Raw genomic sequence first — 56,417 nt, 5'->3', positions numbered from 1 at the left:
CCTGGTGGGCCTCGAAGAACGAGTCGATCGTCCCGACATCGCGCCAGTAGTAGCGGTCGCGGTCGGTCGAGCCCGGGACGTCGTTGCGGCTGAAGTCGTAGACCCCGGCCTCCTGGCGTGCCACGAAGTCCGGGATGATATCGCCGCCCATGTCGTGGTTGGAGTCGGGGCGGTCGCCGTCGCGGATCACCGCGTCGATGAGCGCGTCGGCGTCGAAGACGTAGTTGCCCATCGAGGCGAGCACCTCGCCGGGCGAGTCGGGGAGCCCGATCGGGTCGCTGGGCTTCTCGCGGAAGGCCGCGATGCGGTCGGGGTGCTCCGCATCGACCTCGATGACGCCGAACTGGTCGGCGAGGGAGATCGGTTGACGGATGGCGGCGACGGTCGCGGCGGCGCCCGAGTCGATGTGCGCCTGGATCATCTGCGCGAAGTCCATCCGGTACACGTGGTCAGCGCCGACCACGACCACGATGTCGGGCTTCTCGTCGCGCAGCAGGTTGAGGCTCTGCAGGATGGCGTCGGCCGACCCGCTGAACCAGCGCTTGCCGAGGCGTTGCTGGGCCGGGACGGACGCGATGTAGGAGTTCAGCATCCCGTCGAGACGCCAGGTCTGCGAGACGTGGCGGTCGAGGCTGTGCGACTTGTACTGCGTCAGGACGACCATCTGGCGCAGCTGCGAGTTGATGAGGTTCGAGAGCGCGAAGTCGATGAGCCGGTACTGGCCGCCGAACGGGACGGCGGGCTTGGCCCGGTCGGCCGTCAACGGCATCAGCCGCTTGCCCTCCCCGCCCGCGAGTACGATGCCGAAGATCTTCCTGCCTGCTGCCATGCCACCACAGTAGAGGCAACCGGAGGGCTGTACTAGCGTTCAGGGCATGCGCGTTGATCTTCTCACCCGGGAGTACCCGCCGGACATCTACGGCGGCGCCGGAGTGCACGTGACCGAACTGGTGCGCGCTCTGCGCGCGGACATCGACGTGGTGGTGCGCTGCTTCGGCGAGCCGCGCGACGCGCCCGACACGGTCGCCTACCGGGTGCCCGCGGAGCTGCGGGAGGCGAACGGCGCGCTGGCGACGCTGGGCGTCGACCTGCAGATGGCGCAGGACTGCGGGGGAGCGGACGTGGTCCACTCGCATACCTGGTACGCCAACGCCGGCGGCCACCTCGCCAAGCTGCTGCACGATGTGCCGCACGTGGTCACCGCGCACAGCCTGGAGCCGCTGCGCCCGTGGAAGGCCGAGCAGCTCGGCGGCGGGTACCGCGTGTCGAGCTGGACGGAGAAGACCGCCTTCGAAGCCGCGGACACCGTCATCGCTGTGAGCGAGGGGATGCGCCGCGACATCCTGAACGCGTACCCGGCGCTCGACCCGGACCGGGTGACCGTCGTCTACAACGGCATCGACCTCGAACGGTGGACGCCGCTCGACGACGGCGTGCGGGCCCGCGCCCTCGGCATCGACCCGACGCGACCCGCCGTGGTCTTCGTCGGCCGTATCACCCGCCAGAAGGGCCTGCCGTACCTGCTGCGCGCGGCCCGGCTGCTGCCCGCGGACGTGCAGCTCGTGCTGTGCGCCGGCGCTCCCGACACGCCGGAGATCCTCGCCGAGGTGAGCGGGCTCGTCGCGCAGCTGCAGGCCGAGCGCGACGGCGTCGTCTGGATCGACCGCCTCCTCACCAACGAGGAGCTGCGGATCGCGCTGACCGCCTCCACCGTCTTCGTCTGCCCGTCGATCTACGAGCCGCTGGGCATCGTCAACCTGGAGGCGATGGCCTGCGGTCTCCCCGTGGTCGGCACGGCGACCGGGGGCATCCCGGAGGTCATCGTCGACGGCGTCACCGGGGGGCTCGTGCCGATCGAGCAGCTGCAGGACGGCACCGGGACGCCCACCGACCCGGAGGCGTTCGTGCGCGATCTCGCGGCGGCGCTCACCGAGGTGGTGAGCGATCCGGAGCGGGCCGCCCGGATGGGCGCGGCCGGGCGGGAGCGGGCGGAGACGTCGTTCAGCTGGTCCGCGATCGCGGAACGGACGCGCGACATCTACCGCTCGGTGAGCCGGTAGCGCCCGGCGGCCCGTCGCGGTCGGTGCCGGCCTCCCCGGATGAGTAGGCTAGGAGTCATGGCCAGCAGCGTTCTCCAGCTCTCAGACGTGTCCGTGCTCCGGGACGGGACCCCCGTCCTGCAAGGTGTCGACTGGACCGTGGAGCCGGACGAGCGCTGGGTCGTGCTCGGCCCCAACGGCGCGGGCAAGACGACGCTGCTGCAGATCGCCGCCGCCGCCCTCCACCCGTCCTCGGGGGAGGCCGTGGTGCTGGGTGAGACCCTCGGCCAGAGCGACCTCGCGGAGCTGCGCCCCCTGCTCGGGTTCGCGTCGAGCGCCCTGGCCCGCCGCATCCCGCGCAACGAGACGGTGCTCGACGTGGTGATGACCGCCGCGTACGCCGTCACCGGCCGCTGGAACGAGCTGTACGAGGAGATCGATGAGCGTCGTGCCCTGCGCGTGCTCACCGAGTGGCACCTCGAGCACCTCGCCCAGCGCTCGTTCGGCAGCCTGAGCGACGGCGAACAGAAGCGCGTGCAGATCGCCCGCTCGGTCATGACCGACCCCGAGATCCTGTTGCTCGACGAGCCGGCCGCGAGCCTCGACCTCGGCGGACGGGAGGAGCTCGTGCAGCTGCTCGGCGGCTACGCCAGCGATGCCAAGTCGCCCGCCATCGTCATGGTCACCCACCACGTCGAGGAGATCCCGCTCGGCTTCAACCGGGCACTCCTGCTCAAGGACGGCCGCGTCACCGCGCAGGGCCCGATCGCCGAGGTGCTGACCGCCGAGAGCCTGAGCGAGACCTTCGGGCTCGACATCGACCTCGTCGAGACGGACGGCCGATACACCGCCCGGGCGCGTCAGGCCACCGCAGGCTGAGTCATCTGCTAAACTCGATAGCTGGCTCCCGAGTCATTCTGCCTCGTGGCGGCCGAGAGCTTTCCGCCCGTGCCTCTGGCGTGCGGGCCTGACCGATTCGAAACCAACGCAACAAGGAAGTCCTGATGAAGACTGGCATCCACCCCGACTACGCTCCGGTTGTTTTCCGCGACCTGGCCTCGGGTGCGACGTTCCTCACCCGTTCCACCGTCTCCAGCGAGAAGACGATCGACTGGGAGGACGGCAACACCTACCCGGTGATCGACGTCGAGATCTCGTCCGAGTCGCACCCGTTCTACACCGGCAAGCAGCGCATCCTCGACTCGGCCGGCCGCGTCGAGAAGTTCAACTCGCGCTACAAGAACTTCGGCAAGTAAGCCGCCGCGGCTCCGGCCGCGCGGTACGAGAGAGGCCCCCGTCGTACGACGGGGGCCTCTTCGTGTCGGTGCGGTAGCGGTGCGGTAGCGGCGCTACAGGATCCTGCCGAAGACCTCGCACAGGTAGCTTCCGGTCCGGGGCTGCTGCTCGATGTCGTGGTGATCGTCGCAGGCCGGGCACGGGATGAGATCGACCACGGATCCGTTCGAGAAGTCCGTCTGCTCGCTGTAGCCGAAGTAGGGCCCTTCGGTGGTGATCGTCGGGTGGCAGAGCTGGTGGGAGTCGTCTACGATCTGAAGCGTCGCGCTGATGCTGATTCCTTTCGTCGATGGTCGCGTCTGTCGCGGCCAGCGAAAGTCTTGCACGATCTTCAGAAAACACCCAGGAATCGGTCGAGGGCGCCCGGTCGCCGTTCCGCTCAGTAGTTGTTGTAGTTGGCCGCGGCGACACCGAGCGTGGCGATCACGATGATCGTGATGATGATGCCGAGGATGATCTCCGCCAGGCCGATGATGATGGCGGCGATGGCGAGGCCGCGTCCCTGCTCGCCGGTGCGCTTGATCTGCGACAGGGCGACGAAGCCGAGGATCACCCCGACGAGGTTGACGAAGAACGCGAGGATGAAGCCCACGATCGCCAGCGTGTTGTAGCCGGGCTGCACAGGCGGGGCGGCAGCGTACTGCGGCTGCTGCTGCGGCGGGAGTGGCTGAGGGTTCAGGTTGGGATCGCTCATGGCGACGACACTAGCGTCCACCGGCGCACCGGAGAACCCCCAGCGTGGGAGGGTCGCGCGCCTGGCGCGCCCGCGCCGCGGCGCGGCTGTGCGGCGGCGCCGCGCCTGCGTTTGCCGCTCTCCACGCAGCCGCGGTCGGTGACCGCTGCTGTTCGGGACAAATGCGGTGCGGCGCTGCACCGCGGTCGTCTCGAACTGCAGCGGACCTTGCGGCGGTTGTCCCGAACGAGGGCGGTCGCGGCGGGGTCCGCCACGCGCGCGTCCGGTCGCCGGCCGGGCTTCGGCGCGCCCGCCCGCCCGCGCGCCCGCCCGCGCGCGGGCGGTGCGGGCGGCCCCGGTGACCGCTGCTCTTCGGGACGTTTGCGGTGCGGCGCCGCAACGCAAACGTCCCGAACGGTAGCGGACGTGGCGGCGGTCGTCCCGAATGCGAGCGGTCGCGGCGGTGGTCGACGTTGTAGGAGGCGGCGGATGCGGCGGCCGGCGCGCAGCGCAGCGCGGCGCAGCGCCGCGGCGCGCGCCGCGGGTCAGCGGAGGGGCCAGTCCCCGGAGGCGGTGAACTCGGGGTCGCGGACGCGGCGCATGTACTCCTGGAAGTCGGCGGCCTGTTCGCGACACCAGTCGATCTGCTTGCGGTGCAGCTCGGCGGCCTCGATGGCGAGGTGCTCCGCATGCCGCTGGGCCATCGCCTGGGCGACGCGTCCGGCCGCGATCGCGTCAGCGCCAGCGTCATGCGCGTCGGTCAGCGAGACGCCGTAGTGGTCCGCGGCGACGGTGAGCGTGCGCTTGCCGGGGCGGAACTTGTCGACGGCGCGGTCGATCACCAGCGGGTCGATGATCGGCCCGGGGGAGGCCAGCGGGGCCACGCCGTGGCGGCGGGCCTCCCGGTCGAGCAGGGTGAAGTCGTAGGGTGCGTTGTAGGCCACCACTGGGATGCCGCGATCGAACAGGCGGCGCAACTGGTCGACGATGGCGGCGACGCCGGCCGCGGCGGCCATGCCCTTCTCACGTGCGAGCGCGGTGGTCACGCCGTGGACGGCCGTGGCCTCGGCCGGGATCTCGACCCCGGGGTCCAGGATCCAGTATCGGCCGTGGACGACCTCGCCCCGCTCGTTCAGCAGGCCGACGTGCGCGGTGACGATCCGGGCCGACTCGACGTCGATGCCCGTCGTCTCGAGATCGAAGACGCCGAGCTCGTGATGCCAACCCATGGATTCAGGGTAGGACGGGCCGCCGACACCACCCGGGAGGCGCACCGGGCGGGTCGGCGACCCGTGCCGCGACAGGGGCGACCGTGGCGGCAGCCGGCCGCGACAGGTGGCAGCCGGCCGCGACAGGTGGCCGCCGGCCGCGACAGGCGGCAGCCGGCCGCGACAGGTGGCCGCCAGCCGCGACAGGTGGCCGCCGGCCGCGACAGGCGGCCGTCAGTCGCGCCGCGGCTCCAGGTGCAGCCAGTAGAAGCTCTGCGTGCCGAGCGTCAGGGTGAACCGGCCGTCCTCCGCGACGGTGGGGAACTCGGCCCCGCCGAACATGTCGTACAGCGTCCGACCCGCGAGCTCGGGCGCGTCCAGCGTGACCGAGATGGGGTTGTGGGCGAACGAGAACACGCAGAGCACGTCCTCCGCCTGATCGCCGAAGTGGGTGCCGCTTCCGGCGTAGGAGCGCACGAACGCCAGCACCGACTCATGGTCGGTCTGCAGCACGCGCATGTCGCCGAGGCCGAAGACGGGGTGCGCCTTGCGCACGTGGATGACGTTGCGCACCCAGTGCAGGAGCGAGCGCGACTGCGCGAGCTGCGCCTCCACGTTCACCTGGTTGTAGTGGTACACCAGCGACTGCACGACGGGCAGGAACAGCTTGCCCGGGTCGGCCGTCGAGAACCCGCCGTTGCGGTCGGGCGTCCACTGCATCGGCGTGCGCGAGCTGTCCCGGTCGGGCAGCCAGATGTTGTCGCCCATCCCGATCTCGTCGCCGTAGTAGAGGAACGGGCTGCCGGCGAGCGAGAAGAGCAGGGCGTGCGCCAGCTCGAGCTCGGCGCGGGAGTTGTCGAGCAGGGGGGCGAGACGGCGCCGGATGCCGACGTTGGCGCGCATGCGCGGGTCGTAGGCGTACCAGCCGTACATCGCCTGCCGGTACTCCTCGCTGACCATCTCGAGGGTGAGCTCGTCGTGGTTGCGCAGGAACACCCCCCAGGCGGCGCCCTCGGGCGTGTCGGTCGTCTCGGAGAGCACCCGGACGAGCTCGGTGGCCTGCTGCGAGCGGAGCGCGTAGAAGATGCGCGGCATGACCGGGAAGTCGAAGGCCATGTGGCACTCCGGCTCCTCCTCGGTGCCGAAGAACGCCGCGACCTCGCGGGGCCACTGGTTGGCCTCGGCGATCATCATGCGGCCCGGGTACTCGCGGTCCACCATCTCGCGGAGCTTCTTGATGAACTCGTGCGTGGGAGGCTCGCCCTCGCCGTTGCCCTCGTCCGACTCGTAGAGGTAGGGGATGGCGTCGAGCCGGAAGCCGTCGACGCCGAGGTCGAGCCAGAACCGGACGATGTCGTACATCGCGTCGTGCACGGCCGGGTTCTCGAAGTTGAGGTCGGGCTGGTGCGAGAAGAAGCGGTGGAAGTAGTACTGGCGACGCGCCTCGTCGAAGGCCCAGTTGGAGTCCTCGGTGTCGACGAAGATGATGCGGATGTCCGGGTACTTGTCGTCGGTGTCGTTCCAGACGTAGAAGTCGCCGTACGGGCCCTCCGGGTCGGAGCGCGACTGCTGGAACCACTCGTGCTGGTCGGAGGTGTGGTTCATCGGCAGGTCGATGATGATGCGCATGTTGCGCTCGTGCGCCTTGGTGACGAGGTCGCGGAACTCGTCGATGGTGCCGAACTCGGGGAGGATCGCCTTGAAATCGGAGACGTCGTAGCCTCCGTCGCGCAGGGGCGAGTGGAAGAACGGCGGGAGCCAGAGCGCGTCGATGCCGAGCCACTGCAAGTAGTCGAGTTTGGACGTCAGCCCGGCCAGGTCGCCGGAGCCGTCTCCGTTGCTGTCGACGAACGAACGCACCATGACCTCGTAGAACACCGCGCGGCGGTACCAATGGGGGTCGAGGGTGAGTCCGGGCAGCGTGATGGGCGCGGTGAAACTCACGGTTCTCCTTCTGGCTCGAGGCCGTAGTGCAAGCGGTTACAACCAGTGAAGTCTAGGGGTTCTGAGCGGTGACCTGTCCAGTCCTGCCGGGACATTCACCGAGTGTCCGCCCAGGGCTTGCCTAGACTTGACCACGATGACCACCTCGACGAGGAACACAGCCTCACCATACGCCGACGCGCTCGGGCGCCTCCCCGTGCGACAGGGTGCGATCGACCTCCTCGGAGGCACCACCCGGTACTGGGATTACGGCGACCCGGACGCCGCCACGACGGTCGTCGTCGTGCACGGGTTCCGGGGCGATCACCACGGCCTGGAGCCGGTGGTCGCCCAGCTGCCGGAGCTGCGGATGATCTCGCCCGACCTGCCCGGGTTCGGCGCGTCGACGCCGCTCACCGAGGCGTCTCACGACATCGAGGGATACGGCCGCTGGCTGCGCGGATTCGTCGCCGGCCTGGACCTCCACGGTCGCGTCGTGCTGCTCGGCCACTCGTTCGGTTCGATCGTCGTCGCGGGGGCGCTGGCCTCCCGCGCCGAGGACGATCCGTTGCGGCCGGACCGCGTCGTGCTGGTGAACCCGATCGGCCAGCCGGCGCTGAAGGGTCCGCGCGGCGTGCTCACCCGGCTGGCGATCTTCTACTACTGGCTCGCGGCGGTGCTTCCGGAGCGGCTCGGCTTCGCCCTGCTGCGCAACCGCCTGATCGTGCGCGTGATGAGCGAGGCGATGGCGAAGACGAAGGAGCGCGGGCTGCGTGGCTGGATCCACGACCAGCACCACCGCTACTTCTCGGCGTTCAGCGACCGCCGGGTGGTGCTCGAGGCCTTCCGCGCGTCCGTCTCCCACGATGTCAGCGAGTTCGCGGCGCGCATCCCGGAACCGACCCTGCTCGTGGCGGCGGTGGACGACGACATCACGCCGATCGAGGCGGAGCGCCGTCTGCGGACGCTCTTCCCGGACGCCCGGCTGGTCGAGATCGCCGGGGTGGGGCACCTGATCCACTACGAGAAGCCGTACGAGGCGGCGGACGCGCTCCGCGCCTTCCTCGGCGAGGAGGCCGCTGAGTGAGGATCCTGTTCGACTGCCGGTACACCCGCATCGGCCGCCACGACGGGATCAGCCGGTACACCGCCGGCCTGGTGACCGCGTTGGCGGAGCGCCACGCCGTCACCATGCTGATCAGCGACCACCGGCAGCTGGAGATGCTGCCGGATCTGCCGTGGGAGCTCATCGGCTCGCCCACGGCGGTCGGTGAGCCGTGGGTGGCCCGCCAGGTGAACGCGCTCGCACCGGACGTCGTGTTCACGCCGATGCAGACGATGGGCGGTTTCGGCCGCCGCTACCGCCTGGTGCTCACCGTGCACGACCTCATCTACTACCGCCACCCGACCCCGCCACGGGACTTGCCGGCGTTCGTGCGCGGCCTGTGGCGGCTCTACCACCTCGCCTGGTGGCCGCAACGGCTGCTCCTCAACCGGTCCGACGCCGTGGTGACGGTGTCGTCGACGACGAAGCAGCTCATCGCCGAGCACCGCCTCACGAAGCGCCCGGTGTACGTCGTGCCGAACGCGGCGGACATGCCCGCCATCCCGGAGGAGCGGGCCTCCCGTCCCGCACCCGAGACCAAGAGCCTGGTCTACATGGGGTCGTTCATGCCGTACAAGAACGTCGACACGCTGGTGCGCGCCGCCGCCCTGCTGCCCGGATACGAGCTGCACCTGATGAGCCGGGTCTCCGACGCCGAGAAGGCGCGCCTGTCCGCGCTCGCCCCGGCCGCCCGGCTGGTGTTCCACGACGGTGCGAGCGATGAGGAGTACGCCGAGACCCTCGCGTCGGCGACCGCCCTGGTGACGGCGTCGCGCGATGAGGGCTTCGGCATCCCGCTGGTCGAATCGATGACGCTCGGGACCCCGGTGGTGGTCAGCGACATCCCGATCTTCCGCGAGATCGGGGGAGAGGCGGCGCTGTTCTTCCCCGCTGACTCCGCGGAGCAGTTGGCCGAGCGGGTGCGGCACCTGGAGGACGACGGCGTCTGGGCCGAGCGCTCCGCGGCCTCCCGCGACGAGGCCGCGCGCTTCACCTGGGCGGCGTCGGCCGAGCACCTGCTGACGGTGCTGACCGCCACGAACGCCCGGGCGGACCGGCGGCGCGGTCGCGGACGCGCGCAGCGCTGACTGCCGTCGCGACCGCCGCGGAGCTCACATCACCGAGGCGGTGAGCAGGTCGCGGTCCTCCGGACCGAGGTTGAACCGGTCGAGGCGCAGCACGCCGTCGTCGTAGACGAAACGGTGCACCGAGCCGTTCGGGATCACCTCACCCGGCCCGGGGAGGGCGTGGTCGGTGACGTGGCGGACGATCGAACCGATGACGCCGCCGTGGCTGACGACGATGATGCTCTCGTCCGGGTGGTCCTCGCCCAGCTCCAGCAAGGCGGGGAGGGCGCGCGTGACCACCTGCTCGCGGCTCTCCCGGCCGGGCACCGGGGTCCCCTCCGGCCAGCGCTCCAGGATCTGGGCGCCGGTCAGCCCCTCGGCCTCCCCGTAGTGGCGCTCGGCCACGGCGGGGAGGGGGTGCGGTTCGCCCAGGCCGACATGCGAACCGATGATGCGCGCCGTCTCGAACGCGCGGCCGAGCGGGCTGGCGTAGATCGCGTCGAAACGGCCTCCGGAGAGCGCGCGGCCCGTCGCCTCGGCCTGCCCACGCCCGGTGTCGTTCAGCGGGATGTCGCTGGAGCCCTGGATGCGCCGGGCGAGGTTCCAATCGGTCTGGCCGTGCCGAACGAGGGAGATGAGGGTCACGCGCGTCCTTCCGTTCCAGGACGCGCCGTGGCGCTGTGCGCTACGCCAGGCGGCGGGAGAGCTCGACGAGCGTCTCCGTCGTCCCTGCGTTCAGCTTAATGGTCGCGCGCAGATCGCCCTTGGTCTCGCCGCGGTTGACGATGACGATGGGCAGCCGCCGGCGCCGGGCCTCCTCCAGCAGGCGGATGCCCGAGTTGACGATGAGGGACGAGCCGGCGATCAGCAGGGCGTCGGCGGAGCGGACCAGGGCACTGGCCTCCCGGTACTTCTCGGCAGGGATGAACTCGCCGAAGAACACGACGTCGGGCTTGAGCCGGCCGCCGCACACCGTGCAGTCGGGCACCTGGAACGCGTCGATGTCGGTGACGATCGCGTCTCCGTCGGGAGCGATCTCGACCGCGCCTTCGGTGTCGATCCACGGGTTGGCCGCGTCGATGCGCGCCGTGATCGCCTCGCGGGCGAAGACCTGACCGCAGACCAGGCACAGCACGCGGTCCATCGAGCCGTGCAGGTCGACGACGCGGCGGGATCCCGCCTGCTTGTGCAGACCGTCCACGTTCTGCGTGATCACGCCGTTCGCGGCGCCGGCCGCTTCCAGGCCCGCCAGTGCGCGGTGCCCGTCGTTCGGCCGGGCGGCGGCGAAGCGGCGGTAGCCCAGGTGGCTGCCCGCCCAGTAGCGCTTGCGGTACCGGTCGTCGGCGAGGAACTGCTGGAAGGTCATCGGCGTCCGCTTGGGGGCGCCCTCGCCGCGGTAGTCGGGGATGCCCGAGTCGGTCGAGACACCCGCACCGGTGAGGACGGCGAAGCGTCGCCCGGAGAGCAGGTCGACGGTCTCGTCGATCGCGCGCGCGACCTCCGGCGTCAGCTGTGTCGTCAGCGTGTCCACTGGCACCTCCCGGTCGTTGCCCTCCTGAGTCTAAACTCGCCAGTTTTCCGATTTGTTTCCGGGGACTGGCAATGTGGACCCGTGCAGATCCATCGTGTGACCGACCTGACCGCCGACGGCCTCGCCGACTACTCCCGTCTGACCGACGTCGCGCTGCGGCGGGTGAGCGAGCCGGAGGGCGGCCTCTACATCGCGGAGTCGACCAAAGTGATCACGCGTGCCCTCGCCGCCGGGCATCGGCCGCGGTCGGTCCTGCTGCAGGAGCAGTGGCTGCCGGACGTCGAGCCCCTGCTCTCCGCCTTTCCGGACGTGCCCGTCTTCGTGGGGGAGGCCGGCGTGCTCGAACAGCTCACCGGATACAACCTGCACCGCGGCGCTCTGGCGGCGATGCACCGTCCCGCCCTGCCCGACCCGCGGGATCTGCTGCGCGGCGCGCGCCGGGTGGTGGTGCTGGAGGACATCGTCGACCACACCAATGTCGGGGCGATCTTCCGCTCGGTCGCCGGTCTCGGCGCCGATGCGGTGCTGGTCAGCCCGCGCTGCGCCGACCCGCTCTACCGGCGCAGTGTGCGGGTGAGCATGGGCACCGTGCTGCAGGTGCCGTGGACGCGCATCCCGGAGTGGGAGGAGGCGACGGGGATCCTGCACGACGCCGGCTTCGACATCGCGGCACTGGCCCTCGCCGACGGCGCGGTGACGCTCGACGAATACGCGGCCGCCCCGCCCGAGCACGTCGCGATGGTGCTGGGCTCCGAAGGCGACGGGCTGAGCCGGACGGCGCTGGCCGCCGCCGACACGGTCGTCACCATCCCGATGCTGCACGGCGTCGACTCGCTCAACGTCGCATCGGCGAGCGCGGTGGCGCTCTGGGCGCTGCGGGCGCGTTCTCAGCCGATGCCGCAGTAGGCGCGTCTAGACTCTCCGCGTGTCCCAGCAAGTCCCGGTCGATCCGCCGCGCCGTCAATCCCGCACGGTGTACCGCCGTCGCCGCTTCGTCGTCTTCGGCATCGGCGGCACCCTCCTGCTCGCGTTCCTGTACGTCGCCGGCTCGCTGCTGACGCCGGTCCCGGCGACCGCGGCCGTGGTCTCCCACGAGAAGTCGATCGTGCAGCCCGCCGCCCAGCTCGCGTGGCCGTCCTACGGGTCGTCGGCGGTGACCGCCCCGGACTACTCCGGTGCGACGGTCTTCCACGGCAGCGACGCGAGCGTGCCGATCGCGAGCGTGACGAAGGTTGTCACCGCCCTGGTGGTGCTCGACGCGAAGCCGTTGAACGGTGACGAGCAGGGGCCGTCCATCTCCTTCACCCAGAAGGACGTCGACATCTGGAACGAGGTCATCGCCGAGGGCGGGTCGTGGGCGCCCGTGCAGGCCGGCATCTCGATGACCGAGAAGGAGGCGCTCACCGCGATGCTCCTGCCCTCGGCGAACAACTACGCCATCTCTCTGGCGAACTGGGCGTACGGCTCGCAGTCGGCCTACGTGGACGCCGCGAACAAGTGGCTCGCGGCGAAGGGCTTCACCGGCACGAAGATCGTCAGCGCCGATGGGCTCGACCCGGGCAACATGAGCACGACGAAGGACCTGCTCGGACTCGGCGGACTGGTGCTCGACTCGCCCGCCCTGTCGTCGATCGTGTCGCAGAAGACGGCGACGCTGCCCGGCGCGGGCGCGCAGGACAACACCAACACGCTCCTCGGCTGGGAGGGCATCGACGGTCTGAAGACCGGCAACACCGACGAGGCCGGCAACTGCCTGCTGTTCTCGGCGGAGGTCGCCGTCGGCAAGGCGAAGGTCCGGGTCCTGGGGGTCGTGCTCGGCGCTCCCACCCACGACGACCTGTGGGCCGGGGTGCAGGCCCTGCTGACCAGCGTGAAGGCGGGCTTCCACGAGGTCTCGGCCTCGACGAAGGGCCAGGTGTTCGGGTCGTACGACACCCCGTGGAAGGCGAGCTCGGATCTCGTCGCGACGACCGCCACGACCTTCGTGGTCTGGTCGGATCAGCCGGTCGAGGTGGCGCTCGAGACGCGCCCGGTGCAGTCCGGGTTCGCGGGCGACGTCGTGGGGAAGGTGACGTTCACCTCCAACGGAAAGACCCAGACCACGGACCTGGCGCTCGCGAAGGACGTGCCCGATCCCGGCTTCGGCTGGCGGTTGGCGCATCCGGGCGGCCTCGGCACCTGAGACCGCCCGGCGCGCGTCACGCGGAGCGGTAGGTCGCCGCGACCGTCCAGAACGACTCGGACGGCTGCATCACCCGGTAGTCGGCCCACGAGCCGTCCACGAAGGTGAAGCGGGCGACCGCGACGCCGCCCTGGGCCTTCTTCCCGGTGTCCTCGATGGCGACGACCTCTCGCCTGGCGAGGCGCTGCTTCAACGCCGGCGGGACGGAGTTCCCGGCCATCCCGAAGTCCCACCAGGTCAGCGCGTCCTCGCCGAGCGAGAGCACCAGGAGATCGGAGTCGCGGCTGAGCTGCTGCGCCGTGGATCCGTCGCCGCCGCCGAGGTGCTTCGACCCGGACGCGGCGTTCTGCACAGCGGAGAGGGCTGCATTGAGCAGCTTGCCGTCCAGCGACACACCGCCACCGCCTCCGCGGGTGTACGCGCTCGGGACGACGCGCGCGGTCGCCAGAGAGACGTCACCGCCGGCGGAGGCGATCTCGGCCGCGTGGTCGACGGCGGGGCCGGTGAAGGCGGAGGCGAACTTGTCGAAGAGACCCATGGTCGTGTTCCTTTCGGTGGGGTGATCAGCGCTGCGGGGCGCGGAGGGCGCGGAGCGCGAGGACGAGCGCGAGCACGGCGAACGCGGCCGCGACACCGGCGACCGTGAACGGGCCGAGCGTGTCGAGCAGGCGGGCGAAGCCGGCGCGGCGACCCGAGGAGCCGACCACCTCGTCCCAGATCGGAGTGAAGCAGAGGACGGCGACGACGACGGCGATCGCGGACGCGCCGAACCAGCCCCAGGGGGTGTCCCGTTCCTCCTCGCTCTCGACGTGCTCGACGGGCGATGGACGGGAATCCGGCTCGGACATGGCGGACCTCTCGGGTGCGGGGCGGTGGTGCGCACGGTGCGCGGGTCCATCGTCCCCGGTTCGGGGGGCAGCGCCGAACAGTCCGAACGAATCCGAACGACGACGCGTGCGGATGTCGGGGACCGCCTCAGGGCACGGCGATCGTGCCGGCGAACTCGGCGCTCAGGCGGGCGGCTCGTTCGTGGCCCATCGCGCTCAGGAGCCGCAGCGCCTCCCCGAGGTGCCGGGCGGCCTCGTCAGGCGTCCCGGCGGCGAGCGCGACGCGGCCGAGGACCTCGTGGGCCCGTGCCTGCTCGGTGATGTCGCCCATGCTCTCCGCCGAGGCGAGCGCCCTCCGCGCGAGGGAGGCTGCGTCGGATGTCCGTCCGCGGTCGAGAGCGATCAGCGCCAGGGTGTCGAGAGCGTCGGCCACAGGGAGGTGGAAACCGGTGCCGTCCACGGCCGCCACGGCGTCGCGGGCGTCGCGCTCGGCCTCGTCGAGCCGACCGACCGCGCGGAGGGCCTGCGCACGGAGGGCGCCGATCTCCGGCAGGACGTCGAAGGACTCGCCGCCGTCGCTCTGCGCCCGACCCGCCTCGAGCGCTGCGACGGCCTCGTGGGCGCGCCCGGCGCCGAGCAACGCGGTCGCCAACGTGACGCTGTGATAGGCCGGAGGGATTCCCGGTGGAGCCTCGGCGAGGAGGGCGCGGCTCTCCGTCTCGGCCGCCGCGAACCGGCCGAGCGCCGCGTCGAGGAAGGCCCGGTTGCTGCGCAGGATGGTGCGGTTCCCCTCGTCGCCGGCACGCTCCGTGACCGTCCATGCCTGGGCGAACAGCCGCGACGACTCGGCGAGGTCGCCGCGGAGGCGCGCGAGGTTGGCCTCGTTGCCCAGCGCGCGTCCCTCGGTGAGCGGATTCCCCGCCCTGCGCGCGACCTGCGCGGCCCGGCGGTAGGCCGCACGGGCGTCGTCCCATCGCCCGAGGCCGCGGTGGAGGTTGCCGATGATGTTCCAGAGGCGCCCCGGTTGCCGCTCGTCGCCGAGCCGCTGAGCGCGGTGCAGGCTGGCGAGCGAGTCGTCGACGCGCCCGAGTTTCTCATACGAGCGGGCCATCGCCTCGGCGAGCGGGCCGCGGCTCCCTGACGGAGCGACCGCGTCCGCGCGTTCCAGCACCGAGACGATCTCGCTCCAGTGCCCGTCGTCCTCCAGGCGGGCGCTCGCGGCCATCGCGAGTTCCACCAGTTCGTCGTGGGCGCCGTGGTCGTGCGCCAGCACTCCTGCGGCGTGCAGCTCGAGCGCCTGATCGCGATCCATCCGGCTGCTCGTGGCGAGCCGGTCCCGCGCGGCCACGGCGAACGCGGCGGCGAAGGCGCGACGACTGCTGAGGGGATCCTGTTCCACGGAGCGGGCATGTGCGTGCGACCGCACCGCGTCGTGCAGCGCCACACCGGGGCCCGGTTCGACGAGGTGCAGGGAGCGCAGGCGGATGAGGGCGCGTGCCGTCGACGGCGACGCGGCAGCGAGGGTCCGCGCGTCGACCGGGGCGGCGAAGAGCGACAGCCGGCGCAGCGCGGACGCCTCCCCGGGGTCGAGGGCCCGGTAGAGGGAATCGAGCAGAGGATGGATGGGCGATCCTGCGGCGGGCACGTCGAACCGTTCCGCAAGATCCTCCGTCGTCCACTCGGGGTGGTCATGGGCGAACCGGACGATCAGGTCGATGGCCAGCCGGATGCCGCCGCTGGTGCGGGCGAGGCGATCGAGTGCCGCCCCGTGCGCATCCGCGCGACCGAGCCCGCCGGCGAGCACGGCCGCGGACGCCTCCGCCGTGAGCGGGGCCAGCTCGATGCGGCGGATGGGGGATGTGAGCCCGCGCGCGGCGGTGAGCGCCTCCAGGCCGTCGAGGGCCGAGCGGCTGGTGACGAAGCAGACGGCGCCGTCCGGGAGGACCGGGACCAGGTCCGCGACGGACCCGGCGTCGTCGAAGACCAGCGCCGCCGGACGTGCGGCGAGAGCGGTCGCGATGGCGGTGCGGAGCGAGTCCGGGGTGGCGGGGGAGCCGCCGCGCGCCCCGATGGAGCGGGCGACGGCGCGGAGCGTCTCGATCGGTTCGGCGGGAGCGAGTACCGCGTGGTACCCCCGCAGCTGGATGAGCTGGACGCCGCCGGGGAGGCGGGCGGACGTGGCGAGCTCGCGAGCGAGGGTGCTCTTGCCGACCCCGGGGAGGCCGGTGATCAGGGTGACGGACGCGGGGACGGAGGGCGCGGGTGCGGGAGCCGGTGCGGCGGCGGGCACCGGCGGAAGGGCGGTCACGACGACGTGACCGCCTGCGCGTGCGCCGTTGAGCGTCTGCGCGAGGTGCCGCCAGCCGTCGGCGCGGTGGGCGTCGTCGGTGAGCGCGAGCACGATGTCGTGGACGAGGTCGACGTCGAGGCGCCGGCGGTCGGGGCGGAAGCAGTCGTACACGGTGACCTTCGCCGGCGGCCCGCCGCGGCCGGCTTCGGCGCGCGATCGTCCGATGCGCCGGGCGATCTCGTCGTAGGAGGGCGGTCCGGCCGTGACACGGAGCGCCCCGAGAGCGCGGGCGAAGCCCTCGAACGAGACGACGTCGTCGGGGACGCCGGGGCGATCGGCGGCGGGCGCGGGGTCGGTGCGGGGCATCGGGCTCCTCATCGATGAGCGGCGGCGGACCGGGCGCGCCCTCACTCCTCCGTGCGGATGAGGAAGGGGCCGGCCTCCGGGCGCTTCGGCAGCACGTGGTCGCCGGAGGACTGGTGGCGGATCCGCCGCACCACCCACGGCACCAGGTACTCGCGCGCCCAGGACAGGTCCTCCGCGCGGGCCTGCCGCCAGGTGCGTGCGGGCAGGGGCTCGGGGTCGAGCGGCTGCAGGTCGTTGTCGACGTTGAGGGCGGCCAGCACCATCCGCGCGACGGTGTGGTGGCCCAGCGGGGCGAGGTGGAGGCGGTCGGGGGCCCACATCCGCTGGTCCTGGATCTCGGTGAGCGCCCACTGATCGGCGACGATGCAGTCGTACTTCGCGGCGATCCTTCGCACGTTCTCGTTGTAGATCGCGACCTTGCCGCGGATGCCGCGGAAGACGGGGGAGAAGCCGACGTCGACGCCGGTGAAGACGACGATGGTCGCGCCGTCCCGGCTCAGCCGTGCGACGGCCTCGTCGAACAGGGCCGCGATCTGGTCGGGGTCCGTGCCCGGCCGGATGACGTCGTTGCCGCCGGCGGAGATCGTGATCAGGTCGGGACGCAGGGCGAGGGCGGGCTCCACCTGGTCGTCGAGGATCTGCTTGATCAGCTTGCCGCGGACGGCGAGGTTGGCGTAGGCGAAGTCGTCTGTCTGGCTGCTCAGCACCTCGGCGACACGGTCGGCCCAGCCGCGGTGGCCGCCGGGGCTGGCCGGCTCGGGGTCGCCGATGCCCTCTGTGAACGAGTCGCCCAGGGCGACGTAGCGGGACCAGGGATGCTGCGCTTCGACCATTCCTCCATTCTGCATCCGGTCGCGCCCGCGTCCAGGCGGATGTCGGACCGAGCCGGTAGATTTGATCCAAGTGGAAACGACAGCAGCGCCCCTCCCCGGCTTCGACCCGGACGCCGAGCCCTCGGCCACCCTCGTGCAGGCGGACGACGATTCCGCGCCGGCGGGAGGGGCCCACGCGGGCAGCTTCGCGGCCGAGCACCTGTCGCCCTCGTTCCCCGAGCGGGCGGCCTGGGGGACGGCCGGAAAGCTCCGGGCCTGGCAGGCGGAGGCGCTCGACGCGTACTTCCGCACCGAGCCGCGCGACTTCCTCGCCGCGGCGACGCCCGGGGCAGGCAAGACCACGTTCGCGCTCCGGCTCGCGACCGAGCTGCTCTCCCGTCGCACCATCGACCGGGTGACCGTGGTCGCGCCGACGGAGCACCTCAAACGGCAGTGGGCGGAGGCCGCCTCCCGCGTCGGGCTCAACCTGGACCCCGATTTCAAGAACGCCGACGGCCGCTACGCGCGGCACTACAAGGGCGTCGCGGTGACCTACGCTCAGGTCGCGATGCGGCCGAGCCTGCACAAGGACATCACCGAGGCCGACCGCACCCTCGTGATCCTCGACGAGGTGCATCACGGCGGCGACGCGCTCAGCTGGGGCGACGGCATCCGCGACGCGTTCGAGCGTGCCACGCGGCGGCTCTCGCTGACGGGGACCCCGTTCCGATCGGACACCGCGCCGATCCCGTTCGTCACCTACCTGCCGGACCGGCAGGGCATCCGCACGTCGCTCACCGACTACAACTACGGCTATGGACGCGCCCTCTCCGACGGAGTCGTGCGCCCGGTCATCTTCATGGTCTACGCCGGGCACATGCGCTGGCGCACCAAGACCGGCGACGAGATGGAGGCGCGGCTCGGCGAGGGCAACACCAAGGACATCACGTCGCAGGCCTGGCGCACCGCCCTCGACCCGAAGGGGGAGTGGATCCCGGCGGTGCTCAGCGCGGCCGACCGGCGGCTGACCGAGGTGCGCGGCGCCATCCCGGACGCCGGGGGACTGGTGATCGCCACCGATCACTACACGGCCCGGGCCTACGCGGACATCCTGCAGCAGATCACCGGCGAGGCGGTGACGGTCGTGCTCTCCGACGAGAAGGAGGCGAGCGACCGGATCGAGGAGTTCTCGAAGGGCGACTCGCGCTGGATGGTGGCCGTGCGCATGGTGTCGGAGGGCGTGGACGTGCCCCGGCTCGCGGTCGGCGTCTACGCGACCAGCGCCTCCACCCCGTTGTTCTTCGCGCAGGCGATCGGCCGCTTCGTGCGGGCCCGCCGTCGCGGCGAGACCGCCTCGGTGTTCCTGCCGAACGTGCCGATGCTGATGTCTCTCGCGAACGCCCTCGAACTCGAGCGCGACCACGCGCTCGACCGGCCCACCGACGAGAACGCCGAGGGGGACCTGTGGAACCCCGAGGACGCGATGATGGCCGAGGCGAACCGCGAGGAGCGGGCCTCGGAGGCGCTGACCGAGGAGTTCGCCTTCGAGGCGCTCGGCTCGGAGGCCAATTTCGACCGGGTGGTCTTCGACGGCAAGGAGTTCGGCAGCTACGCCGTGCCCGGCACCGACGAGGAGCACGACTTCATCGGCCTGCCGGGGATCCTGGAGCCCGATCAGGTGCACGAGCTGCTGCTGCAGCGCCAGCAGCGGCAGGCGCGGCGGTCGTCATCGCGTCCGGCGCAGGCGGAGGGGCACCCTCCGGCGCCGCTGCACCGCACGCTCAAAGAGCAGCGGCAGCTGCTGAACAGCCTGGTCGGGCTCTACTCGAAGAACTCGGGGGAGCCGCACGGTCTCATCCACGCCGAGCTGCGCCGGGTCTGCGGTGGTCCCGCGGTCGCCCAGGCGAGCGTCTCGCAGCTGCAGGCGCGCATCGAGTACCTGCGCAAACGGCTCGGCCGGCACTGAGCCGGCCGAGCCGTCGGGTCGCGAGGGAGACGCTGCGCTAGATGACGCCGAGCGCCAGCATGGCGTCGGCGACGCGCACGAAGCCGGCGACGTTCGCACCGAGCACGTAGTCGCCCGGCTCGCCGTACTCGGCGGCCGTCTCGGCGCAGCTGTCGTGGATGTTCGCCATGATGTCGGCGAGGCGCTGCTCGGCGTAGTCGAACGTCCAGGCGTCGCGGGACGCGTTCTGCTGCATCTCGAGCGCCGAAGTGGCGACACCGCCGGCGTTCGCGGCCTTTCCCGGCGCGAAGAGCACACCGGCGGCACGGAGCACGTGTACGGCGTCGGGCGTGCAGGGCATGTTGGCGCCCTCGACGACCGCGGCCACGCCGTGCGTGGCGAGCGTGGACGCCGCGGTGGCGTCGAGCTCGTTCTGGGTGGCGCAGGGCATCGCCACGTCCACGCGTGTGGTGGCGGAGAGCGCCCAGATGTCGCCGTTGGGGAGGTACTCCGCACTGCCGCCCCGACGGGCGGGGTACTCGCTCAGGCGGCCGCGCTCGACCTCCTTGATCTGGCGGAGCAGGGCCAGATCGATGCCGTCCGGGTCGTGCACCACACCGGAGGAGTCGGAGCAGGCGATCACGGTGCCGCCGAGCTGGTGGACCTTCTCGATCGCGTAGATCGCCACGTTGCCCGACCCGGAGACCAGCACGCGAGCGCCGTCGAGGTCGCGGCCTCGGGTCGCCAGCATGCGCTGAGCGAAGAACACGGTGCCGTAGCCGGTGGCCTCGGTGCGGACCAGCGAGCCGCCCCAGCCGACGCCCTTGCCCGTGAGCACGCCCGACTCGTAGCGGTTGGTGATCCGCTTGTACTGGCCGAACAGGTAGCCGATCTCACGGCCGCCGACGCCGATGTCACCCGCGGGGACGTCGGTGTGCTCGCCCAGGTGGCGGTACAGCTCGGTCATGAACGACTGGCAGAACCGCATCACCTCGGCGTCGGACTTGCCCTTCGGGTCGAAGTCGCTGCCGCCCTTGCCGCCGCCGATCGGCAGGCCGGTGAGGGCGTTCTTGAAGATCTGCTCGAAGCCGAGGAACTTCACGGTGCCCAGGGTGACGCTCGGGTGGAAGCGCAGTCCGCCCTTGTACGGGCCGAGGACTGAGTTGAACTCGACGCGGAAGCCGCGGTTCACGCGCACGTGACCGTCGTCGTCCGTCCACGGTACCCGGAAGATCAGCTGGCGTTCCGGCTCGGTCAACCGCTCGAGCACGGCCGCTTCGGCGTAGCGCGGGTGACGATCGATGACCGGGCCCAGCGAGCCGAACACCTCCCGTGCCGCCTGGTGGAACTCGGGTTCGCCGGCGTTGCGCCGGAGGACGTCGTCGAGCAGGGAGGAGAGAGCCGTGGTCAAGCGGGTACCTTCTTTCGCACAAGGTTCCTGAGTCTACTCTCACGTTTCCGGAGTGTTACAGGGAACCGTTCCGCGCGGGCCGGCGCGAACCGGATGCACCCCGGAAGGGCCGCTCACTTCCTATGCTGGTGCCATGGCGACCGCATCCACTCCCGGGCAGCACCCCGACGAACCGCACCGCGAGGGCCTGGCCCAGCGGCTGAACTGGCTGCGGGCAGGGGTCCTCGGCGCGAACGACGGCATCGTCTCCGTCGCCGCGGTCGTCGTGGGCGTGGCGGGGGCGACCCCGGAGACCCCGGCGATCCTGACCGCCGGCATCGCCGCGCTGGTCGGTGGCGCGATCTCCATGGCGCTGGGGGAGTACGTCTCGGTCAGCAGTCAGCGGGACAGCGAGCATGCGCTCATCGCGAAGGAGCGGCGGGAGCTGGCGGAGATGCCCGAGGAGGAGCTCGAGGAGCTGACCGGCCTCTACGAGGCGAAGGGGCTGCGCCCCGAGACCGCGCGCCAGGTGGCGCTGGAGCTCACGGAGCGCGACGCGCTCTCCGCCCACCTCTCCGTCGAGCTCGGGCTCGACCAGGACGACGTGGTCAGCCCGTGGCACGCCGCGCTCGCCTCGGCGGTCGCGTTCACGATCGGCGGCATCCTGCCGCTGCTGACGATCCTCCTGCCGGACGCGGCGCGCATCCCGGTGACCTTCGTGGTCGTCCTGGTGGCACTGGCGATCACCGGGTACGTGGCCGCGTGGATCGGCGGCAGCCCGCGCGGCCGGGCGATCCTGCGGGTCGTGATCGGCGGGGCGCTCGCCCTGGCGGCGACGTTCGCGATCGGGGCGCTGCTCGGGACGACCGGCGTGGTCTGACGCCGGCGCTCGGGCTCCGCCGCCTCAGCGGAAGTCGCGGGAGGCGGTGCGCACACCGGTCTGCAGCGGCTCCAGCCGATCGGCGATCACATTGACCACGCCCTCCTCGCTGCGCTCCAGGATGCCGCGCACGATCATCGCCGGCGCCTGCCGGGCCACCCGCCGGTAGCGGTTCCAGACCCCGACGGGGCAGACCACGTTCACCAGCCCGGTCTCGTCCTCCAGGTTGAGGAAGGTGACCCCGGCCGCCGTCGCGGGGCGCTGCCGGTGGGTGACCACGCCGCCGACCTCGATCCGGCGTCCCGACTCCGACGTCGCCAGCATCTCGGCCGTGCGCACGCCCCGGGCGGCGAGGGCCGGACGCAGGAAGCGGATCGGGTGGTCGTCGGTCGAGATGCCGGTCGCCCACAGGTCGCTCGCCAGCTGCTCGGCCGGGCTCAGCAGCGGCAGCAGGGGAGGCTGCACGGTGATCGCGGTGCCCGGCAGGAACTCGGGGCGGTCCTGCGCGGCGTTGCCGGCCTCCCAGATCGCCTGGCGGCGGTCGAGGCCGAAGCCCTCGAACGCACCGGCGGAGGCGAGCGCCTCCAGCTGCGCGACCGTCAGGCCGACGCGGCGCGAGAGGTCGGCGAGGTCGCGGTAGGCGCCCTGGGCCTCCCGCTCGGCGACGATGCGCTCGGCCAGCTTCTCGCCGATGGAGGTCACTCCGGCGAGGCCCAGCCGCACGGCGTGGCCGGCGTCGCGGCGATGCGCTGCGTAGTCGAGCGGGACGGCCGGGTCGAACGGGTCGATGGGAGGCTGCTCCTCGACCCGGCACGGGTCCATCCCGGTCGGCCCGGGCCGGTCCCCGTCGAGCGGTTCCAGCACGGGGAACACGCCGGAGCGCTGGATGTCGGGCCGCTGCACCACGACCCCGTGCCGGCGGGCGTCGGCGGTGAGGGTGCGTGGCGAGTAGAACCCCATCGGCTGCGCGCGCAGCAGGGCGGCGAGGAACGCGCCGGGGTAGTGCAGCTTCATCCACGAGCTGACGTAGACCAGCAGCGCGAAGCTGATCGCGTGGCTCTCGGCGAAGCCGAAGTTCGCGAACGCTTCGATCTTCGCGTAGATCGCGTCGGCGTCGTCGCCGGTGATGCCGTTGTGCGCCATCCCCGTGTACAGCTTCTCGCGCAGGGCCCCGATCTTCTCCACCCCGCGCTTGGAGCCCATCGCCCGGCGCAGCAGGTCGGCGTCCTCCGCGGTGCAGTCGCCCACCGCGACCGCCATCTGCATCAGCTGCTCCTGGAACAGCGGCACCCCCAGCGTGCGCTCCAGCACCGGTTCGAGGGCGGGATGCAGGTAGGTCACCTGCTCCTGGCCGAGCTTGCGGCGGATGTACGGGTGCACCGCCCCGCCCTGGATCGGGCCGGGGCGGATGAGCGCGATCTCGATGACGAGGTCGTAGAAGGAGCGGGGCCGCAGCCGGGGCAGCGTGCCGATCTGCGCCCGGCTCTCCACCTGGAAGACGCCGATGGAGTCGGCGCGGCAGAGCATGTCGTACACGCCCTGCTCCTCCTTGGGGATGGTCTCCAGCGTCCACTGCTCACCGAGCGCCGACGCGATCGCGCGCATCGAGTAGTCGAGCGCGCTCAGCATCCCGAGCCCGAGCAGGTCGAACTTGACCAGGCCCATCCACGCGCAGTCGTCCTTGTCCCACTGCAGCACCGTGCGCCCCTCCATGCGGGCGTGCTCGATCGGGCACACCTCGCCGACGGGCCGGTCGGTGAGCACCATGCCGCCCGAGTGGATGCCCAGGTGCCGCGGGAACTTCAGCACCTGCTGCGCCAGCTCCACCACCGCGTCCGGGATGTCGTGATCGTCGGTGGCCTCGACGTGCGACCAGGAGTCGATCTGCTTGCTCCAGGCGTCCTGCTGGCCGGTGGAGTGGCCGAGCGCCTTCGCCATGTCGCGCACCGCGTTCTTGGGCCGGTAGGTGATCACGTTGGCGACCTGCGCCGCATTGTGCCGGCCGTACTTCGCGTAGACGTACTGGATGACCTCCTCGCGGCGGTCGGAGTCGAAGTCCACGTCGATGTCGGGCTCCTCCTCGCGCATGCTGGAGAGGAAGCGCTCGAACGGCAGGCCGTACTTGATCGAGTCGACCGCGGTGATCCCGAGAAGATAGACGACCGCCGAGTTCGCCGCCGACCCGCGACCCTGGCAGAGGATGCCCTGACTGCGGGCGAACCGCACGATGTCGTGCACGATCAGGAAGTAGCCGGGGAAGTCCTTGGCCTCGATCACGTCGAGCTCGCGCTCGATGCGCTTCCGCTTCTCGGGGTGCGCGTCGAGGTCGGGGTAGCGCTCGGCGGCGCCGCGCCAGGTCAGCTCACGCAGCCAGCTCATCGGGGTGTGCCCCTCCGGGACCTCCTGCTTGGGCAGTCGCGGACGGGCGCTGCGCAACCGGAAGGAGAGGTCGTCCGCCACCTCCACCGTGCGCTCCACCGCGCCCGGGTACCGCGCGAACCGGGCAGCCATCTCGCGCCCGCTGCGCAGGTGGGCGGCGGCGGAGGCGGGCAGCCAGCCGTCCATCTCGTCCAGGCTGCGCCGGGCGCGCACGGCCGATACCGCGGTCGCCAGCGGATACTGCGCCGGGGAGGCGTAGTGGACGTTGTTGGTCGCCACCACGGGCAGACCGAGCCGGTCGGCGATCCGCGCCAGCGCGTCGTTATCGGTCGTGTCGTGGGGGTTGCCCTGGTCGATCAGCTCGACCAGGACGTTGTCGCGGCCGAACAGCTCCGCCAGCCGGGCGACCTCGTGCTCGGCGGCGCGCTCGCCCTGCTCGGCCAGCGCCAGGCGCACGTCGCCCTTGCGGCAGCCGGTCAGCACCATCCACTCGCCCGCGGCTTGCTCGGCCAGCTCGGGCAGGCGATAGACGGGGCGCCCCTTCTCGCCGCCCGCGAGCTGCCCGGCCGTGATCGCGGCGGCGAGGCGGTGGTAGCCCTCCTGCCGGCGGGCGAGCACGACCAGGTGGCTGCCCTCGGGATCGGCCTCGCCGTTCTGCGGCCGGCTCAGGGTGAGCGAGAGCTCGGCGCCGAAGACGGTCGTGACCCGTTCGTACGCCTCAGCGGCCTCGGCCAGGTGCACGACGCCGTAGAGGCCGTCGTGATCGGTCAGGGCGAGGCCGTGCAGGCGCAGCCGGGTCGCCTCCTCCAGCAGCTCCTCCGGGGAGCTCGCGCCGTCGAGGAAGCTGAAGTTGCTGTGGGCGTGCAGCTCGGCGTAGGGGACGTGTCCGGTCTCCGGCTCCTCCGGGATGGGCTGCGGCACGTACTTCTGCCGCTTGCGCGAGGAGGGCCGCTCGACCGCCTGCTCGCCGGTGCGGCGGCCGGAGAGCCGCCGCTCGAACTCGGCCCACGGGATCGGCGGGTTGTTCCAGCCCATCAGCGGCGCCCCTCTTGTGCCGACGCGCTCGCGCGCCCGCTGTTCACAGCGCACCCGGCGACCGCAGCGGGGTCGCATCCTGTCGCTCCGGGCACCGCGAGCGACGATTCGCGACCCCGCAGCGCGTGGCGCCGGGGGAGGCGGGTGCGGCAGGGGAGAGGAGGCACCTAGTCATAGCGGGCCTCGGCGAACCAGCCGCCGGCGGCGAGGCAGAGCAGCCACGCGGTGCCGTCGGCGTCGACCAGCTGGAAGCGATGCATCGCCCGGGCCAGGGCGGCGTCCCACCAGCGCTCGCGCACCGGCCAGGGGCCGGCCCAGGAACCGACCTCACGGGCGTCGTGCGGCCGGCCGGTGGGGGAGAAGAGCGCGATCGGGGCGCTGAGATCGCCGCGGTCGGTCACCTCGACGGTCTCGCCGTCCCCGGTCAGCACCGCCACCGGCCGCGGCACTTCGAACACGGTCGAGGGCGCGGGAGCGGGCAGCGAGCCGGGCCACGGCTGCTCGGACCGGGAGGCGCCCACCGGCCGGTCGCCCCACGGCACCAGCACCTGGCGCTCGGTGAGTCCGCGGCCGCCGCCGATGGTCGCGGTGAGCACCGCCTCGTGCCCCAGCATGCTCTGCACCCGGGTGAGGCCGTGGTGGATGCGCTCGTCGGCGCCGCCTCCCCACAGGCCGTCCTCGTGGTGGCCGATGTCGTCCACCGCCTCCGGCACCAGTCCCACCCGCACGATGGGCGAGGCGAGGCCCGGATCGAGGGCGCCCGAGCCCTGCAGTTGCCAGCGCACGCGGTCCACCACATCCCCCGCCGAGAACAGCCGCGGGTGCAGCCAGCTGCGTTCGCTGATGCGGCCGGCCTCGTCGGTCACCTCCACCCGCAGCGTGGTGCAGACCAGTCCGGCCTTGGTCAGGCCGCCGACGAACTGCTCGGCCGTGCCGCGGACGGCGAAGGTGACCTGGTCGACGCGGTCGAGGGGAGGCTCGAACTCGATGGTGCGATCCAGCTGCTTCGGCGGGGTGCGCGGCACGACCGCAGCGCCGTCGAGGCCGCCGGCGAGGTCGTGCGCGTGCTCGCCGCGCTCCCCGAACCGCTCGCGCACGTCGAGCCGGTCGAGGGCGGCGAGGTCGCCGAGGGTGTGCAGGCCGAGGCGCCGCAGCAGCGGGGTCAGCTCGGTCAGACCGAGCTGGGCGATCGGCAGCGGGGCGAGGAAGGCCGCCGAGCCGCCCGGCGCGATCACCCGCACGCGCGCGGTCCGGGTGGAGCGGGCGGCCTGGCCGGCGGCGAACGGTCCGTCGGCGATGCCGGCGCGGGCGTCCGGCAGCCCCAGCCCCTCCAGGCAGCGCAGCAGTTCGGCGGCGGCCTGCTCCTCGCCGCCGTAGTACCGGGCCGGGCCGCGCGCCCGCAGCAGGAAGGCGCCGGGACGCAGTGGCTGCACCCCGGGGGCGATCTCCTCGATCGCGGCCAGCACCGGCTCGAAGGCGCGTTCGTCCAGCACGGGGTCGTAGGGGAGCACCTCCAGCTGCGGGCAGCGGGACTGCGCTTCACGCATCCGCAGCCCGCGCCGCACACCGTCGGCACGGGCCGCGGCGGAGCAGGCGAAGACGACGCCCTTGTCCATCAGGGCGATCGGGGCGTCGTCGGCCAGGGCCGGGTCCGCGCGCCGGGCGGCGATCACGGGCCAGTCCGGGCACCAGAGCACGATCGCGCGGGTGACCTCGCGCATCTAGCCCACCGCCTCCAGGCGCGTCGGGCCGGACGGGCGGAAGCTCTCGTCGGGGGCGGGCAGCCAGAGCTCGGCGCGCCGGCGCGGCCCGGACCCGCCGCGCGGCGCCGACTCGACGGTCACCCGCCGGGACGAGAGGTAGCCGGCCCCGGTGCCGAGGCCGTCCCAGCCGCTGCGCGCGACCGAGAGCGTCGCCTCGGCCTGCGGCCAGTCTCCCGCGACGATCAGCGTCGACTCCCGTTGCCGCAGCCGGGCGCCCAGCCGGGCGACATCGCCGTCCTTCGCCCGGGCAGGCGGAGCGACCGCCACGACCGCGAGCACGTCGACCACGGCCGCGGTCACGGTCAGCCACTGATCGCCGGGGTGCGGCACGAGCACGAGCCGTTCCAGGTCGATCCCGAACCGGCCGGCCGCCTCCGCGCCGAAGTCGGGCATGCCGACCACCCCGCACCAGGCGCCCGCCGCGCTGGGGCCGGCGAGCAGCGCCATCAGGAGGGTGGTGGAGCCGTGCACCGCGTAGGCGGCGCCCGCCTTGAGCGCCCCGCCCGGCAGCAGCGGGCCGAGCGCGGGATGGGTCTCGAGTGTGCGGCTCTCCAGCTTGGTCGCCTGCATCTGCCGGATGCGCGACTGCAGCTCGTGCACCTGCGCCCGGTCGACGACCGGGTCGGCGAAGGCGGGTGCGGTGGCCGAGGACATGCCTCCATTTTCGAACACATGTTCGAACAGCGCAAATGCATTCTGGGGTACAAACGCTCTGGGGTACGAACGCTGTGGGGGTACGAACGCCGTGCCCCGGCGAGGGGGACGCTACGCCGGCTCGGTCACGAAGTCGATCAGATGCTCCACCCGCCCGAGCAGCTCCGGCTCGAGGTCGGCGAAGGTACGCACCTGACCCAGGATGCGCTTCCACGCCCGCGCGATGTCGGCCTGACTGTCGTGGGGGAGGCCGAGCGCGGCGCAGATCCCGCGCTTCCACTCGATCGACCGGGGGATGGACGGCCACGCCTCCAGACCGACCCGAGCCGGCTTCACCGCCTGCCAGATGTCGATGAAGGGATGCCCGACCACGAGCACGTGCGCGCCGTACGGCCCGCGGGCCACGGTCTCGGCGATCCGGCTCTCCTTGGAGCCGGGCACCAGGTGGTCGACCAGCACGCCGATCCGGCGTTCCCGGGTCGGAGCGAACTCGCGCACGATCGCATCGAGGTCGTCGACGCCCTCCAGGTACTCGACGACGACGCCCTCGACGCGCAGGTCGTCACCCCAGACCCGCTCGACGAGCTCGGCGTCGTGCCGGCCCTCGACGAAGATGCGGCTCGCCCGCGCGATGCGGGCCTTCTGCTCGCCGACCGCGAACGAGCCCGACGCGGTGCGGCCCTGGCCCTCCGGCATGCGCTTCGGGGCCACCAGCCGCACGGGTTCGCCGTCGATCAGGAAGGCCGAGCCGAGGGGGAAGACGCGCTTCTTCCCGAAGTAGTCCTCCAGCTCGACGGTCTGCGCCTCCAAGCGGGTGATCGCGCCGCAGAAACCGGTCGTCGACTCCTCGACGACCAGGTCGCGCACGGCCTCGACATCGGGCACGGCCTTCTTGCCGGCCGTTCGCCATCCGGGGGCCAGCACATCGGATCCGTAGCGGTCGTCCATCACCCCAGGAGGCTATGCGATCCGGCGAGACGGGCGCGGGAGGCACGCCCGTCGTCCGGGAGGCACGCCGACCGATCCGCCCCTCGGGCGACGGCTGCCGCTCAGTCGAAGATCCGCACCAGCCGCCAGGTGCGATCGGCGGCGTCGTGCCGCACGTCGAACACGTGCGCGTCCCCGCTGTCGCTGGTCGCCTGGAAGCGCCAGCCGCCGATCGTCCGCGGCAGGGCGCCCACGTCGTAGCGGTGCATCCCGAACGGGCGCCACCACTCGGGCACCTCCGCCCAGACGGTCGGCATGTCGCTCACGCGGTAGCGCGTGGACCGCCAGATCAGCCGCAGCGGGATGCCGTCGTCGGTCGTCCACACGGCGACCGCTTCGTCGACATCGGTCATCGCAGTCACCTCCTCGATTCGAACGGATGTTCGAATGCGAGTGTAGACCGAGCCGCGGACACGCGCATCCCGGACCCGGTGACGCGCGGTTCGCATACTGGCATACTGGGCCGCATGAGCGACCTCAACGACCCGTCCGGCGCGACGCTGCGCCTCAGCAACGACGAGCGCGAGCGTGCCGTCGCGGCCCTGCAGGCGCACGCGGCCGCGGGTCGTCTCGACGACGCCGAGCTGCAGTCGCGCATCGCGTCGGCCCGGTCGGCGGTCACGCGCGGCGACCTCGCCCCGCTCTTCGCCGACCTCCCCGGCACGCTCCACCTCGACGACCACGGGACCCCGTCGCCCGGGAGCGCCCCGTCCGCGGCATCGTCGGCTGCCACCGCTCCGGCGGCCTCGTTCGGTCCCGGCCCGACCCCTCCGCCCGCCGACCCGTACGGCGACGACCGCTACCGGCCGAACAACCGTTGGGGCCTGCTGGTGGTCTCGGTGATGCCGTTCATCGCGGTCATCCTCTTCTTCGTCACCAGCGGCATCTGGGGCTACCAGTACAGCTGGCTGTGGTTCCTGCTGATCCCGCTGGCCGGCGCGCTCGTGTACGGCGTGGACGGGCCGCGGCGGCGCTAGTCCGTCGCGCTAACCCAGCGCGGTCCCGAAGAGCAGTCCGAGCACGTAGGTCGCCGCGGCGGCGCCGTAGCCGATCGCGAGCTGCCGCAGCGCGCGCTTGAGCGGCGATGCGCCCGAGAGCAGTCCCACGATCGCGCCCGTCGCGAGCAGCACGATGCCGACGAGGCCGGCCGAGACGAGCACGGCCGCCGTGCCGCCCAGGCCGAACAGATAGGGGAGGATCGGGATGAGCGCTCCCGATGCGAAGAAGCAGAAGCTCGAGACGGCGGCACTCCAGCCGTTGCCGATCGCCTCGTGCTCGTCCTCGACCGGTGCCGTCGCCGCGCCGACCGGGATATCGGACGTGTACGCCTCCAGGGTCCGCAGGGTCTCTCTGGCGCGCTCCTCGGCGTCGGCGGGAGTCATGCCACGGGCCCGGTAGACCAGCGTCAGCTCGTTCGCGTCCACGTCGAGGTGGGGGAGCGCCTCCCGCGTGTGCGGGTTCGGGCTGGACGCCTCCAGCAGCTCGCGCTGCGAGCGCACCGACACGTATTCGCCCGCGCCCATCGAGAGCGCTCCGGCGAGCAGCCCGGAGATGCCGGTGAGCAGGACGACGTGCGTCGCCACGCCGCTCGCGCTCACGCCGAGCACGAGGGCGAGGTTGCTCACCAGGCCGTCGTTGGCGCCGAACACCGCCGCGCGGAAGGTGCCGGAGAGCCGCTGCCTGCCGCGTGCGGCGAGTGCACGCACGACCTCCTCGTGCACCTGCTCGTCCGCCGCCATCTGCGGCGTGGCGTCGGCGTCGGTGGCGTACGGCGACCGGGCCTCCGCGCGCTGCGCGAGGGCCAGCACGAACACCGAACCGAATCGGCGAGCGAGCCAGCCGAGCATCCGGGTACGCACGTCTCCGCGCAGCGGCCTGCCGACCTGGTCGCCCAGGAGGTCGAGCCAGTGCTGCTCGTGGCGGCCTTCGGCGTCGGCGAGGGCGAGGAGGATCTCCCTCTCCTCGCCGGTGCGGCGCTGGGCGAGGTCGCGGTAGACCGAGGCCTCGGCGCGCTCGTCGGCCAGGTAGCGCCGCCACCGCCGGATGTCGGCGGGGGTGGGGGTGCGCTCGGTGCTCGTCATCGCGAGAAGTCTAGGCGACCCCTGTCGCCGCGTCGCGGAAGCGGTCGGCCCAGACGGCGGCGAGCTCGCGGACCGCGTCCGGACTCTCGATCACGAACGGTGCGCCGGCCGCCGCGAGACCGAAGAGCGCCCACTCGGGGCTCTCTACCGTCATTCGGACGCGGGAGGTCCGATCGTCGGCGGCGGAGACGGTCGCCCAGCGGCCGATGGCCTCCTCCACCCGGTCGTAGGGCGCCCTGACGACGGCGTCGACGACCAGCGGAGCGGCCGTGGGGGAGAGGGAGGCGCGCACGTACTCGGCCGCGTCCTCGGCGGGCAGCTCCCGCGGCCGGAATCGCGCGCCGGTCGCGCGCGGCTCGGCCAGCCGGTCGAGCCGGAAGCTGCGCCAGTCGAACCGGGTCAGATCGTATGCGACCAGGTACCAGCGGCGCCCGACGGATACGAGCCGGTGCGGCTCGACGGTGCGCCGTGTCTCCTCGCCGCCGCGGGCGACGTAGGTGAACTCGAGCCGTTCCTCGTCCCGGCAGGCCTGGGCGACGGTGGTCAGGGTCGTCGCATCGGCGACGGGGCCGCCGCGCATCGCCGTCGCGAGCGTCGCCACACGCAGCGCGTCGACGCGCCGCTTGAGGCGGGGCGGCATCACCTGCACCGCCTTGGCGAGCGCCCGCACCGACGCCTCCTCGACTCCCGCGATGCCGCTCTGTGCGGCCGTGCGCAGGCCGACCGCGAGCGCGACCGCCTCCTCGTCGTCGACCACGAGGGGAGGCAGGGAGGCGCCGGCGGCCAGTTGGTAGCCTCCCGCGACCCCGCGCGTGGCGTCGACGGGGTAGCCGAGGTCGCGCAGCCGGTCCACGTCGCGGCGCAGGGTGCGCGCGGAGACCCCGAGGCGGTCGGCGAGCTCGCTGCCGGGCCAGTAACGATGGGTCTGCAGCAGCGAGAGCAGTTGCAGCGTGCGCGATCCCGTGCTTGCCATGCCCTCCAGTGTGCACCGGATAGCGGTCGGATCGTGACCGCTATCCGGTGGTGCGCGGCTGGAGGGCCGGGGCGCCGGGGCGCGAGAGAGTGAGCACGGCCTCCGTGATGTGCGGGTCGCGTTCGAGGTCGTCCTCGACGATGGACAGATCGGATGCGACGTCCGACTCCCGGTCGTTTCCCACGAGGTCGACGGCCGCGACGAGGAAGAGACGCTCCGGACCCACGAACTCGAGGTGCAGGTAGGTGACCTTCTCGACCTCGGGGTGGCGCAGGAGGCCCGCGAGCACGGCCTGATGCGCGCGCTCGGGGGCGGGCTCGCCGAGCAGGAAGCGGCGGTTGCGGTCGATCAGCACCACGGCGACGACCGCGAGGAGCACCCCGACCAGGATCGAGCCGAGGGCGTCGAAGACCGCCTGCCCGGTGAGCTGGTGCAGCAGGATGCCCGCGAAGGCGATCACGAGCCCGATCAGCGCGGCCGCATCCTCGGCGAACACCGCACGCAAGGTCGGATTGGAGGTCATGAGCACCTGCTCGACCGTGCCCGTCCCGCGCTCGGACGCCAGTGCGTGCGCCTGCCGGTAGGACTGCAGGAACGAGATCCCCTCGAACACGAACGACACGGCGAGGACGAGGTAGGCGATCAGGTAGTCGGCCTCCGGCTCGTTCGCGCCCAGTTCGGACACGCCGTGCATGATCGACACGACGGCCCCTGCGGTGAACAGCCCGACCGCGGCGAACAGGCTCCAGACGTACGACTCCCGGCCGTAGCCTCCCGGGTGCGCGTCGTCGCGGGGGCGGGCGGCCGAGCGCTCCGCCTGCAGCAGGAAGATCTCGTTGCCCGAGTCGGCCCACGAGTGCGCGGCCTCGGCCACCATCGAGGCCGATCCGGTCAGCACGGCCGCGACGGTCTTGGCCACCGCGACGAGCACGTTCGCGCCGAGGGCGAGGATCACCGTGAAGACGCTGGAGGATTCCCGCTTCGAGGCCATGGCGGCCACGATAGTCCCCGTCCCCCCGCTGAGATTCGTGCCGAATGTCGACTATCGGCGCCTGATTTCGCACATTCGTTACGAATGTGCAGGGCGGGAACGACGAAGGCCCCGATCGTGAGACCGGGGCCTTCTGCTGTGTCCGAGGGGGGACTTGAACCCCCACGCCCTATACGGGCACTAGCACCTCAAGCTAGCGCGTCTGCCATTTCCGCCACCCGGACGGGTGTTTCCGGCCTCCGGACGAACCGGCTGCCGAAGAAAGACATTAGCACGGATGTCGGGGCCGGATTCACATCGGCCGAGCATCCCGGGCGTGGCGCGTCACTCGCCGTCACCGCGCGGGCGTCGCGGCCTCGGCGCCGGGTAGCGTGGAGGTCATGACCGACGACTCCACTCGCGACGACTCCACGCTCGACGAGACCGCGATCATCGCCCGCGATCTGATCCGGTTCGACACGACGAACTATGGGGAGGGGAAGTCCAACGGCGAGACGGATGCCGCCGAGTACGTGGAGGCGCGACTGGCCGCACTCGGCCTGAAGCCGCAGCTGTTCGACTCCGACCCCGGTCGCACCAGCGTCGTCGCCCGGGTGCCCGGCCGCAACGCCGACAAGCCCGCCCTCGTGGTGCACGGCCACCTCGACGTCGTGCCCGCCGACCCGCGCAACTGGAGCGTGGACCCCTTCGGCGGCGTGATCAAGGACGGCCTGCTCTGGGGTCGCGGTGCGGTCGACATGAAGAACATGGACGCGATGATCCTGACCGCGGTCGGCGACATCCTGAACGCGGGGGAGCAGCCCGAGCGCGACCTGGTCGTCGCGTTCTTCGCCGACGAGGAGGACGGCGGCCGTCGCGGCTCGCACCACCTCGTCGACCACCACCCCGAGCTGTTCGCCGGTGCGACGGAGGCGATCAGCGAGGTCGGCGGGTACTCCATCGACCTGGCCGGCAGACGCGCCTATCTGCTGCAGACGGGGGAGAAGTCCCTGGTCTGGATCAAGCTGATCGCCCGCGGCCGCGCCGCGCACGGCTCCCGCCTGATCCGCGAGAACGCCATCACCCGGCTCGCGGAGGCGGTCGTCGCCCTGGGTCGCACGGACTGGCCGATCCAGCTGACCGCGACCACCACGCGGCTGATCGACGAGCTCGGCCGGCTGCTCGACGTCGACCCCGAGCGGGTCGGACCGGACGAGGTCGTCATCCGCACCGGCACGGCCGCGGGCTTCATCCTCGCGACCCTGCGCGCCACGACCAACCCGACGCTGCTCGAGGCTGGCTACAAGCACAACGTCATCCCGGACACGGCGGAGGCGCTCGTCGACATCCGCACGCTCCCGGGCGACGAGGACCGCGTGCTCGCCGAGGTGCAGCGCCTGATCGGCGACGACGTGGAGATCCAGATCATGCACCGCGACATCGGCCTCGAGGCGGAGTTCGGCGGCGAGCTCATCGACGCGATCACGGGCACCCTCGAACGGCACGATCCGGGAGCGCCGGTGCTGCCCTACCTCCTCTCCGGGGGCACCGACAACAAGGCGCTGAGCAAGCTCGGGATCACCGGCTACGGCTTCGCGCCGCTGCGGCTGCCGAAGGACCTCGACTTCCCCGGCATGTTCCACGGCGTCGACGAGCGCGTGCCGCTCGACGCGCTAGTGTTCGGTAGGGCCGTGCTCCGGGATCTGCTCAGCTCGTACTGAGTCGCCCGCGGACCGCCCTCCGCCCGCCCGACCGAACCTCCCGGAAAGCGACGCATGGAGTTCATCAACGCCCTCATCCTCGGGCTCGTCCAGGGACTGACCGAGTTCCTCCCGATCTCGTCGAGCGCGCACATCCGCATCGTCGGCGAGCTGCTCGGCACGGGCGCCGACCCGGGCGCGCGGTTCACCGCGATCATCCAGCTCGGCACCGAGGCCGCCGTCCTGCTGTACTTCTGGAAGGACATCACGCGGATCGTCTCGCGCTGGTTCCTGGCGCTGTTCGGCAGGATCCCGCGCAGCGATCCGGACGCGAAGATGGGCTGGCTGGTCATCCTCGGCAGCATCCCGATCGTGGTGCTCGGCCTGTTCTTCCAGGACGCGATCGAGACGACCTTCCGCTCGCTCTGGATCGTCGCGACGACCCTCATCGTGTTCGGCATCCTGCTCGGCATCGCCGACTGGGTGGGGTCGAAGACCCGCCGGCTCAAGGAGCTCACCTGGGGCCACGGCATCATCTTCGGCTTCGCGCAGGCACTCGCGCTCATCCCGGGCGTGTCGCGCTCGGGCGGCACCATCACCGCCGGGCTCTTCATGGGCTATCAGCGCCGCGCCGCCGCCCGCTACTCGTTCCTGCTGGCGCTGCCCGCCGTGTTCGGCAGCGGCTTCTACCAGCTCTACAAGGCGATCAAGGAGCCCTGCACCGAGGCGCTCGCGAAGGCGGGGACCTGCACGGTGGAGGTGTTCGGCCCGGCCGAGACCGCGGCGGCCACCCTGGTCGCCTTCGTCGTCGGGCTCGCCGTCATCGCCTTCTTCATGGGCTACATCTCGCGACGCAGCTTCCTGCCGTTCGTGATCTACCGCGTCGCCCTGGGCGTGCTGCTGATGATCCTGCTCGGCACGGGCGTGCTCGCGGCCTGAGTCGACCGCGGGTCGCGCTCAGCCGCGGCGCGGGTCGCGCTCAGCCGCGGCGCGGGTCGCGCTCAGCCGCGGCGCGGGTCGTCCGGCGCGCGTCCGGCCGTCCCGCCGTCGCGGCCGTCCTTGCCGTCGCGCCGGCGCAGGTAGCGCTCGAACTCCTGCGCGATCGCCTCGCCGCTGGCTTCGGGGGAGTCGACCGTGTCGCGGGCCTGCTCGAGCTGCTGGATGTATGCCGCCATCTCCTCGTCGTCGGCCGCGAGCGCGTCGATGCCCGCCTCCCACGCCGACGCCTCCTCGACCAGGGACCCGCGGGGGATGGTCACGTCGACCAGCTCCTCGAGCTTGTCGATGAGCGCGAGCACGGCCTTGGGGCTGGGTGCGTTGTGCACGTAGTGCGGCACGGACGCCCAGATCATGATGGTCGGGATGCCGACGTCCTCCGCGCCCTCGGCGAGCGCGCTCAGGATGCCGACCGGCCCCTCGTAGGTGGAGCGCTCGACCCCGAGCTGGGCGCGCACGGAAGCGTTCTCGCTCGACGCGAACACGGAGATCGGGCGGGTGTGCGGCACGTCGGCGAGCATCGCGCCGAGGAAGACGATCGCTCCCACGTCCGCGGCGAGCGCCACGTCGATGATCTCGGCGGTGAAGCTGCGCCAACTGCGGGAGGGCTCGGTGCCGACCAGCAGGAAGATGTTGCCGGCGTTGTCGCCGGTCACGCTCAGTTCGGCGTCGTCGGCCAGGTCTTCCGGGATGTGCCCCGGGATCGCCGGCCCGTAGACGATGGCGGACGGCCAGACCAGGCGGCGGCGCCCGTCCTCCTCCTCGACGACGGGGCGGTTGAACTGGAAGTCGAAGTAGAGCTCGGGGTCGACCTCCGCCACGGGCACGACGTCGAGCTGCTCCTTGAGCGTCTTCACCGCCCCGCTGGCCGCTTCGCCGGCGTCGTTCCAGCCTTCGAAGGCGACCACGAGGATGCGCCCGTCGAGAATGCTGTCTGCGTCAGTCACTGAGCTCTACCTGGTCCTCTCCATGCGACCGTTCGACCGCCGTCCCTCCAGAATAGGCCCGAGCGGGTACCGATAGACTTGTGGCCCGTGACCTCACCGCTCCCCGCCACCGCCTCCGACCGTTCGCTCCTCCCGGCCGCCGTGCTCTGGGACATGGACGGCACCCTCGTCGACACCGAGCCCTACTGGATGGCGTCGGAGGAGGAGCTGGTCTACTCGTTCGGCGGGTCCTGGACCCACGACGACGCCCTTCTGCTCGTCGGGCAGGGCCTCTGGACGTCCGCGGAGATCCTGCGCTCCCACGGCGTCGACATGGAGGCCGACGCGATCGTCTCCTGGCTGACCGACCGGGTGCAGCACAAGCTCGAGACGGAGGGCGTCCCGTGGCGGCCCGGTGCGCGGGAACTGCTGTCCTCGCTGCGCGAGCGCGGCGTGCGCACGGCCCTGGTGACCATGTCGGTGCGCCGGATGGCGGAGCAGATCGTGGCGCAGATCCCGTTCGACGCGTTCGACCTCATCGTCAGCGGCGACGAGGTGGAGCAGCCGAAGCCGCACCCGGCGCCTTACCTGCGGGCCGCCGAGCTGCTGGGGATCGACGCGCGCGACGCGGTCGCGATCGAGGACTCCCTGGTCGGCCTGGCGTCGGCGGTGGCCTCCGGCGCGACGGCCATCGGCGTGCCGCACATCGTCCCGCTGCCGGAGTCGGACGAGCACACCCTCTGGACCACCCTGGACGGCCGCACGGCCGATGACATCGCCGCGGTCGTCGCGGCGCGCACGCAGACCCCGAAAGCGTAGAGACCCGATGAACGAGACCCCCCGCAGCTCCGGCCCGTTCCGCGCGGGAGACCGCGTGCAGCTCACCGGCCCCAAGAACCGGATGAACACCATCACGCTGGTGCCCGGCAAGCTTTTCCACAGTCACCGCGGCGTGCTGGAGCACGACGCCGTCATCGGTCTGCCCGACGGCTCGGTCGTGACGAACAACGCCGGGGTTGAGCATCTCGCGCTCCGTCCGCTGCTCACCGACTTCGTGATGTCGATGCCGCGCGGTGCCGCGATCGTCTATCCGAAGGACGCCGCGCAGATCCTCGCCCTGGCCGACATCTTCCCGGGCGCGACCGTGGTCGAGGCCGGCGTCGGGTCCGGCGCGCTCTCGCTGTGGATCCTCCGCGCGATCGGCGCCGCGGGCCGGCTGCACTCGTTCGAGCGGCGCGAGGAGTTCGCCGAGGTCGCCCGCGACAACGCGGCCACCTTCCTCGGCGCCGACCCGGACAACTGGACGGTCACCGTCGGCGATCTGCAGGAGGCGCTCCCCGCCACTGTCGAGCCCGGCACCGTGGACCGTGTGGTGCTCGACATGCTCGCGCCGTGGGAGACCCTGGACGCGGTCACCACGGCCCTCAAGCCAGGCGGTGTGGTCATCTGCTACGTCGCGACCGTCACCCAGCTCTCCCGCGTCGCCGAGGCGATCCGCGCAACCGGGCACTACACCCACCCGCAGTCGAGCGAGACGATGGTCCGCGGCTGGCACGTGGAGGGTCTCGCCGTCCGTCCGGACCACCGGATGATCGCGCACACCGGCTTCCTGCTCACGGCGCGCCGCCTGGCACCCGACACGGTGCTCCCGGAGCTGAAGCGTCGCCCGTCGAAGAGCGACTACTCCGACGCGGACGTCGAGGCGTGGACACCGGGCGCGCTCGGCGAGCGTCAGTCCAGCCCGAAGAGCCTGCGGAAGCGGGTGCGGGAGGCCGCCACCAGCGCCGAACTGTCGAAGGCCCGCGACCGTGCGGACGAGGACGCCCCGACCGTCGACTAGCATGAGGAGGTCGTGAGGTCACGCACCTCCGGCCTCCCCACCGATCGCATCGAAAGAGGACCCGTGCGCAGAGCTACCGCACTCGTCGTGGCCGCCGGCCTGCTGGCCGTCGCGCTGACCGGCTGTTCGTCGAACCCGAACGCGAGCTGCGACGGGGCCCTCCCGTCGGGCAAGGCCTCCGACCTGGTCACCGCGACCGGGAAGCTCGGCGGCACGCCCACGGTGAAGGTGCCCGCGCCGATCGACACCACCACCTCGCAGCGCACGATCCTCACCGAGGGCAGTGGTGAGAAGGTGCAGCGCAATCAGATGCTCGAGGTCACCTACACCGTCGTGAACGGTGCGACGGGCGAGGTCGCGGGCAGCAGCTCGGCGAAGCAGCTCTACGCGACCGGCACGGATGCGGTCAGCAAGGGCCTGCTGTGTGCGCCGGTCGGATCGCGAGTGGCGATCGTGGTCTCCCCGAAGGACTCCGGCGCCGACACGGGGTCGGGTACGCCCTCCCCGTCGCCCATCTACGTCATCGATGTCGTCAAGGCCTACCTCTCGGCGGCCGACGGGGCGGTTCGGCCGTCCGTCTCCGGCTTCCCGACCGTGGTGCTCGCGCCGACCGGTCAGCCGGGCATCACCATCCCGTCGTCCGGCGGGGCGCCCACCACCGTGCGCAGCGAGCTGCTGAAGGCCGGCGACGGCGCCGAGGTGAAGAAGGACAGCCAGGCGATCCTCCAGTACACGGCCGTCGGCTGGGAGGAGAAGAACGTCGTCACGAGCAGCTGGACGAGTTCGCCCGACCTCGTCGACATCGCCAGCGGACAGAGCTCCCTGCAGAACCAGAGCAGCTCGGTGCTGCCGCAGTCGATGCTGAAGGAGCTGGTCGGCCAGAAGGTCGGCTCGCAGGTCGTCATCGAGACGCCCAAGGACGGCAATTTCCCGGCGGCCGCCTGGGTGGTCGACATCCTCGGAGTGCGCTAGCGCGACTAGGATGGACGGGTGTCCCGTTCCGCGTCTTCGCCCTCGCGCGTCCCCGTCGAGGAGCGGTTGTTCAGCCTGGTGCTGGCGCTGCTCGCCACGGAGACGGGGCTGACGAAGAACGAGATCCTGTCGACCGTGCAGGGCTACCGCCAGCGCTTCGCCGCGCACGGCGACAACAGCAGCCTGGAGCGCCAGTTCGAGCGCGACAAGGACGACATCCGCGAGCTCGGTGTCCCGCTGGAGACCGTCGAGTCCCCGGAGGCGTCCGGCAACAACCAGCTGCTGCGCTACCGCATCCCGAAGGGTGCGTACGACCTGCCGCAGGACGTGGCGTTCTCCCCGGAGGAGATCACCCTGCTCGGCCTGGCCGCGACGGTCTGGCGCGAAGGATCGCTGTCGGGCGAGTCGCGGCGCGCCCTGATGAAGCTGCGCTCCCTCGGCGTCGAGGCCGACGAGCCGATCGTCGGCTACGCCCCGCGGCTGCGGGTGAGGGAGGCGGCGTTCGAGCCGCTCAGTCAGGCGCTGGAGCGGCACGCGATCGTCCAGTTCCCCTACCTCAAGCCCGGTGAGACCGCGTCGCGGCTGCGCACGGTGGCACCGCTCGCGCTGGTGCAGCACCAGGGGCGCTGGCACCTGCAGGGCATCGACCAGGAAGCCCAGGGGTCGCGCACCTTCCTGCTGTCGCGCATGGTCGGCCCGGTGAAGGTCACGAACCGCACGTTCGAGCCGGAGGGCGACGGCTTCGCGGAGCGTGCCCTCGCCGACCTCGACGTGATCTGGGAGGCGAACGTCGCCGAGATCCGGGTCGACGCGGGAACCGACGCGGCCACGCGATTGCGCAAGCGCTACGGCGACGCCGTGCCCACGACCGGTGACGGCGAGGCGTTCACCCTCACCGTGAACTTCTCCGACATCAACGTCCTGGCCGATCAGCTGGCGGGCTTCGGCCCGGAGGTGCTGGTCGTCTCGCCGCCCGAGCTGCGCGCCCAGGTGCTGGACCGGCTGCTCGCCACTGCGCGGGCGCACGGAGCGGGGGAGGAGCACGATGGCTGAGCGCCGCCGGCCGATGCAGGCGCAGGACAAGCTCGCGTTCCTGCTCGCCCTCGTGCCGTACCTGATGGATCGCGACCGGGTGAGCGTGGCCGAGGCCGCCGCCCACTTCGGCGTCGAACCGGAGCAGCTCCGCGATGCGGTGCGGCTGATCGCGGTGTCGGGCGTCCCGGGGGAGACGAACGCGTACCAGCCGGGCGATCTCTTCGACATCGCGTGGGACGACTTCGAGGACAACGACCGGATCGTGCTCACCCACCAGGTCGCCATCGACGACTCCCCGCGCTTCTCGGCACGGGAGGCGGCCGCGCTCATCGCCGGGCTGCAGTACCTGACCGCGCTGCCCGAGAACGCCGACCGCGACGTCATCGGCTCGCTGATGGCGAAGCTCGCGCGGGGCGCGTCCGCGGCGCCGAGCGAGGTCGCGGTCGCACGCTCGGAAACCGACGAGGCCCTGGCGGTGATCCGCGATGCGGTCATGGCCGGGACCCGGCTCGACTTCGACTACCGCAACTCGCGCGGCGAACGCGAGCGGCGCCGCGTCGACCCGCTGCGGGTGGAGTCGATCGACCAGGACTGGTACCTGCGCGGGTGGGACCACGCCCGGACCGCCCTGCGCACCTTCCGGCTCGACCGCATCGAGGGGCTCACCGCCACCGACGTGCCGATCGCGTACAGCCCCGGCGATGTGACCCTCCCCGAGACCCTCTTCGAGGGCACTCCCGACGATCAGCTGGTCACGATCGAGGTGTCGGCGTCGGCGATCCCGCTGATCGAGGATTACATCCCCGAGGGGGCGGAGCGCCGCGAGCACGACGGGGTCGTGCGCACCAGCGTGCGTGTGGCCCACTTCCACGGGCTCAAGCGTCTGGTCGGCGGACTCTCCGGCGTCCTCACCGTGCTCGACCCTCCCGAGGCGCGTCGCGTGGTGGCGGAGTGGGCCGCGGCCGGCGCGGCACGGTACCGGTAGGATTCCGAGATGCCGTGGTGGTCGTGGTTGGTCATCTGGACCGTGCTGGTGCTCGGTCTGCTCGGCATGCTCGCCGCGTTCGCCTGGAGCCTGTTCCGCAAGCTCATGGGGGCGGTGGATGAGGCGTCCGCCCTGCTCGAGAAGGCGGACGTGCTGCAGTCCCGCGTTGACGACCTGCGGGAGGAGGCCTTCCATCCCGCCGTCTTCGCCGACGCCGCGGAACTCCGCGCCGAACGCGCCCAGGCGCGGGCCGACCGGGAGTTCGCAAAGCAAGCTCGCAGGGACGCCCGGGTGCGGCGCGGTAAGCTTCTCATCAAAGCGGACCCCTCGCGCTTTGAATTCGTGACTCGAAGGACTTCATAATGCTCGGTGGACTCACCGGATGGCATCTGCTCATCATCCTCGCAGTGATCCTGCTCCTCTTCGGCGCGCCGAAGCTTCCCGCCCTCGCCAAGAGCATCGGTCAGTCGATGCGCATCTTCAAGGGCGAGGTCAACGAGATGAAGAAGGACGGCAAGGACGCCGACGCTTCGTCCGAGACGGCTGCGTCCGACTCGTCGGCTGAAACCAAGCCGAAGCCGTAACGCGGTGGCCTCCACCAAGCGAGGCAAGAACCGCGAAGGGCGGATGTCGCTCGCAGAGCACTTCGTCGAGCTTCGCAAACGCCTCTTCCGGTCGGCGATCGCCCTTCTGGTCGGCGCCGTCATCGGCTGGTTCCTCGCCGATTTCGTCATGGACGCCCTGCGCGGGCCGATCACCCAGATCGCCGAGCAGCAGGGCCGCGACGCGACCCTCAACTACGACAGCATCACCGGTGCCTTCGACCTGAAGATGCAGGTCGCCGTCACGATCGGCGCCATCATCTCGAGCCCGGTCTGGCTCTACCAGATCTGGGCGTTCTTCGTTCCGGCGATGACCCGGAAAGAGCTCAAGTACGCGTTCGGCTTCTTCTTCACCGCGGTCCCGCTGTTCATCGCGGGCGGTGTCGTGGGCTGGTTGCTCGTCCCGCACATCGTCAGCCTCCTCACCAGCTTCGCGCCGGAGCAGGATGCCGCGATCATCGGGGCGAAGACGTACTTCGACTTCATCATGAAGCTCGTGCTCGCGGTCGGCATCGCCTTCGTGCTGCCGGTGTTTCTGGTGCTGTTCAACTTCATCGGCATCCTGAGCGCCAAGTCGATCATCGCCTCGTGGCGGTGGGCGCTCATCCTGATCGTCCTCTTCACCGCGATCGCCACGCCGGCGGCGGACGTGCTGTCGATGTTCCTGCTCGCGATCCCGATGGTCGGCCTGTACTTCGCCGCGTACGGCGTGGCGTGGCTGCACGACCGCCGCGTGGCGAAGAGCGCGGATCGGCTGGAGGCCGAGCTGGCGGCATAGTCTGGTCGGGTGACCGACCAGCAGCTCTCCCCGGCCGAGCGTTTCGCCGCCTCGCGCCAGCGCGCCAGCCAGCCCGTGCTCGAGACCTTCCGCGCCGGGCTGCGCTTCGACCTCGACCCGTTCCAGCGGGAGGCGTGCGCGAGCCTGGAGGAGGGTCGCAGTGTGCTCGTCGCCGCGCCCACGGGCGCGGGGAAGACGATCGTCGCCGAGTTCGCGGTCTTCCTGGCGATGCGCGAGGCCAACGCGAAGGTGTTCTACACGACGCCGATGAAGGCGTTGAGCAACCAGAAGTTCCAGGAGTTCGTCGACGCCTACGGGCCCGAGTCCGTCGGGCTGCTCACGGGCGACACGAACATCAACTCGCACGCGCGCATCGTGGTCATGACGACCGAGGTGCTGCGCAACATGCTCTACGCGGACTCCGACCTCCTCTCGGATCTGGCGTTCGTGGTGATGGACGAGGTGCACTACCTCGCCGACCGGTTCCGCGGGGCCGTTTGGGAGGAGGTCATCATCCACCTGCCGTCCGAGGTGCGGATGGTCTCGCTCAGCGCCACCGTCTCGAACGCCGAGGAGTTCGGCGACTGGTTGCAGGCCGTGCGCGGAGACACCGATGTGATCGTCTCGGAGGAGCGTCCGGTTCCGCTGGAGCAGCACATCCTGATGCGCTCGAAGCTGATCGACCTGTTCGACTCGTCGGGCCTCGCGGCGACCAACCGCGTCAACCCGGAGCTGGTGCAGATGGCGCGCTACGGCGGCCGGGTGCTCAGCAGCAGGCAGACGCGGGACGTCGGCCGCTACCACTCGAAGGGCGGCCGGCCGGACTCGTTCCGGATGGAGCGGGCGGCGTTCGTCGAGCTGCTGCGCGAGCGCAACCTCCTTCCGGCGATCTTCTTCATCTTCAGCCGCAACGGCTGCGATGCCGCGGTGCGGCAGACCCTCCGCTCGGGGGTGCGCCTGACCGAGCGGCACGAGCGCGACGAGATCCGCGCGATCGTGGAGGAGCGCTGCCGCACGTTGCTCGACGAGGACCTGGCGGTGCTCGGCTACTGGGAGTGGCTGGAGGGTCTGGAGCGCGGGGTGGCCGCTCACCACGCGGGCATGCTCCCGGCCTTCAAGGAGGTCGTCGAGGAGCTGTTCCGCCGCAAGCTGGTCAAGGTCGTCTTCGCCACCGAGACGCTCGCGCTCGGCATCAACATGCCCGCGCGCACCGTCGTGCTGGAGAAGCTGGAGAAGTTCAACGGCGAGGCGCGGGTGCCCATCACGCCGGGGGAGTACACGCAGCTGACCGGCCGCGCCGGCCGCCGGGGGATCGACGTCGAGGGGCACTCGGTCATCCAGTGGGAGGACGGCCTCGACCCGCAGTCGGTCGCCTCCCTCGCCTCCCGCCGCAGCTACCCGCTGAACTCGAGCTTCCGGCCCACGTACAACATGGCGGTGAACCTGGTCGACCAGTTCGGGCGGCCACGCACCCGGGAGATCCTGGAGTCGTCCTTCGCGCAGTTCCAGGCGGACCGCGCCGTCGTCGACCTGGCGCGCAAGGTGCGGCAGCAGGAGGAGTCGCTCGCCGGGTACGAGGAGGCGATGACCTGCCACCTGGGCGACTTCCGCGAGTACTCGCGGATCCGGCGCGAGCTCACCGACCTGGAGCGCAAGGGCGCCAAGCTGGACAACGTCTCCCGCGCCGACCGCGACAAGCGGCAGCGACAGCTGGCGGCGCTGCGCAAGCGGATGAAGGACCACCCCTGCCACCGCTGTCCCGACCGGGAGAAGCACGCACGCTGGGCGGAACGCTGGTGGACCCTCAAGCGCGAGACGGATCGGCTGAGCGCGCAGATCCAGTCGCGCACCGGCGCGGTCGCGAAGGTGTTCGACCGCGTCTCGGACGTGCTGCTGGAGCTCGGCTATCTGGTGGAGGACGAGGGCACGACGGCGCTCACCGTGCACGGGCGCACGCTCAAACGGATCTACGGCGAACGTGACCTGCTCGTCGCCGAGTGCCTGCGCCGCGGCGCGTGGAAGGAGCTCGACGCCCCCAGTCTCGCTGCGATGGCCTGCGCACTCGTCTTCGAGCCGCGGCGCGACGAGGGGCTCGCGCACGAGCGGTCGCTCCCGCGGGGCGCCTTCCGGCCGGCGCTCGAGCGGACGATCGACCTGTGGAGCCGACTGGACGATCTCGAGCGGGAGAACCGGCTCCCGGGCAGCGAACCGCCGTCGACGACGCTGTCCCTGGCGATGTACCAGTGGGCGCGCGGCGGCGCGCTCGACGCGGTGCTGCGCGAGGCGGACATGGCGGCGGGCGACTTCGTGCGCTGGACCAAGCAGACGATCGACCTGCTCGACCAGCTCTCCCTCGTCGCGCCGGGGAACGTGGGCCGCACGGCCCGTCAGGCGCTGGATGCGATCCGCCGAGGAATCGTGGCGTACTCCGCGGTTGCCTGAGCGGCGCCCCGAGCCGGATGCTTTAGGCTCTCCCTTCGTGACCCGAACGCCGCGCGCCCCCCTTCCGCTCTGGCTCGCGGTGCTGATGGCGATCGCCGCCGGGCCGGTGCTGGACGCGGGCTTCCCGGACAAGGACTGGTGGCCGCTCACCTTCGTCGGCATCGCCATGGTGCTGCTCGCACAACGCGGTCGCCGGGCGGGCTCCGCGTTCCTCGTCGGCTGGCTGGCGGGGGAGTCGTTCTACCTCGTCCACGTGGCGTGGACCGCGCTCTACCTCGGTCCCGTCCCCTGGGTGGCCCTGTCGACCCTGGAGGCGCTGTTCTGGGGCGTGGGCGGCATCCTGATCACGCTGGCCTACCGCTGGGTGCCGAAGGCCTGGCCGGGCGTCTGGGGGCGGCTGGGGCTGCTGACGGTGATCGTGTCGGGGCTGTGGGTGCTGCGGGAGTACGTGACCGGCTCCTGGCCGTACGGCGGCTTCTCCTGGGGCCGGGCGGCCGAGTCCCAATCGGAGAGCCCGTTCGCGCCGCTGGCGGCCTGGCTCGGGATCTCCGGCCTGAGCTTCGTGATGGTCTGGCTCGTCGGCCTGATCGTGGAGCTGGGCTTCGCGATCGATCTGCGCCCGCTCGGGCGCGCCGTACTCGCCCTCGGGGCGGTCGCGCTGGTGCTCGCGATCCCCGCCTGGCCGACGCCGACCCACGGCACCACCCGTATCGCCGCGGTGCAGGGGAACGGACCGGCGGGATACTTCGACGATGCCCCCGTCGGCGCCGTGCTGGACGCCCAGGTGGCCGCGACACTCAAGATCGCCGATCAGAAGGCCGACATCGTGGTCTGGCCGGAGGGTGCGGCGATGCCCGACCCGACGCGCGACCCGTCGTCCGCGGCGATCCTCGACGCCCTCAGCCGCAAGATGGACGCGACGTTCGTGGTCGGCACGATCACCTACCGCGACGGCAAGTACTTCAACACCTCGCTGCAGTGGGAGGCGGGCAAGGGCGCCGTCGACTACTACGACAAGAAGCGCCCGATCCCGTTCGGCGAGTACGTGCCCGACCGCGCGTTCTGGCGCCCGTTCGCACCCGATCTGATCGATCTGATCGGCCGGGACTACACGCCCGGGACGCGCGACAACGTCTTCGACATCGACGGCGTGCGCGCCGGCATCTCGATCTGCTTCGACATCGTCGACGACCAGCTGCTGACCGACATGATGCGGGGCGGCGCGCAGGTCATCCTGGCGCAGACCAACAACGCCGATTTCGGCGAGACGGACGAGAATCAGCAGCAGCTGGCCATCGCACGGCTGCGGGCGATCGAGTCCGGCCGGGCGCTGGTGAACATCTCGACGGTCGGCAGCAGCCAGATCATCGGCCCGGACGGTCGCACGATCGCGGAGATCCCTCCGTTCGCGCCGGGCAGCATGATCGCCGACGTGCCGCTCGGGACCACGACCACCCCGTCGACGCTGCTGAGCCGGGGCATCGAGTTCCTCGTGGCCGGCCTCGGACTGTTCGGCCTCCTGGTCGCCGTCGGCGGCCGCCGCAACCCGGCCCCGGACGTGAGAAGGCCGCTCCCACCGATGCGGTGAGAGCGGCCTCTGGTCGTCGTGCGGGGTCAGGCGCTGTGCTTGCGCTCCCCGGTGCCGCGGCGCGCCCGCAGATACTGCAGACGCTCCTCCAGCAGTTCCTCCAGCTCGGCGCGGGTGCGGCGCTCCAGGAGCATGTCCCAGTGGCTCCGCGGCGCCTTGACGTCGGAGTGGTCGACCTCGACAGGGGTGTCGCCGACGAGCAACCGGGCCTCGTGTCCGCAGTGGCGGCACTCCCAGGTGTCGGGTGCATCGGCTTCGGCCGAGAACACGGTCTCGGTCTCCTTGCCGCATTCGGGGCACAGGTAGGTGTAACGGGTACGCGGAGAGTAAACCACGCCTTCTTCGCTCTGTAAGCTCTGGGCGCCGAGTCTCATTCCGCGCAAACTGCGATCTGCCATCGTGTGGTCTCCTCTTCGCGCGAATCCTCACTGTTATAAACCGTCAAGCTGGGGATTGTCTTTCCGGGACGCCCGTTCTCCCAGGACGCTCACAGTGTCCCAGAAGACTCACAGCCGCCACCGAGGCTGGCGGGTGCGTCAGCGGGAGGCGATCAGACTCGTCAGCAGGTCGCAGCGGTCCGTCACGATGCCGTCGACGCCGAGGTCGAGCAGACGGCGCATGTCGGCGGGGTCGTTGACCGTCCAGACATGCACCTCGCAGCCCGCGGCCTGGATCGCCCGGACCGTACGTGCGGTGACGACGCGGACGGGACCCTGCCGCTCGGGGACCTGGACGGCCGCGAAACCACGGAGCGCTCGACGGACCAGCGGCCGCAACCCGGCCTTCGCACCCAGCAGCGCCGGCACCATCTCCGGCACCGACGGCGACACCGCGACGCCCGGGAGCGCCCGTGCGACCGCCTCCCTGCGCCTGCGGGAGAAGCTCGTCACGAGCACGCGCTCGGTCGCGCGGGCGTCGCGGATCGCCTCGACGGTGGAGGCCGCAGCGCGGGCGTCCTTGATGTCGATGTTGACGCGTGCCTCGGGGAAGGCGTCCAGCGCCTCCGCCAGCGAGGAGAACGTCTGACCATGTCCGAGGTCCACCCGGCGCAGCTCGGCCATGCGCAGGTCGGCGACGAGCCCGGGGATGCCCGCGACCCGGGCGAGCTCGGGATCGTGGCTGATCACGGCCACGCCGTCGGCGGAGGCGTGCACGTCCGTCTCCAGGTGCGTCGCCCCGGCCGTCAGTGCGTTGAGGAAGGCGAGCAGGGTGTTCTCGGGCGCGTCGAGGGCGAGCCCGCGGTGCGCGATGACGCGCGGGCCCCGTCCGCTCAGGAAGCTCACGCCGGGGGAGCGGGCGGGCCGCTCTCTGCGGCAGCGGCGGCGGCCGCTGCGCCCTTCTCTCCGAACGCCTGGCCGATGCCCTTGAGCGCCTCGGTCAGCTCGCTCGGGATGATCCACAGCTTGTTGGCCGGACCCTCGGCGATCTTCGGCAGGGTCTGCAGGTACTGGTAGGCGAGCAGCAGGTTGTCGGGGTTCCCCTCGTGGATGGCTCCGAAGACCGTGGTGATGGCCTTCGCCTCACCCTCCGCTCGGAGCACCGCGGCCTTCGCGTCGCCCTCGGCACTGAGGATGGCCGCCTGTCGGCGTCCCTCGGCGTTCAGGATCTCGGATTGCTTGTTGCCCTCCGCAGTGAGGATGACGGCACGACGGTCCCGCTCGGCGCGCATCTGCTTCTCCATGGAGTCCTGGATGGAGAGGGGCGGGTCGATCGCCTTCAGCTCGACGCGCGATACGCGGATGCCCCATTTGCCGGTGGCCTCGTCGAGCACGATGCGCAGCTGGCCGTTGATGTTGTCGCGGCTGGTCAGCGCCTGCTCGAGGTTGAGCCCGCCGACCACGTTGCGGAGCGTGGTGGTGGTGAGCTGCTCGACGGCACCGAGATAGTTCGCGATCTCGTACGTCGCCGCGCGGGCGTCGTTGACCTGGAAGTAGACGACGGTGTCGATGGAGACGACGAGGTTGTCCTCGGTGATCACCGGCTGCGGCGGGAACGAGACGACCTGCTCGCGCATGTCGATGAGGGGCCGCACCTTGTCGACGAAGGGCACCACCACGTTCAGTCCGGGATTGAGCGTCTTGTGGTACCGGCCGAGCCGTTCCACGACGCCGGCGCGCGCCTGCGGGATGATGCGGATCGCCCGGAACAGGGTGACCAGCACGAAGATCACGATGATCGCGATGATCGCGATCACCACCACGGTCGTGACCACTTGGCTGGAATCGTTCACGACGCACTCCTCTCGGTGATGCCGTCGGCGCCCGAGGGCACCGGGGCAGGGGTGACGACGGCTGTCGCACCCTCGATGGACACGACCACGACGTGCTCGCCCGGCACGAGGTCCGCCGGCGGGGCCGCGACGACGGCTCCGTCCGCTGCGGTGGCGAGCCGCGCGGTCCAGGTCTCGCCGATCGCGAGCTTCACCAGTCCGCCGGTGCGGGACACGGTCGAGACCACCAGGCCGCCCATGCCGATCAGCGCGGCGACGTTGCTCTTGGCCGGATCCCCGCCGCGCTTGAGCATGCGCAGCAGCGGGGGTCGGATGAAGAAGAGCAGGAGGATCGAGAGCACCGCTGCGATGATCAGCTGGCCCCACCAGGGGGTGCCCACGAGACCGGACACCAGGCCGCCCACACTGCCGACCGCGATCATCAGGAAGACGAAGTCGAGCGTGAGCATCTCGATGATGATGAAGACCAGGATCAGCACCAACCAGGCGATCCAGGCGAAGGATGTGATGTCCATGATCGGGCCCCCCTTCCTTGCGCGTCCTGACTAGACGTTATCAGGTGCGGACCGCGCGGACGGGAACCCACTTGGTAGTCTCAGGATGCAGTTTTCCGCACACTCTAGGAGTCTTCCGTGTCCAATCCCCTCGCCCCCGGCTCGCTCGCCGGTACGCGCGCCCTCGTCACCGGTTCGTCCCGCGGGATCGGCGCCGACACCGCGCAGTACCTCGCCGAGGCCGGTGCGAACGTCGTCATCAACTACCGCAACAAGGAGGCGCGCGCGGTGAAGCTCGCGGACTCCCTGCGCGCGGGCGGCGCCACGGTGCTCACCGTCGGGGCGGACCTGACGGACCCGGCGTCGGTCGGCACGATGTTCGACACGGTCGCCGCCGAGTGGGGCGGCCTCGACCTGCTGGTGCTCAACGCCTCGGGAGGCATGGAGTCCGGCATGGCCGAGGACTACGCCATGCAGCTGAACCGCGACGCGCAGGTCAACGTGCTGAACGCCGCCCTGCCGCTGCTCGGCTCGGGTTCGCGGGTCGTCTTCGTGACCAGCCACCAGGCGCACTTCATCCGGACGACACCGACCATGCCCGAGTACGAGGCCGTCGCCCTGAGCAAGCGGGCGGGGGAGGACGCGCTGCGCGCCCTGCTGCCGACGCTGGAGGAGAAGGGCGTCGAGTTCGTCGTCGTCTCCGGCGACATGATCGAAGGCACGATCACGGCGACGCTGCTCAACCGGCTCAACCCGGGCGCGATCGACGCTCGCAAGGAGGCGGCAGGCAAGCTCTACAACGTGAGCGAGTTCGCTGCCGAGGTGGCCGCGGCCGCGGTCGATCCGATCCCGGAGGGCCACACGCGACTCGTCGGCGACACGTCCAGCTTCCTGCCGGTCGACGAGTAAGGGGCCTGCCGTGAAGTCCACCGACCTCGAATTGCTGACCGGCGTCTCGACCCCGACTGTGCACCCCGGAGGCGGGCGCGCCGTGGTGTCGGTGACGCATCCCTCGTTCGCCGCCGACGCGGCCGTGGGACAGCTCTGGACCATCCCGCTCACCGGCCACGCCGCCCCCCGGCGGCTGACCCGCGGGTTCCGGGACTCCGCGCCGACGTTCTCCCCGGACGGCCGCTTGCTCGCCTTCGTCCGTTCGGCGCCGAAGACGGCGCCGCAGATCTTCGTGGTGGACGCCGCCGGCGGCGAACCCGTGCAGGTGACCGACCGGAAGCTCGGCGTGTCCGCCTTCGTCTGGGCGCCGGACGGCCGCTCGCTCGCGTTCGTCAGCCGCGAGCCGGAGCAGGGTCGGTACGGGACGGTCGAGGGGATCGACGCCGGTGCCGAGCGCCCGCGTCGCTTCGACATCCTGAACTATCGCGCGAACGGTCTCGGCTACATCACGGACCGCAGGGCGCACCTGTTCCTCGTTCCGGTGCCGGAGGTCTGGGCCGAGCCCGCGATCGTCCCGGTCGCCGACTACGACGGGTCGACCGCGCCGGCGCCCGCGGTCGCCGAGCCGCTGCAGCTGACCGACGGTCCCTGGGACGACGGGTCTCCGGCGTTCTCGCCCGACGGCAGCACGCTCGCGTTCGTCTCGGCCCGTCACGCCGGACGCGACGGCGATCTGCGCGAGAACGTGTTCCTGCTGCCCGTGGGGGCGGAGGGCGCCGCCGGGGAACCGGTCGACGCCACCGGTGCGCACGGCGACTTCTCGGTCGCCGAGCTCGCGTACGGACTCGACGGCGTGCTGTTCTTCACCGCTCAGGAGGTCGGGGAGAGCGGCCGCGACTTCGTCGGGCGCAACGCGTCGCTGTACGCGATCGACCGAGCCGGTGCGGCTCCGCGCCGCCTCACCGACGCGGAGACCCAGGACTTCACCGAGTCGGACATCGTCGCCTACCGCGACGACTCGGTGCTGGTGCGCGACCGCAGCCGCGGCGCCCTCGTGCTCACCGAGGTGGCCGTCGACGGGACGACCCGGCGGCTCACCGACGACACCACCGTGGTGAACGGCGTCGGCGTCGCCGGCGACGTGGTGGTGCTGAGCGTGGCGGACGCCGGCACCGCCGGTGACGTCGCCCTGCTCGGAGAGGACGGCGTGCGGCGCCTGACCGACTTCTCCGCTGCGCTGCGCGCCACGGGGATCGTCGCGCCGCGCGAGCTGACCGTCACCGCGCGGGACGGCTACCCGGTGCACGGCTGGGTCGTCGTGCCCGAAGGGGAGGGCCCGCACCCGGTCCTCCTGAACATTCACGGCGGTCCGTTCGCCGCCTACACCGGTGCGCTGTTCGACGAGGCGCAGGTCTACGCGGCGGCCGGGTACGCGGTCGTCATGTGCAACCCGCGCGGCTCGGCGGGCTACGGCCAGGAGCACGGGCGCGTCATCCGCCAGCGGATGGGCACCGTGGACCTGACCGACGTCCTCGACTTCCTCGACGGGGCGATCGCTGCGACCCCTGGTCTCGACGGCGACCGTGTCGGGATCCTGGGCGGATCGTACGGCGGCTACCTCACCGCGTGGACGATCGCGCACGAGCACCGGTTCGCCGCTGCGATCGTCGAGCGCGGCTTCCTCGACCCGGAGGCGTTCGTCGGCACCAGCGACATCGGCAGCTTCTTCGGCGACGAGTACACGGGCACAGACCCCGCGCTGATCCGCTCGCAGAGCCCGCAGGCCGTGGTCGGCGACGTGCGGACTCCGGCGCTGATCATGCACTCGGAGCTGGATCTGCGCTGCCCGCTGCCGCAGGCGGAACGCTACTACGCCGCCCTCAAGCGCAACGGCGCCGAGACCGAGCTGGTCGTCTTCCCGGGCGAGGATCACGAGCTGAGCCGCAGCGGACGCCCGCGTCACCGTCGGGAGCGGTTCGACATCATCCTGGACTGGTGGGCCACGCACCTGCCGTCCGCGCGCAACAGCGCCTGACGGGAGCAGCCTCCACCGATGACGACGGCCCCGCCTCTTCCCGAGGCGGGGCCGTCGTCGCGTGTGCGGGAAGCGGCGGCTATTCGGCCGACGTCGTCAGCACATCCCGCCCGAAGGTGAAGGCGCGCACGATGCCGATCGCCCCGAGGACGATGAGCGAGATCGCCGCGAACAGGATGAGGAACTCGGCGGAGGAGGCCGGGAGCACCAGGACGACGATGCCCGCGAGGATGCTCAGGATGCCGAACGCGATTGCCCAGCCCGAGTTCGGGGTGCGACCCGACTCGGCCAGCGCCATGACGCCGTCGATGATCCAGCCGACACCGATGAAGGCGACGGCGAAGATCACGAGCACGGCCGCAGCCGTCGCGACGTTCTTCAGCGCGACGACGCCGGCGATCACCAGCAGCACCCCGAGCAGGATGTTGAGCGTGCGCAGGCCACCGCCGATGCCCTTGCTGAAGATGCCGATGGCCAGGCGCATGACGCCGGCGACCACGAAGTAGATCCCGAGGAAGACGGCCAGCACGGCGATGGTCTTCACCGGCCAGAACAGCAGGACGATGCCCAGCACGACGGCCACGGCGCCGGTGATGCCGATCGTCGCGCGGATGCCGTTGATCGCGGAGCGGGTGAGGTTCTTGGCGTCGAGCGCGAAGTCGTGCAGGACGGTGTCGACGGGATCGGTGGCAGACATCGGGTAACCCTTTCGGTGTGTGGGCCGCGCAAGATGCGTCCCGTGCAGAACAGTAGCGCCCCAGCCGTGCGGCGCGGCGGCAGGGGCGGCCCGCGCGTGTCCTCCTGCTCGCCTGGTGGTCACGACACGCCGCCAGGCGCTCCATCGTGGCGGCGTGTCGCGACCACTGGTTCAGATGCGTCAGCCGTACGCGAGGTAGCGGGCCGGCTTGCCGTCCTCCCGCAGCTCGAACAGCGGCGTGAGACCGGAGGCGTCGAGGACGGCGAGCTGGTGCGTGACGAGCTTGCTGGTGACGTACACGGTCGAGTGCAGCGACCAGTCCTCGCGGAACCACGAGCGGAGCGCGCTGAGCAGCTGCGCGTCGAGTGGGCGTGCGTTCGATGGCGCCGCGCGTACCCAGAAGTAGACGACCGCGTCCACGTCCTCCCACGTCTCGTCGTTCAGGGGCGTCACGTGCGCCGCCGCGAGGAAGGCCGCCTCCGTGGGGAACACGTACACGCAGCCCAGGCACGCGACGTCGTCCGGATCGCGAATCGTGAACGTGAAGGCCCGACCCTCCTCGTGCCGCCGGGCGAGCCCCTCCAGATCGGCTCGATTCGCCTCGACGGTGAAGTCGTCCGCGGGCCACCCTGTCTGCTCCCATTCTCGGAGCAGGTCGCGCGTCGCCATCACGGCGTCGTAGTCCGCAGCAGCATCGTCCACGGTGATCGGACGCACGGCGAACTCGGTGGAGCGCAGGCCGGAAGGGACGGCTTCGCCCGGCGCAGGTAGCGGCACGGTCACCTCCGGGGGTCGTCGACGCGGGATCGGGCCCAGCGTACGCCCGGAGGGTACGGCGCACGTCGGCGCGGTGCGGCGGAGCCGAGCCAAGCGGAGCCACCATCGATGTGTGCGTTTACAGTTGTTTGTAGACGTATATATTGGTCACTATGACGGAGTTCGTGAGTGTGAATGAGGCCGCCGAGGAGCTGCGAGTGCAGCCGCGGACGGTCCGCGACTACATCCGTTCCGGTCGTCTCCGGGCGGCGCGGATCGGTAAGCAGTACCGGATCCGGGTCGAGGACCTGCAGCTGTTCGCCGGGGGAGCGGTGCCTCGCGCCGACGCCGGCACGGCCGTCGCGGCGCTCCCGGGTGGGCGACCGGCCGTGGACCAGGGGGTCGGGGCGTCCCTGGCCACCGTGATCCTCGACATCGACACCCGGGATGTCGCGTCCGCTGAGCGCGTGACGACCCTGGTGGCGTCGCGCGGTTTCGGCGCGGGCGTCGACGTGCACCTCTCGACCATCGCGGGGTCGAGCGTGTTGAAGGTCGTCCTCACCGGTGCCGTGGGAGGCGTTCTCGACACGGCGGCCGCTGTCCGTCGTGTTCTGGAGCTGACCCATGACTGAGCTCGCGAGCGCGTTCCGGTCGGCCGGCGGTGAGCGGGAGGTCCGGCGAGCCTTCGACGCGACGGTCGCTCGGCTGGCTCCCGCCGCGGAGCACCTCCGGTTGGAGACGTCGTCCGGTGTGGTCCACGGTCTCGCGGCGGGTCCGGTCGGGGCGCCGCCCGTCGTCCTCCTGCACGGTTCGGGAGCCACCTCCATCGGCTGGGCGGCAGAGCTCGCCGACCTCGGCCGTGACCACCGGGTGATCGCGCTCGATCTGCCGGGTGAGGCCGCGTCGGGCCCGGGGGAGCGGCTCCCGCTGGAGCCGGGTGTGCATGCGGCATGGCTGATGGAGGTGCTGAATGCGCTGGCCGTGGCGAACCCGATCGTCGTGGGGGAGTCGCTCGGCGGGTGGGTCGCGCTGGATGCGGCGACCAGCGACCCGGACTCCCTCCGTGGCGTGCTGTTGCTGTCTTCCAGCGGTATTGGGCCGCGCCGGGTGGCACCGTTGATCGTCGCGGGACTGCTGGCCGGAGCCGGGGAGTCCGGCCGGACGCGGGCGCTCCGTTACCTCACGGGACCGCATGGCGCGCGTCCCGCGGCGGCGGCCGGGTCGTCGTCGGAGCTCACGGCCTTGGCGCTGACGACGTTCGCGCACTTCCGTCCGCGGACCGACGCACTGCCGGTCTTCTCCGACGAGACGCTGGGCCGCAGCACGACGCCGGTGCGTGCCGTCTTCGGTGCGCGCGATCGGATGCTCGACGGGCGCGCTGCTGCCCGCCGCGCCCGCGTTGCGATCCCGGGTGCCGAGGTGGAGCTGCTCGACGGGGTCGGCCACCTGATCCCGGGCCGCGCCGACCGTGTCGCCGCCTTCGTACGCACGGCGTCGGGTTCGTAGGGGGCCGCGGGGCGTGGCGTTCCGGCGCGTGGAGTCCCGGGCGCCGGGTCCCGGTGCGTGACATCCGTGTGGGGGAGGCTCAGTCTGCTCGGTCGCGGCCGTGGTCACCGACTCGGTCGTCGTCGTCATCGTCGTCGTCGTCGAGGAGCATGCCGACCGAGGTGGCGCACGCGTCGCCTCGCCAGGCCTCGATGCCCTCGCGGATCGCGAAGACTGCGATGACCAGCCCTGCGAGCGGGTCGGCCCACCACCAGCCGAACAGGCTGTTCAGCAGTAATCCGATCAGGACGGCGGCCGACAGATAGGTGCAGATCAGGGTCTGCATGGAGTCGGCGACGGCGGTCGCGGAGCCGAGCTCGCGTCCGGCGCGGCGTTCGGCGAGCGACAGGAACGGCATGATGACGACGCTCAGTGCGGTGAGGGCGATGCCGATCGGGGAGTGGTGCACGTCGACGCGAGCGAGCAGCGTCAGCAGCGCCCCGCCGGTGACATAGCCCGCCAGCGCGAAGAACGCGACGGCGATCACCCGGAGCGTGGGCTTCTCCCAACGCTGCGGGTCGCGGCGGGTGAACTGCCACGCGACGGCCGCCGCCGAGAGGACCTCGATCGTCGAATCCAGCCCGAACCCGATCAGTGCGGCCGACGACGCGGCGCTCCCGGCGGCGATCGCGACGACCGCCTCCACCAGGTTGTAGCCGATGGTCACCGTGACGATCCAACGGATCCGGCGGCGCAGGACGGCGGTGCGGGCGGTGGCGGCGGGGTCGGTGATCGTCACGAGAATGATAGTAAAGCAAATGCTGTATTAAAAACCAGGGGAGTGCCGGTGGGAGCGGCGTGCGGCTACTCGACGTCGATGGTCGTGCCGTAGCCGGCGCAGGAGCCCGACCCGCTGTCGGCGCAGTCGTCGTACGCCGTTCCCGTGACGGCGATGTAGGCGGTGCCGTGTGGGAAGTCCGCCGGAACCGGCACGGTCGCCGTGAAGGAGCCGTCCGGCTTCACCGGAGCGTTCACGGCCTGCGTGGTCGATTCCCGATGCGTGAGCCGCAGTGTGTATGTGTGCGCGGACGAGTACCCCAGGTCGCACGATGCGGCGGTGCTCGAGACGGTGACCGTGGAGCCGGCGGTGACCGTGGAAGGCGTCGCCGTGACAGCCTCCGGGAAACATGTCGGCGTGCGCGCGCATCCACCGACCATGAGTGGCAGCACGGCGACCGCGAGTGCCGCACACGCGGCAACGAGACGTCGGTGAGCCATTCTTCCTCCATCGGAGATGCGCGGGCACGTGCGAATGCGTTGCGCCCACACTATTGGCCGGGGGTGCCGGAACTCATCGACCGAACTCCATTCTTAGTGCGCTGATAATGCACATTATGTCAGGTCGTGCGGTGACGACGCGTCTCCTGCTACTGTCGTAGAGCTTTCGCGTAGTTGGTCGAGGAACGATCGACCAGCCGATTTGGGGGATCTTCGGGGATGTTGAGGCGGGGTTCTACTGCTGTGTCCGTGAGCGGGCGCGGCAGCGTGAGTGTGGCCGTGCTGGCGATCGTGTTGACTCTGGGTGTCAC

55 protein-coding genes and 1 tRNA gene (1 of these 56 running past the window's edge) are annotated in these 56,417 nt (G+C 71.3%); 26 read left to right on the top strand and 30 right to left on the bottom strand.

What is annotated here, in order from left to right; translation table 11 throughout:
• On the bottom strand, window positions 1-829 hold the 5' portion of the coding sequence (locus U870_RS0115545; RefSeq protein ID WP_025158302.1) for a glucose-1-phosphate adenylyltransferase. Its footprint begins 416 nt before the window's first position; 829 of the gene's 1,245 nt are visible here — the first part of the coding sequence; its start codon is at window positions 827-829; the stop codon falls past the left edge of the window.
• A gap of 46 nt (window positions 830-875) precedes the next feature.
• Between U870_RS0115545 and glgA the strand changes: the two genes are divergently transcribed.
• The 3 genes from glgA (at window position 876) to U870_RS0115530 (ending at window position 3,295) form a co-directional block, all read left to right on the top strand.
• Window positions 876-2,060: a glycogen synthase gene (gene glgA / locus U870_RS0115540; RefSeq protein WP_025158301.1), complete on the top strand. Its 1,185-nt coding sequence runs from the start codon at window positions 876-878 to the stop codon at window positions 2,058-2,060.
• A 57-nt stretch (window positions 2,061-2,117) separates the two neighbouring features.
• Complete coding sequence (locus U870_RS0115535) at window positions 2,118-2,918, top strand: ABC transporter ATP-binding protein (RefSeq protein WP_025158300.1); 801 nt, start codon at window positions 2,118-2,120, stop codon at window positions 2,916-2,918.
• A gap of 125 nt (window positions 2,919-3,043) precedes the next feature.
• Entirely contained in the window at window positions 3,044-3,295 is a 252-nt protein-coding gene (locus U870_RS0115530; RefSeq protein ID WP_025158299.1) for a type B 50S ribosomal protein L31, read from the top strand.
• A gap of 93 nt (window positions 3,296-3,388) precedes the next feature.
• On the opposite strand, the gene U870_RS0115525 is transcribed toward U870_RS0115530, so the two are convergent.
• The 4 genes from U870_RS0115525 to treS form a co-directional block, all read right to left on the bottom strand.
• Window positions 3,389-3,661 carry a hypothetical protein gene (locus U870_RS0115525; protein ID WP_025158298.1) on the bottom strand — a complete coding sequence of 91 codons (273 nt, stop codon included), beginning with the start codon at window positions 3,659-3,661 and terminating at the stop codon, window positions 3,389-3,391.
• Window positions 3,662-3,714: 53 nt separating this feature from the next.
• Entirely contained in the window at window positions 3,715-4,029 is a 315-nt protein-coding gene (locus U870_RS0115520) for a DUF4190 domain-containing protein (protein ID WP_025158297.1), read from the bottom strand.
• 524 nt (window positions 4,030-4,553) lie between these two features.
• The gene (locus tag U870_RS0115515) at window positions 4,554-5,237 is read right to left on the bottom strand and encodes a 3'-5' exonuclease (RefSeq protein WP_025158296.1); all 684 of its coding nucleotides are present in this window, start codon (window positions 5,235-5,237) and stop codon (window positions 4,554-4,556) included.
• A 213-nt stretch (window positions 5,238-5,450) separates the two neighbouring features.
• Window positions 5,451-7,160, bottom strand: a complete 1,710-nt coding sequence (gene treS / locus U870_RS0115510; protein WP_025158295.1) for a maltose alpha-D-glucosyltransferase — start codon at window positions 7,158-7,160, stop codon at window positions 5,451-5,453.
• Window positions 7,161-7,296: 136 nt separating this feature from the next.
• Between treS and U870_RS0115505 the strand changes: the two genes are divergently transcribed.
• Window positions 7,297-8,226 carry an alpha/beta fold hydrolase gene (locus tag U870_RS0115505; protein WP_025158294.1) on the top strand — a complete coding sequence of 310 codons (930 nt, stop codon included), beginning with the start codon at window positions 7,297-7,299 and terminating at the stop codon, window positions 8,224-8,226.
• On the top strand, window positions 8,223-9,332 hold the full coding sequence (locus U870_RS0115500) for a glycosyltransferase family 4 protein (protein WP_025158293.1): 1,110 nt from the start codon (window positions 8,223-8,225) through the stop codon (window positions 9,330-9,332). The genes U870_RS0115505 and U870_RS0115500 overlap by 4 nt, the downstream gene beginning before the upstream one ends.
• 24 nt (window positions 9,333-9,356) lie before the next feature.
• Here the strand turns inward: U870_RS0115500 and U870_RS0115495 are convergent, their stop codons facing one another.
• Both U870_RS0115495 and U870_RS0115490 read right to left on the bottom strand, forming a co-directional pair.
• Window positions 9,357-9,956, bottom strand: coding sequence for a histidine phosphatase family protein (locus U870_RS0115495; protein ID WP_025158292.1), 600 nt, complete (start codon window positions 9,954-9,956; stop codon window positions 9,357-9,359).
• Window positions 9,957-9,996: 40 nt separating this feature from the next.
• Window positions 9,997-10,842 carry a Sir2 family NAD-dependent protein deacetylase gene (locus U870_RS0115490; RefSeq protein WP_025158291.1) on the bottom strand — a complete coding sequence of 282 codons (846 nt, stop codon included), beginning with the start codon at window positions 10,840-10,842 and terminating at the stop codon, window positions 9,997-9,999.
• Between the two features lie 81 nt (window positions 10,843-10,923).
• On the opposite strand from U870_RS0115490, the gene U870_RS0115485 reads away from it, so the two are divergent.
• Window positions 10,924-11,748, top strand: a complete 825-nt coding sequence (locus U870_RS0115485; RefSeq protein ID WP_025158290.1) for a TrmH family RNA methyltransferase — start codon at window positions 10,924-10,926, stop codon at window positions 11,746-11,748.
• Between the two features lie 19 nt (window positions 11,749-11,767).
• Complete coding sequence (locus tag U870_RS0115480; RefSeq protein ID WP_240183722.1) at window positions 11,768-13,024, top strand: D-alanyl-D-alanine carboxypeptidase family protein; 1,257 nt, start codon at window positions 11,768-11,770, stop codon at window positions 13,022-13,024.
• 16 nt (window positions 13,025-13,040) lie between these two features.
• Here U870_RS0115480 and U870_RS0115475 read toward each other — a convergent pair whose 3' ends face one another.
• The 4 genes from U870_RS0115475 to U870_RS0115460 form a co-directional block, all read right to left on the bottom strand.
• Complete coding sequence (locus U870_RS0115475; RefSeq protein ID WP_025158288.1) at window positions 13,041-13,562, bottom strand: hypothetical protein; 522 nt, start codon at window positions 13,560-13,562, stop codon at window positions 13,041-13,043.
• Window positions 13,563-13,587: 25 nt separating this feature from the next.
• On the bottom strand, window positions 13,588-13,872 hold the full coding sequence (locus tag U870_RS0115470) for a hypothetical protein (protein ID WP_025158287.1): 285 nt from the start codon (window positions 13,870-13,872) through the stop codon (window positions 13,588-13,590).
• Between the two features lie 127 nt (window positions 13,873-13,999).
• Entirely contained in the window at window positions 14,000-16,507 is a 2,508-nt protein-coding gene (locus U870_RS0115465; RefSeq protein ID WP_025158286.1) for a tetratricopeptide repeat protein, read from the bottom strand.
• A gap of 41 nt (window positions 16,508-16,548) precedes the next feature.
• Window positions 16,549-17,340, bottom strand: coding sequence for an SGNH/GDSL hydrolase family protein (locus U870_RS0115460; protein WP_025158285.1), 792 nt, complete (start codon window positions 17,338-17,340; stop codon window positions 16,549-16,551).
• 133 nt (window positions 17,341-17,473) lie between these two features.
• On the opposite strand from U870_RS0115460, the gene U870_RS0115455 reads away from it, so the two are divergent.
• A complete protein-coding gene (locus U870_RS0115455; RefSeq protein WP_052357765.1) occupies window positions 17,474-19,285 on the top strand; it encodes a DEAD/DEAH box helicase in 1,812 nt (603 codons plus the stop codon).
• A gap of 37 nt (window positions 19,286-19,322) precedes the next feature.
• On the opposite strand, the gene gdhA is transcribed toward U870_RS0115455, so the two are convergent.
• Window positions 19,323-20,675: an NADP-specific glutamate dehydrogenase gene (gdhA, locus tag U870_RS0115450; protein WP_025158283.1), complete on the bottom strand. Its 1,353-nt coding sequence runs from the start codon at window positions 20,673-20,675 to the stop codon at window positions 19,323-19,325.
• 133 nt (window positions 20,676-20,808) lie between these two features.
• Between gdhA and U870_RS0115445 the strand changes: the two genes are divergently transcribed.
• A complete protein-coding gene (locus U870_RS0115445) occupies window positions 20,809-21,534 on the top strand; it encodes a VIT1/CCC1 transporter family protein (protein ID WP_025158282.1) in 726 nt (241 codons plus the stop codon).
• Between the two features lie 24 nt (window positions 21,535-21,558).
• Here the strand turns inward: U870_RS0115445 and U870_RS0115440 are convergent, their stop codons facing one another.
• The 5 genes from U870_RS0115440 to U870_RS0115420 form a co-directional block, all read right to left on the bottom strand.
• Window positions 21,559-24,948, bottom strand: coding sequence for an error-prone DNA polymerase (locus U870_RS0115440; protein ID WP_025158281.1), 3,390 nt, complete (start codon window positions 24,946-24,948; stop codon window positions 21,559-21,561).
• A 167-nt stretch (window positions 24,949-25,115) separates the two neighbouring features.
• A complete protein-coding gene (locus U870_RS0115435; RefSeq protein ID WP_025158280.1) occupies window positions 25,116-26,669 on the bottom strand; it encodes a DNA polymerase Y family protein in 1,554 nt (517 codons plus the stop codon).
• Window positions 26,670-27,365 (bottom strand): hypothetical protein, encoded by a 696-nt coding sequence (locus U870_RS0115430; protein ID WP_025158279.1) that lies wholly within the window; start codon window positions 27,363-27,365, stop codon window positions 26,670-26,672.
• 111 nt (window positions 27,366-27,476) lie between these two features.
• Window positions 27,477-28,313: a DUF3097 domain-containing protein gene (locus U870_RS0115425; RefSeq protein ID WP_025158278.1), complete on the bottom strand. Its 837-nt coding sequence runs from the start codon at window positions 28,311-28,313 to the stop codon at window positions 27,477-27,479.
• A 101-nt stretch (window positions 28,314-28,414) separates the two neighbouring features.
• Window positions 28,415-28,705 carry a DUF6504 family protein gene (locus U870_RS0115420; RefSeq protein WP_025158277.1) on the bottom strand — a complete coding sequence of 97 codons (291 nt, stop codon included), beginning with the start codon at window positions 28,703-28,705 and terminating at the stop codon, window positions 28,415-28,417.
• Window positions 28,706-28,819: 114 nt separating this feature from the next.
• On the opposite strand from U870_RS0115420, the gene U870_RS0115415 reads away from it, so the two are divergent.
• The gene (locus U870_RS0115415) at window positions 28,820-29,329 is read left to right on the top strand and encodes a DUF1707 SHOCT-like domain-containing protein (RefSeq protein WP_025158276.1); all 510 of its coding nucleotides are present in this window, start codon (window positions 28,820-28,822) and stop codon (window positions 29,327-29,329) included.
• A 9-nt stretch (window positions 29,330-29,338) separates the two neighbouring features.
• Here the strand turns inward: U870_RS0115415 and U870_RS0115410 are convergent, their stop codons facing one another.
• From U870_RS0115410 to U870_RS0115395, 4 genes are all read right to left on the bottom strand, one after another.
• Window positions 29,339-30,433 carry a VIT1/CCC1 transporter family protein gene (locus tag U870_RS0115410; protein WP_025158275.1) on the bottom strand — a complete coding sequence of 365 codons (1,095 nt, stop codon included), beginning with the start codon at window positions 30,431-30,433 and terminating at the stop codon, window positions 29,339-29,341.
• A 10-nt stretch (window positions 30,434-30,443) separates the two neighbouring features.
• Window positions 30,444-31,406, bottom strand: coding sequence for a helix-turn-helix transcriptional regulator (locus tag U870_RS0115405; RefSeq protein WP_025158274.1), 963 nt, complete (start codon window positions 31,404-31,406; stop codon window positions 30,444-30,446).
• Window positions 31,407-31,446: 40 nt separating this feature from the next.
• Entirely contained in the window at window positions 31,447-32,397 is a 951-nt protein-coding gene (locus tag U870_RS0115400) for a cation diffusion facilitator family transporter (RefSeq protein WP_025158273.1), read from the bottom strand.
• A gap of 139 nt (window positions 32,398-32,536) precedes the next feature.
• A tRNA-Leu gene (locus U870_RS0115395) sits at window positions 32,537-32,621 on the bottom strand.
• Window positions 32,622-32,777: 156 nt separating this feature from the next.
• Here U870_RS0115395 and U870_RS0115390 point away from each other — a divergent pair.
• Both U870_RS0115390 and U870_RS0115385 read left to right on the top strand, forming a co-directional pair.
• Window positions 32,778-34,097: a M20/M25/M40 family metallo-hydrolase gene (locus U870_RS0115390; protein WP_025158272.1), complete on the top strand. Its 1,320-nt coding sequence runs from the start codon at window positions 32,778-32,780 to the stop codon at window positions 34,095-34,097.
• A 54-nt stretch (window positions 34,098-34,151) separates the two neighbouring features.
• A complete protein-coding gene (locus U870_RS0115385) occupies window positions 34,152-35,015 on the top strand; it encodes an undecaprenyl-diphosphate phosphatase (RefSeq protein WP_025158271.1) in 864 nt (287 codons plus the stop codon).
• Window positions 35,016-35,077: 62 nt separating this feature from the next.
• Here U870_RS0115385 and U870_RS0115380 read toward each other — a convergent pair whose 3' ends face one another.
• The gene (locus U870_RS0115380) at window positions 35,078-36,019 is read right to left on the bottom strand and encodes a proteasome assembly chaperone family protein (RefSeq protein ID WP_025158270.1); all 942 of its coding nucleotides are present in this window, start codon (window positions 36,017-36,019) and stop codon (window positions 35,078-35,080) included.
• Between the two features lie 87 nt (window positions 36,020-36,106).
• Between U870_RS0115380 and U870_RS0115375 the strand changes: the two genes are divergently transcribed.
• From U870_RS0115375 to lnt, 10 genes are all read left to right on the top strand, one after another.
• Entirely contained in the window at window positions 36,107-36,817 is a 711-nt protein-coding gene (locus tag U870_RS0115375; RefSeq protein WP_275886606.1) for an HAD family hydrolase, read from the top strand.
• Window positions 36,818-36,824: 7 nt separating this feature from the next.
• Window positions 36,825-37,838: a tRNA (adenine-N1)-methyltransferase gene (locus U870_RS0115370; RefSeq protein ID WP_025158268.1), complete on the top strand. Its 1,014-nt coding sequence runs from the start codon at window positions 36,825-36,827 to the stop codon at window positions 37,836-37,838.
• A gap of 63 nt (window positions 37,839-37,901) precedes the next feature.
• The gene (locus tag U870_RS0115365; RefSeq protein WP_025158267.1) at window positions 37,902-38,810 is read left to right on the top strand and encodes a hypothetical protein; all 909 of its coding nucleotides are present in this window, start codon (window positions 37,902-37,904) and stop codon (window positions 38,808-38,810) included.
• Window positions 38,811-38,828: 18 nt separating this feature from the next.
• Window positions 38,829-39,863: a helix-turn-helix transcriptional regulator gene (locus U870_RS0115360; RefSeq protein ID WP_025158266.1), complete on the top strand. Its 1,035-nt coding sequence runs from the start codon at window positions 38,829-38,831 to the stop codon at window positions 39,861-39,863.
• Window positions 39,856-40,830 carry a helix-turn-helix transcriptional regulator gene (locus tag U870_RS0115355; protein ID WP_025158265.1) on the top strand — a complete coding sequence of 325 codons (975 nt, stop codon included), beginning with the start codon at window positions 39,856-39,858 and terminating at the stop codon, window positions 40,828-40,830. The genes U870_RS0115360 and U870_RS0115355 overlap by 8 nt, the downstream gene beginning before the upstream one ends.
• Window positions 40,831-40,839: 9 nt before the next feature.
• Entirely contained in the window at window positions 40,840-41,193 is a 354-nt protein-coding gene (locus U870_RS0115350; RefSeq protein ID WP_025158264.1) for a hypothetical protein, read from the top strand.
• Complete coding sequence (gene tatA / locus U870_RS0115345; protein WP_025158263.1) at window positions 41,193-41,414, top strand: Sec-independent protein translocase subunit TatA; 222 nt, start codon at window positions 41,193-41,195, stop codon at window positions 41,412-41,414. Before U870_RS0115350 ends, tatA begins: the two co-directional genes overlap by 1 nt.
• Window positions 41,415-41,457: 43 nt before the next feature.
• Complete coding sequence (gene tatC / locus U870_RS0115340) at window positions 41,458-42,210, top strand: twin-arginine translocase subunit TatC (protein WP_025158262.1); 753 nt, start codon at window positions 41,458-41,460, stop codon at window positions 42,208-42,210.
• 9 nt (window positions 42,211-42,219) lie between these two features.
• Window positions 42,220-44,652, top strand: coding sequence for a DEAD/DEAH box helicase (locus U870_RS0115335; RefSeq protein ID WP_025158261.1), 2,433 nt, complete (start codon window positions 42,220-42,222; stop codon window positions 44,650-44,652).
• A gap of 37 nt (window positions 44,653-44,689) precedes the next feature.
• A complete protein-coding gene (gene lnt / locus U870_RS0115330) occupies window positions 44,690-46,240 on the top strand; it encodes an apolipoprotein N-acyltransferase (protein WP_025158260.1) in 1,551 nt (516 codons plus the stop codon).
• A gap of 26 nt (window positions 46,241-46,266) precedes the next feature.
• On the opposite strand, the gene U870_RS0115325 is transcribed toward lnt, so the two are convergent.
• From U870_RS0115325 to U870_RS0115310, 4 genes are all read right to left on the bottom strand, one after another.
• A complete protein-coding gene (locus tag U870_RS0115325) occupies window positions 46,267-46,638 on the bottom strand; it encodes an RNA polymerase-binding protein RbpA (RefSeq protein ID WP_025158259.1) in 372 nt (123 codons plus the stop codon).
• Between the two features lie 138 nt (window positions 46,639-46,776).
• Window positions 46,777-47,523, bottom strand: a complete 747-nt coding sequence (locus U870_RS0115320; RefSeq protein ID WP_025158258.1) for a glycerophosphodiester phosphodiesterase — start codon at window positions 47,521-47,523, stop codon at window positions 46,777-46,779.
• Window positions 47,520-48,470 carry an SPFH domain-containing protein gene (locus U870_RS0115315; RefSeq protein WP_025158257.1) on the bottom strand — a complete coding sequence of 317 codons (951 nt, stop codon included), beginning with the start codon at window positions 48,468-48,470 and terminating at the stop codon, window positions 47,520-47,522. Before U870_RS0115315 ends, U870_RS0115320 begins: the two co-directional genes overlap by 4 nt.
• Window positions 48,467-48,985 (bottom strand): NfeD family protein, encoded by a 519-nt coding sequence (locus U870_RS0115310; protein ID WP_025158256.1) that lies wholly within the window; start codon window positions 48,983-48,985, stop codon window positions 48,467-48,469. Before U870_RS0115310 ends, U870_RS0115315 begins: the two co-directional genes overlap by 4 nt.
• Window positions 48,986-49,102: 117 nt before the next feature.
• Between U870_RS0115310 and U870_RS0115305 the strand changes: the two genes are divergently transcribed.
• Window positions 49,103-49,873 carry an SDR family oxidoreductase gene (locus U870_RS0115305; protein ID WP_025158255.1) on the top strand — a complete coding sequence of 257 codons (771 nt, stop codon included), beginning with the start codon at window positions 49,103-49,105 and terminating at the stop codon, window positions 49,871-49,873.
• Between the two features lie 10 nt (window positions 49,874-49,883).
• Window positions 49,884-51,890, top strand: coding sequence for a S9 family peptidase (locus U870_RS0115300; RefSeq protein WP_025158254.1), 2,007 nt, complete (start codon window positions 49,884-49,886; stop codon window positions 51,888-51,890).
• Between the two features lie 79 nt (window positions 51,891-51,969).
• On the opposite strand, the gene U870_RS0115295 is transcribed toward U870_RS0115300, so the two are convergent.
• Entirely contained in the window at window positions 51,970-52,587 is a 618-nt protein-coding gene (locus U870_RS0115295) for an HdeD family acid-resistance protein (RefSeq protein ID WP_025158253.1), read from the bottom strand.
• A gap of 180 nt (window positions 52,588-52,767) precedes the next feature.
• Complete coding sequence (locus U870_RS0115290; protein ID WP_240183720.1) at window positions 52,768-53,364, bottom strand: N-acetyltransferase; 597 nt, start codon at window positions 53,362-53,364, stop codon at window positions 52,768-52,770.
• A gap of 152 nt (window positions 53,365-53,516) precedes the next feature.
• Here U870_RS0115290 and U870_RS0115285 point away from each other — a divergent pair, with 152 nt between their 5' ends.
• Both U870_RS0115285 and U870_RS0115280 read left to right on the top strand, forming a co-directional pair.
• A complete protein-coding gene (locus U870_RS0115285; protein WP_025158251.1) occupies window positions 53,517-53,975 on the top strand; it encodes a helix-turn-helix domain-containing protein in 459 nt (152 codons plus the stop codon).
• Window positions 53,968-54,849 carry an alpha/beta fold hydrolase gene (locus U870_RS0115280; RefSeq protein WP_025158250.1) on the top strand — a complete coding sequence of 294 codons (882 nt, stop codon included), beginning with the start codon at window positions 53,968-53,970 and terminating at the stop codon, window positions 54,847-54,849. Before U870_RS0115285 ends, U870_RS0115280 begins: the two co-directional genes overlap by 8 nt.
• 79 nt (window positions 54,850-54,928) lie before the next feature.
• On the opposite strand, the gene U870_RS0115275 is transcribed toward U870_RS0115280, so the two are convergent.
• Entirely contained in the window at window positions 54,929-55,627 is a 699-nt protein-coding gene (locus U870_RS0115275; RefSeq protein WP_240183719.1) for a cation diffusion facilitator family transporter, read from the bottom strand.
• Between the two features lie 65 nt (window positions 55,628-55,692).
• Window positions 55,693-56,106, bottom strand: coding sequence for a hypothetical protein (locus U870_RS0115270; protein ID WP_025158248.1), 414 nt, complete (start codon window positions 56,104-56,106; stop codon window positions 55,693-55,695).
• Window positions 56,107-56,417 lie beyond the last annotated feature (311 nt).

This window comes from Leifsonia aquatica H1aii (assembly GCF_000633535.1).
Taxonomy (GTDB): domain Bacteria; phylum Actinomycetota; class Actinomycetes; order Actinomycetales; family Microbacteriaceae; genus Leifsonia; species Leifsonia aquatica_A.
This window is presented reverse-complemented; position numbering and strand designations above follow the sequence as displayed.

Coding starts and splice junctions, on each gene's coding strand:
- U870_RS0115295 (WP_025158253.1), bottom strand. CDS start 52,587: ATGTCTGCCACCGATCCCGTCGACACCGTCCTGCACGACTTCGCGCTC.
- U870_RS0115465 (WP_025158286.1), bottom strand. CDS start 16,507: ATGCCCCGCACCGACCCCGCGCCCGCCGCCGATCGCCCCGGCGTCCCC.
- U870_RS0115390 (WP_025158272.1), top strand. CDS start 32,778: ATGACCGACGACTCCACTCGCGACGACTCCACGCTCGACGAGACCGCG.
- tatC (WP_025158262.1), top strand. CDS start 41,458: ATGTCGCTCGCAGAGCACTTCGTCGAGCTTCGCAAACGCCTCTTCCGG.
- U870_RS0115520 (WP_025158297.1), bottom strand. CDS start 4,029: ATGAGCGATCCCAACCTGAACCCTCAGCCACTCCCGCCGCAGCAGCAG.
- tatA (WP_025158263.1), top strand. CDS start 41,193: ATGCTCGGTGGACTCACCGGATGGCATCTGCTCATCATCCTCGCAGTG.
- U870_RS0115530 (WP_025158299.1), top strand. CDS start 3,044: ATGAAGACTGGCATCCACCCCGACTACGCTCCGGTTGTTTTCCGCGAC.
- U870_RS0115355 (WP_025158265.1), top strand. CDS start 39,856: ATGGCTGAGCGCCGCCGGCCGATGCAGGCGCAGGACAAGCTCGCGTTC.
- U870_RS0115475 (WP_025158288.1), bottom strand. CDS start 13,562: ATGGGTCTCTTCGACAAGTTCGCCTCCGCCTTCACCGGCCCCGCCGTC.
- U870_RS0115440 (WP_025158281.1), bottom strand. CDS start 24,948: ATGGGCTGGAACAACCCGCCGATCCCGTGGGCCGAGTTCGAGCGGCGG.
- U870_RS0115435 (WP_025158280.1), bottom strand. CDS start 26,669: ATGCGCGAGGTCACCCGCGCGATCGTGCTCTGGTGCCCGGACTGGCCC.
- U870_RS0115415 (WP_025158276.1), top strand. CDS start 28,820: ATGAGCGACCTCAACGACCCGTCCGGCGCGACGCTGCGCCTCAGCAAC.
- U870_RS0115430 (WP_025158279.1), bottom strand. CDS start 27,365: ATGTCCTCGGCCACCGCACCCGCCTTCGCCGACCCGGTCGTCGACCGG.
- U870_RS0115325 (WP_025158259.1), bottom strand. CDS start 46,638: ATGGCAGATCGCAGTTTGCGCGGAATGAGACTCGGCGCCCAGAGCTTA.
- U870_RS0115445 (WP_025158282.1), top strand. CDS start 20,809: ATGGCGACCGCATCCACTCCCGGGCAGCACCCCGACGAACCGCACCGC.
- U870_RS0115535 (WP_025158300.1), top strand. CDS start 2,118: ATGGCCAGCAGCGTTCTCCAGCTCTCAGACGTGTCCGTGCTCCGGGAC.
- U870_RS0115280 (WP_025158250.1), top strand. CDS start 53,968: ATGACTGAGCTCGCGAGCGCGTTCCGGTCGGCCGGCGGTGAGCGGGAG.
- U870_RS0115405 (WP_025158274.1), bottom strand. CDS start 31,406: ATGGCAAGCACGGGATCGCGCACGCTGCAACTGCTCTCGCTGCTGCAG.
- U870_RS0115410 (WP_025158275.1), bottom strand. CDS start 30,433: ATGACGAGCACCGAGCGCACCCCCACCCCCGCCGACATCCGGCGGTGG.
- U870_RS0115460 (WP_025158285.1), bottom strand. CDS start 17,340: ATGGTCGAAGCGCAGCATCCCTGGTCCCGCTACGTCGCCCTGGGCGAC.
- U870_RS0115470 (WP_025158287.1), bottom strand. CDS start 13,872: ATGTCCGAGCCGGATTCCCGTCCATCGCCCGTCGAGCACGTCGAGAGC.
- U870_RS0115310 (WP_025158256.1), bottom strand. CDS start 48,985: ATGGACATCACATCCTTCGCCTGGATCGCCTGGTTGGTGCTGATCCTG.
- U870_RS0115425 (WP_025158278.1), bottom strand. CDS start 28,313: ATGGACGACCGCTACGGATCCGATGTGCTGGCCCCCGGATGGCGAACG.
- U870_RS0115270 (WP_025158248.1), bottom strand. CDS start 56,106: ATGGCTCACCGACGTCTCGTTGCCGCGTGTGCGGCACTCGCGGTCGCC.
- glgA (WP_025158301.1), top strand. CDS start 876: ATGCGCGTTGATCTTCTCACCCGGGAGTACCCGCCGGACATCTACGGC.
- U870_RS0115350 (WP_025158264.1), top strand. CDS start 40,840: ATGCCGTGGTGGTCGTGGTTGGTCATCTGGACCGTGCTGGTGCTCGGT.
- U870_RS0115385 (WP_025158271.1), top strand. CDS start 34,152: ATGGAGTTCATCAACGCCCTCATCCTCGGGCTCGTCCAGGGACTGACC.
- U870_RS0115370 (WP_025158268.1), top strand. CDS start 36,825: ATGAACGAGACCCCCCGCAGCTCCGGCCCGTTCCGCGCGGGAGACCGC.
- U870_RS0115505 (WP_025158294.1), top strand. CDS start 7,297: ATGACCACCTCGACGAGGAACACAGCCTCACCATACGCCGACGCGCTC.
- U870_RS0115400 (WP_025158273.1), bottom strand. CDS start 32,397: ATGGCCTCGAAGCGGGAATCCTCCAGCGTCTTCACGGTGATCCTCGCC.
- U870_RS0115420 (WP_025158277.1), bottom strand. CDS start 28,705: ATGACCGATGTCGACGAAGCGGTCGCCGTGTGGACGACCGACGACGGC.
- U870_RS0115285 (WP_025158251.1), top strand. CDS start 53,517: ATGACGGAGTTCGTGAGTGTGAATGAGGCCGCCGAGGAGCTGCGAGTG.
- U870_RS0115515 (WP_025158296.1), bottom strand. CDS start 5,237: ATGGGTTGGCATCACGAGCTCGGCGTCTTCGATCTCGAGACGACGGGC.